The organism is Kitasatospora sp. NPDC057542 (genome assembly GCF_042801945.1).
Lineage (GTDB): Bacteria > Actinomycetota > Actinomycetes > Streptomycetales > Streptomycetaceae > Kitasatospora.
The window spans coordinates 1-41,918 of the sequence record NZ_JBHVFE010000018.1 but is presented as its reverse complement, the minus strand read 5'-3'; the positions used below and the strand labels follow the sequence as shown (position 1 = coordinate 41,918).

Annotated in this window: 19 protein-coding genes and 1 riboswitch; of the genes, 18 read left to right on the top strand and 1 reads right to left on the bottom strand. The window is 75.5% G+C overall.

Going from position 1 to position 41,918, the window contains the following annotated elements; all coding sequences use genetic code 11:
• From ACFU7Y_RS04705 to ACFU7Y_RS04630, 16 genes are all read left to right on the top strand, one after another.
• The coding region (locus ACFU7Y_RS04705; protein WP_380766475.1) for a helix-turn-helix domain-containing protein at positions 1 to 1,362 on the top strand (1,362 nt) is incomplete at its 5' end.
• A gap of 281 nt (positions 1,363 to 1,643) precedes the next feature.
• On the top strand, positions 1,644 to 2,036 hold the full coding sequence (locus ACFU7Y_RS04700; RefSeq protein WP_374120160.1) for a cobalamin B12-binding domain-containing protein: 393 nt from the start codon (positions 1,644 to 1,646) through the stop codon (positions 2,034 to 2,036).
• Complete coding sequence (locus tag ACFU7Y_RS04695) at positions 2,033 to 3,364, top strand: methylaspartate mutase (RefSeq protein WP_380766474.1); 1,332 nt, start codon at positions 2,033 to 2,035, stop codon at positions 3,362 to 3,364. Before ACFU7Y_RS04700 ends, ACFU7Y_RS04695 begins: the two co-directional genes overlap by 4 nt.
• Positions 3,365 to 3,491: 127 nt before the next feature.
• Positions 3,492 to 4,484, top strand: a complete 993-nt coding sequence (locus ACFU7Y_RS04690) for an asparagine synthetase A (RefSeq protein WP_224284629.1) — start codon at positions 3,492 to 3,494, stop codon at positions 4,482 to 4,484.
• Positions 4,485 to 4,714: 230 nt separating this feature from the next.
• The gene (locus ACFU7Y_RS04685; RefSeq protein WP_380766476.1) at positions 4,715 to 5,977 is read left to right on the top strand and encodes a glutamate synthase-related protein; all 1,263 of its coding nucleotides are present in this window, start codon (positions 4,715 to 4,717) and stop codon (positions 5,975 to 5,977) included.
• 163 nt (positions 5,978 to 6,140) lie between these two features.
• A complete protein-coding gene (locus ACFU7Y_RS04680) occupies positions 6,141 to 10,829 on the top strand; it encodes an amino acid adenylation domain-containing protein (RefSeq protein WP_380766473.1) in 4,689 nt (1,562 codons plus the stop codon).
• A 32-nt stretch (positions 10,830 to 10,861) separates the two neighbouring features.
• A complete protein-coding gene (locus ACFU7Y_RS04675) occupies positions 10,862 to 15,325 on the top strand; it encodes an amino acid adenylation domain-containing protein (RefSeq protein ID WP_380766472.1) in 4,464 nt (1,487 codons plus the stop codon).
• A 9-nt stretch (positions 15,326 to 15,334) separates the two neighbouring features.
• Positions 15,335 to 17,080, top strand: a complete 1,746-nt coding sequence (locus ACFU7Y_RS04670; protein ID WP_380766471.1) for a non-ribosomal peptide synthetase — start codon at positions 15,335 to 15,337, stop codon at positions 17,078 to 17,080.
• Positions 17,077 to 17,856 (top strand): thioesterase II family protein, encoded by a 780-nt coding sequence (locus tag ACFU7Y_RS04665; protein WP_380766470.1) that lies wholly within the window; start codon positions 17,077 to 17,079, stop codon positions 17,854 to 17,856. The genes ACFU7Y_RS04670 and ACFU7Y_RS04665 overlap by 4 nt, the downstream gene beginning before the upstream one ends.
• Positions 17,856 to 19,040 (top strand): cytochrome P450, encoded by a 1,185-nt coding sequence (locus tag ACFU7Y_RS04660; protein WP_380766469.1) that lies wholly within the window; start codon positions 17,856 to 17,858, stop codon positions 19,038 to 19,040. The genes ACFU7Y_RS04665 and ACFU7Y_RS04660 overlap by 1 nt, the downstream gene beginning before the upstream one ends.
• 105 nt (positions 19,041 to 19,145) lie before the next feature.
• A complete protein-coding gene (locus ACFU7Y_RS04655; protein WP_380766468.1) occupies positions 19,146 to 19,358 on the top strand; it encodes an MbtH family protein in 213 nt (70 codons plus the stop codon).
• Positions 19,359 to 19,366: 8 nt separating this feature from the next.
• Positions 19,367 to 20,362, top strand: coding sequence for a TauD/TfdA family dioxygenase (locus ACFU7Y_RS04650; protein ID WP_224283907.1), 996 nt, complete (start codon positions 19,367 to 19,369; stop codon positions 20,360 to 20,362).
• Between the two features lie 58 nt (positions 20,363 to 20,420).
• Positions 20,421 to 33,755, top strand: a complete 13,335-nt coding sequence (locus tag ACFU7Y_RS04645; protein WP_380766467.1) for an amino acid adenylation domain-containing protein — start codon at positions 20,421 to 20,423, stop codon at positions 33,753 to 33,755.
• 6 nt (positions 33,756 to 33,761) lie between these two features.
• Positions 33,762 to 35,057, top strand: coding sequence for an MFS transporter (locus ACFU7Y_RS04640; protein ID WP_224282016.1), 1,296 nt, complete (start codon positions 33,762 to 33,764; stop codon positions 35,055 to 35,057).
• Positions 35,058 to 35,112: 55 nt separating this feature from the next.
• The gene (gene ddaH / locus ACFU7Y_RS04635) at positions 35,113 to 35,925 is read left to right on the top strand and encodes a dimethylargininase (RefSeq protein WP_224282017.1); all 813 of its coding nucleotides are present in this window, start codon (positions 35,113 to 35,115) and stop codon (positions 35,923 to 35,925) included.
• Between the two features lie 133 nt (positions 35,926 to 36,058).
• Positions 36,059 to 36,280: a hypothetical protein gene (locus ACFU7Y_RS04630; RefSeq protein ID WP_380766466.1), complete on the top strand. Its 222-nt coding sequence runs from the start codon at positions 36,059 to 36,061 to the stop codon at positions 36,278 to 36,280.
• 47 nt (positions 36,281 to 36,327) lie between these two features.
• On the opposite strand, the gene ACFU7Y_RS04625 is transcribed toward ACFU7Y_RS04630, so the two are convergent.
• A complete protein-coding gene (locus ACFU7Y_RS04625) occupies positions 36,328 to 39,444 on the bottom strand; it encodes a BTAD domain-containing putative transcriptional regulator (protein WP_380766465.1) in 3,117 nt (1,038 codons plus the stop codon).
• Between the two features lie 250 nt (positions 39,445 to 39,694).
• Between ACFU7Y_RS04625 and ACFU7Y_RS04620 the strand changes: the two genes are divergently transcribed.
• Both ACFU7Y_RS04620 and ACFU7Y_RS04615 read left to right on the top strand, forming a co-directional pair.
• Positions 39,695 to 40,768 (top strand): hypothetical protein, encoded by a 1,074-nt coding sequence (locus tag ACFU7Y_RS04620; RefSeq protein ID WP_380766463.1) that lies wholly within the window; start codon positions 39,695 to 39,697, stop codon positions 40,766 to 40,768.
• A 63-nt stretch (positions 40,769 to 40,831) separates the two neighbouring features.
• Positions 40,832 to 40,974, top strand: a riboswitch (SAM riboswitch).
• Positions 40,975 to 41,174: 200 nt separating this feature from the next.
• Positions 41,175 to 41,888 carry an IclR family transcriptional regulator gene (locus tag ACFU7Y_RS04615; RefSeq protein WP_224273710.1) on the top strand — a complete coding sequence of 238 codons (714 nt, stop codon included), beginning with the start codon at positions 41,175 to 41,177 and terminating at the stop codon, positions 41,886 to 41,888.
• Positions 41,889 to 41,918: the final 30 nt, after the last annotated feature.

Here is a 41,918-nt window from a genome sequence, read left to right as displayed (position 1 = left end):
CGCCCAGCGCTGACGCCGCCGCCGGACCCGCCCCCAGGAGGAGTCCGGACCACGAAGGGCAGACCAGGCATGGACGGCGGGCAGTCGGTGCAAGCGGTGAGAACGGCGGCGGGCTTCGGCGAGCTGCTGCGGCTACGGCGCGAGCGGGTCGGACTGACCCAGCAGTGCCTGGCCGATCACGCGACCCTGAGCGTACGGGCGATCCGGGACATGGAGAGCGGCCGGGTGCGCCGGCCCCGCAACGAGACCGTCCGGCTGCTGGCGGACGCGCTGCGGCTGGAGGGCCGCAGCCGGACGGACTTCGAGGAGGCCGCCCGCCGGCACCCGCTCGCGGACGAGCCGGTGGCCGAGCCGGCCGCCCCGCCGGTGGCGCGCGGGGCGATCGTCGGCCGGGAGGCGGAGGCCGAGGTGCTGGCCGACGCCTTCGCCGTGCACGGGGACCGGCTGGTGTCGCTGGTGGGCCTCGGCGGGGTGGGCAAGTCCCGGCTCGCCCTGGAGGTGGCCCGCCGGCTGCACCTGGCCGTCCGCTGGTCGGTGCGCTGGGTGGACTGCGGTGGTGGCCCGCACCCCTGGCGCGGACGGCTGGACGACCTCGTCCGGGACATCGGCGACCGGCCCGCCCTGCTGGTGCTGGACGGCGCCGACGGCGGGGTGGACGCCGGGCAGCTGGACGGGCTGTTCCACCACTGCCCCGGGCTGCGGGTGCTGATCACCGCCCGGGAGGCCCGGCCGCTGCCCGGCGGCCAGGTCATCCCGCTCGCGCCGCTGCCCGTCCCGGCGCCCGAACTCGATGCCGAACCGGAGGCGTTGGCGCAGGTCGGGGCCGTCCGGCTGTTGCTGTCGCACCTGTGCCGACTGCGTCCCGGCTACACCCTGGAGCGCTCCGAGGCGCCCGCCGTCGCGGAGCTGTGCCGCCACCTGGACGGCCTGCCGGGCGCGTTGGAGCGGGCGGCGGGGTGGGCGCTGGTGCAGTCCACCGCCCAGTTGGTGGCCCGGCTGGGGGCCGTCCCGTTCACGCTGGCGGCGCCGCCGGTGGTGTTCGGCGCGCGCGGTGACCTGCGGGACGAGGTGGAGCCGGCCATCCGGCAACTGACGGACCGTCAGCGCGCCCTGCTGGAAGTGCTCGTGGACGAGCCGGGGGACTGGTCGGGGGAGGATGCGGTGGTCCGCAGCGGCTGGGCGCTGCAGACCTGCCTGGCCACGGTGCACGAACTGCTGTCGCGCGGGCTGATCCGTAGTGTGCCCGCCCGGGACGGCGTGCGCTTCACGGTGCTCAACCTGTGCCGGCGCCTCGTCCGGGAGGAGCCCGCGGTCCGGCTCGGTTCGGGCGGGGACGTTCCGCTGCTGGCCGTCGCGGGCTGACCGTCGAGGGGGCGTGCGTCGCGGGCCGGCCGGTGCGGACCGGCCGCGCCGCGCCGCGGCGGCCGGGCGCCGATCCCGCCGATCCCGCAGATCCCGCTGATTCTGCCGCTTAATGCCGCAGGAGCTGCCGCTTGCCGGGCCCGATCGTTCCTAGCGTTCTCCGTGGGCGGGGCCGCCGCGACACGCGCGCCGGAATGCCATCGACGATCTCTACCGATGAGGGCTGAGTTGTGGAGCACGGAAATGCCGAACAGAACGGTCTGGACGTCGTCGTGACGACGATGGCCTCGGATTCGCACACCTGGAACCTGGTGTTCCTCCAGTTCCTGCTGGAGGAGATGGGCCACCGGGTGACGAATCTGGGCGCGTGCGTCCCGGACGCGCTGCTGCTCTCCGAATGCCGCCGGACGGAACCGGACCTGATCGTGATCAGCAGCGTCAACGGGCACGGCCACCAGGAGGGCCTGCGGGTGATCCAGGCCCTGCGTGCCTGCCCGGAACTGCGGGGCACCCCGACCGTCATCGGCGGCAAGCTCGGCATCGCCGGAGCCGACGACCCCGACCGCGAGCGGACCCTGCTGGCGGCCGGCTTCGACGCGGTCTTCGAGGAGGGCGCCGCGGTGGCCGGGTTCCGCGAGTTCGTCGGCGGACTGCGCTCCAGGGTCCTGCTGTGACCGGTCCTGCCGGGTCGGGTCCTGCCGGGACGGGCTTCGGCGCGTTCGTGGCGAAGGCCGCCGAGGCCGGCGCCCTCGTGGTCCAACCCCGGATGGGGATGGCGGACGCGGCCCGGATGCGGGAGGGCCTGCTCGCCACCCGGGCGGCGGCCGCCGTCACCGTCGGCACCATCACCCTGGACAGCTACACCCGCACCGGCGACCTCGCGGCCGCGCGGCGCGCCCTGGCCGTCGGGGCGGGCCTCAACGGCTACCCGATCGCCACCCACCCGGTCGAGGTCACCCGGGCGGTGCTGCGCGGAGTGGCGGACGCGGGCTTCCCGGTGCAAGTCCGGCACGGCTCGGCCGCACCGGAGCGGATCTTCGAGGCGCTGCTGGCGGCCGGTCTCGACGCCACCGAGGGCGGACCGGTCTCCTACTGCCTGCCGTACGGCCGCACCCCGCTCCACGAGGCGGTGGCCCGCTGGCGGCGCAGCTGCGAACTCCTGGCAAGCATCCGGGAGTTCGGTGCCGAGCCGCACCTGGAGACGTTCGGCGGCTGCCTGATGGGACAGCTCTGCCCGCCCTCGCTGCTGATCGCCGTCAGCGTGCTGGAGGCGCTGTTCTTCCGTCGGCACGGCCTGCGCAGCATCTCGCTCAGCTACGCCCAGCAGGCCAACGCCCGCCAGGACGAGGAGGCGCTGGCCGCGCTCGGCCGGATCGCGGGCGAGCTGCTCACGGACGTCGACTGGCACCTCGTGGTGTACGCGTACATGGGCGTGTTCCCGCGCTCGCCCGGCGGCGCGCGGCTGCTGCTGGAGGACGCGGCGCGGCTCGCGGTGCGCGGCGGCGCGGCCCGGCTGATCGTCAAGACCACGGCCGAGGCGCACCGCATCCCGACCGTCGCCGAGAACGTCCGGGCGCTGGAGACCGCCGCCGCGGCCGCCACGGCGGAGCGGGCCCGCCCGCGGCCCGCCGCGCCGCCGGACACCGGGATCGAGGCCGAGGCCAGGGCGCTGATCGGCGCGGTGCTCGACCTGGACGCCGACCTCGGGCGGGCCCTGGTGCGGGCGTTCGCGGCCGGCTACCTGGACGTGCCGTACTGCCTGCACCCCGACAACGCCGGGCGGACCCGCAGCTCGCTGGGCCCGGACGGGCGGCTGCACTGGTCCGCCGTCGGCTCGATGCCGATCGCGGGGCTCGTCGAGCGCGGCCGCGCGCCGATCCTGGGCTCGGCCGGGCTGCTGGCCGCCCTCTCCCACGTTCAGCGGGGCTACGACGGCCGGGCCGCGTATGCGTCCGCATCCGTGACCGCGGCCGCGGCCCGAGGCCTGCCCGCGGTTCGCTGACACGCCCGGCGCGCCGACGCGCCGGCCGAGCCGCCGGGCCGTCCGCCCGGCCGGCGCTCCACGACAGACGACCGCCCGCGCTCACGACGGCGGACCACGGACACCCCGAGAGAAGAGGACCCCGACCATGCCCGACACCACGCCCCTGCCCCCGACCGACCCGGGGCGGCACCTGACCGCGCCGGCCACCCGCAGCGCGCTGCGGATCCAGCAGCACCTGCTGACCGCCGCCCGCGAGTTCCTGCGCGGACGGGGCTTCACCGAGCTGCTGCCGCCGATCATCGGCCCGGTCACCGACCCCGGCGCGCGCGGCTCCAAGCAGGTGGACATCGACTTCTACGGCCACCGCTACAAGCTGATGACCAGCGCGATCCTGTACAAGCAGGCCTCGCTGCTCGCCTTCGACAAGATCTTCTGCATCGCCCCGAACGTCCGCCTGGAGCCGCTGGAGACCGCCGGCACGAGCCGGCACCTGGCCGAGTTCCACCAGCTGGACGTGGAGGTCGCCGGTGCGAGCCGGGACGACGTCGTCCGGCTGGCCGAGGAGCTGGTGGTGCACACGGTCGGCAGCACGGTGCGCGAACTGCCCAAGGAGTTCGCCGAACTCGGCCGGGACCCGCAGGCGTTCGCCGACCTCCTGAAGGGATCCTTCGGCCGCGTCCGGCACGCCGAGGCGGTCGCCGAACTGCGCGGCATCGGCCACCCGCAGAGCGCCGAGGCCGAACTCGACTGGGAGGGCGAGGCGTTGCTGTCCGCCCGGCGCGACCGGCCGTTCTTCGTCACCGACTACCCGAAGGGATCGCGCGGCTTCTACGACCGCGAGCACCCGGACGACCCGGGCCTGCTGCGGAACTTCGACCTGCTCGCGCCCGAGGGCTACGGCGAGCTGTGCAGCGGCAGCCAGCGCACCAACGACTACGCGGAGATCATCACCCGGATGAGGGAGACCGGCGAGAACCCGCAGAAGTACCGCTGGTACCTGGACCTGGTGCGCGAGGGCGTGCCGGCCAGCGCGGGCTTCGGCATCGGGGTCGAGCGGCTCACCCGGTACGTCGCCGGGCTGGACGCCGTCTGGCAGGCCAGCGCGTTCCCCAAGGTCGCGGGGGTGGTCTCGCCGTGAGCGAGCGGAGCGAGCTCACCATTGAGAGGGGCGAGTGGGCGAACGCCCCTGCCGAGCGCGGCGAGGTGGGCGGCGTGAGCGAGCGGAGCGAGCTCACCATCGAGAGGGGCGAGTGGGCGAACGCCCCTGCCGAGCGCGGCGAGGTGGGCGGCGTGAGCGAGCGGAGCGAGCTCACCATCGAGAGGGGCGAGTGGGCGAACGCCCCTGCCGAGCGCAGCGAGGTGGGCGGCGTGAGCGACCTGACCGCGCCCGATTTTCCGGAGGAGGAGGTCCGGCGGCGGGCCCGTGCCGGGGCGGCCGCCGCGTTCCCTCCGGCCGAGGAGTACGGGCACGTGCTCTTCGGGGCCGGCCGGCCCGAGCAGGCGGCGCCGCCCGACGCCCTCGACGCCCTGCGGATCGTCCCGCCGCTGTTCCTGCCGCAACGGCTCGCCAAGCTGATCGACCTCGGCCGCGAGCCCGACTACCGGGACGTCGAACTCGCCACCACCGTCGGCGGATTCGCCTCGGCGCTGCCGGTGTACGTCTCCGCGACCGGCTCCACCCGGGCGGCCGGCGGTGACCTCGGGCTGGCCCTGAGCCGGCAGGCCGGGGCGCTCGGGATCCCGATGGTGATCGGCGAGAACGTGGTGCCGGTCAACGGCTACGGCCGGCTCGGCGAGGCGGCCGACCGCACCCTGCTCGGCCGGCTGCGCGCCTACAGCGAGGAACTTCCGGACGGGCTCGGCGGCGTGGCCGTCCAGCAGAGCACCGAGGACGCCGACGCCGAGGTGTGGAACCTCGTCCACAGCGATCCGGCTGCCCTTCCGCTGCTCGAATCCGGGCGGCTGGCCTTCGAGTTGAAGGTCGGCCAGGGCGCCAAGCCGGGCCTGGGCGGGATGACCGTGCTGGACGCGGATGCCGCCGCCGCGCTCGGCGACCGCTTCGGACTGGATCCGCTGTTCGGCGACGGGCGCGTGCTGCGCGCCGCCACCCCGGGCACCTTCACCGCGGAGATCCTGCGCCAGCAGATCCGGCTGATGCGCAACAACTACCCGCGGGTGCGGATCTGGGTGAAGCTCTACCCCGGCCGGGACGTGGCCGAGGCCGCCCGGGTGGCGCACGAGGCCGGGGCGGACGCCGTCGTGGTGGACGGCGCGGAGGGCGGTACCGGCTGGGCGCCGGGGGTGTTCCTGCCGCACGTCGGCCTGCCGCTCGCGGAGTGCCTGCGCCGGCTGGCGGCCGCGCCGCCGCCCTCCCTGCTGGTCTCCGGGCGGATCTGGGAAGGCGCCCGGGCGGTCAAGAGCCTGGCGCTGGGGGCCCGTGCGGTGGGCCTGGGGCGGGCGGCGCTGCTCGCTGTCGCGGAGGACCCGGAATCCGGGCTCCGCCGTTTCACGGAATGTCTCTCGCTGGAACTCCGGATGCTGATCAGTGCGCTCGGGAAATACGCTCCGCAGGCCCTGGACCGGGAGGACGTCTGGTCCCCCGAGGGGTCCGGAATTCCGGTCGGCCGGTAGTCGACGACCCGCGCGGAATTCGGCACCGAGAAACTGCCGATTTCCTTCCCGTTCTTCTGCCGATAGGGCCGTCGAATTCCTCCTATCGTCAATCTCGTCGCCGTTCTCTCTCACGATCTGGGGCTGGATGATGTCCTCACGCGGTTTTCCCGTCGAATTCACGGTGCCCGCATTCGCGCCGTTCGCCTCCGCCGCCGCCCGCTTCCCGGAGCGGCCCGCCGTCCGGGCCAGCGGCCGGACCGTCAGCTACCGGGAGCTGGACGGCCTGACCGCCGCCCTCGCCGCCCGGCTCGCCCCCGGGCGGACGGTCGCCGTCACCGGCCGCGACCGGCTGGACCACGTGGTCGCGCTGCTGGCGGTCCTGCGGGCGGGGGGCACCTACCTCCCGCTGGACCGGGAGGCCCCCGAGGAGCGCAACCGCTGGATCGCCGAGGACGCCGGCGCGGACCTCGCCTTCGACGGCGAGGAGATCACCGGGCTCGGCGACGGGACGGGCGTGAGCGCGGGCGCCGGCTACGTCATCTACACCTCCGGCACCACCGGCCGCCCCAAGGGCGTGCACGTGCCGCTCGCCGCGCTCACCGGCCACCTGGCCGCCGTGGTCGAGACCTTCGGCCTGACCGAGCACGACGTGGTGCTCCAGTTCGCCCGCCCGACCGTGGACGTGGCCGTGGAGCAGGTGCTCGGTGCGCTGTCCGCCGGGGCCTGCCTGATCCTTCCGGAGCAGCGACTCCTCGCCCCGGCCGCGCTGCTGGACCTGCTGGACGCCGAGGGCGTCACCGTCGCCAACCTGGCGGCGGGCTACTTCCAGGACGTGGTGGCGGCCCTGGGCGGCCGGGTGCCGCGCACCCTGCGGCTGATGATCTCCGGCAGCGACAAGCTGGAGCCCGCCACCGCCGCCGCCTGGTGGTCGGCGACCGGGGTGCCGTTGCTGAACGCGTACGGGCCGACCGAGACCGTGGTCACCGCCACCACCCACCGGTCGGCCGGTGATCAGTCGCAGGCCCGCGTGCCGATCGGCATCGCGGTCGGCGGGCGGCGACTCCACGTGCTCGACGAGAAGCTGCGCCCGGTGCCGCCCGGCGAGGCCGGTGAACTGTACGTCGGCGGGCCGCTGTTGGCCTCCGGCTACCTCGGCCGCCCCGGCCTCACCGCCGGCCGCTTCGTCGCGGACCCGTTCGCGGCACCCGGCGCGGAAACGGGCCCGCACGGAGCCCGGGGCGCCCGGATGTACCGCACCGGCGACCTGGTGCGCCGCACCACCGAGGACGGCCCGCTGGAGTTCCTCGGCCGCAGCGACCACCAGGTGAAGATCCGCGGCTTCCGGGTCGAGCCCGGCGAGATCGAGCAGGTGCTGGCCGGCCACCCGGGCGTCACCGGCTGCGTGGTGGTCGCACACGAGGGCCGGCTGGCCGCGTACGTCACCGGCGCCGCGCCGGGGTACACCGAGGCCCGGGCCTGGCTGGCCGAGCGGCTGCCCGAGCACATGGTCCCGGCGACGCTGACCGCACTGGAGGCCTTCCCACTGACGGCCGGCGGCAAGGTGGACCGCGGGGCGCTGCCCGCGCCGCGGACCGTGCCGGAGGGCAAGCCGGCCGGCCGGCCGCCGCGCACCCCCGCCGAGCAGCTGATCGCGGCGGTCTGGGCGGACGTGCTCGGGGTGCCGGAGGTCGGCGCCGACGACAACTTCTTCCACCTGGGCGGCGATTCGCTGACCGCCGTGCGGGTGGTGGGCCGGGTCTTCGACGTCTTCGGCATGGTGTCGCCGTACACCATCTTCGACGCGCCGACGCTGGCCGAGTTCGCCGCCGCGGTGACCTCCGCGTCCGGCGGCGAGCGCCCGGCCCTGACCAGGAGCGGTGCCACCGGGGCTCCGCTGTCCAAGTTCCAGCGCGGCCTGTGGTTCCTCGACCAGTGGAACCCGGACGCCCCGACCTACGTGGTGCCCTGGGTGTTCCGCTTCTCCGGGCCGGTCGACCCCGAGCTGCTGCGGCGGGCGCTGGCGGGGGTGGTGGTGCGGCACGAGAGCCTGCGGACGACCTTCGAGCTCGCCGAGGACGGTCCGCGCCAGGTCGTCCACCCCGCCGTGGAACTGCCGTTCACGCTCACCGAGACCACCGCCGACCGGGTGGACGCCCTGGTCGCCGAGGCCGCGCTGGAGCCCTTCGACCTGGAGCGGGGGCCGCTGGTCCGGGCGCGGGTCTTCCGGGCCGGCGGGGCGACCACGCTGCTGCTGCTCCTGCACCACATCGTCTGGGACGAGGGCTCGCTGCCGGTCCTGGAGGCCGAACTCCAGGAGCTGTACACGGCGTCGGCCGAGGGGCGCCCCGCCGAGCTGCCCGAACTCGCCGTCCAGTACGGCGACTACGCCGCCTGGCAGTACCAGGACGACACCGCTGAGCGGCAACTCGACTACTGGCGCGAGCAGTTGCGCGATGCGCCGACCGCGCCGGCACTGGAGCCGGACCGCCCCCGCCCCGAGGAGCAGGGCTTCCGCGGAGCCTTCCACCGCTTCACCATGCCGGGCCCGGTGGCCGAGGCCGTCCGGGCGCTCGCCCGCAGCGAGGACGCCACCCCCTTCATGGTGCTGCTCGCCGGGCTGGCGCTCACCCTGCACCGCCGCTCCGGGCAGCGGGACCTGGTGCTCGGCTCGCCGGTGAACGTCCGCGGCCGGTCCGAACTCGACGGCCTGATCGGCTACTTCGTCAACCTGCTGCCGCTGCGGCTGAAGCTGGAGGAGGGTGCTTCCTTCCGTGAGCTGGTCCGGCACGTGCGCGAGGTGTCGATCGGCGGCTACCGGCACCAGGAGGTCCCCTTCGACGACATCGCGAACGCCGTGCTCGACGAGCGCCCCGAGGACCGCAACCCGCTCTGCCAGGTGCTGCTGGAGCTGCACCCGCTGGACCCCCGGCCCTTCACGGTCGGCGGGCGCGCGGTCACCCGCGCCCTGCACTCCAACCCGGTCTCCCGCTTCGACCTGTCCGTCTCGGTGGACGACCTCGGTACCGGCTTCACCGGCCGCTTCGAGTACGACAGCGACCTCTTCGCCGCTGCCACCATGGCCGGTCTGTGCGAGGAGTGGCTCGGCACCCTGGCCGCCGCCGTCGAGGTCCCGGTGCACGCCCTGTTCGAGGCGCAGGCCGCCCGCGACCCACAGGCCGTCGCCCTGGTCTCCGGCGAACGGACCGTCGGGTACGGCGAGTTGAATGCCGCCGCGAACCGGCTCGCCCGCCACCTGGCGGGCCTGGGCATCGGCCGCGGCGACACGGTCGCCGTGCTGGCCGAGCGCGGCCCCGAGCTGGTCGTCGCGTTGCTGGCGGCCCTCAAGGCCGGCGCCGCCTATACCCTGCTCGACCCGGACTTCCCGGCCGAGCGGCTGGCCGGCGCGGTCGCCGACACCGGCGCCGCCACGGTGGTCACCCACCGGCACACCACCGTGCCGTTCGCCGTCCGCAGCCGGGTGGACCTGGACGCCTCGGCCGCCGAACTCACCCGGTACGCGGCGCACGACCTCGGCCTGCCGGTCGACGGCGCCGACCTCGCCTGCGTGATGTTCACCTCCGGCTCCACCGGCCGCCCCAAGGGCGTCGGTGTCCCGCACCGCGCGCTCACCACCACCTACCTCGGCCAGGACTACGCCCGCTTCGGCCCGGACGAGGTCTGGCTGCAGTGCTCGCCGGTCTCCTGGGACGCCTTCGCGCTGGAGCTGTACGGCGCGCTCTGCTTCGGCGGCCGCTGCGTCCTCCAGCCCGGTCAGCGCCCGGACCCGCAGACCATCGCCGAGCTGACCCGCCGGCACGGTGTCACCCAGCTCCAGCTCTCCGCCAGCCTGTTCAACTTCTTGCTGGAGGAGTTCCCGGAGACCTACGACGGCCTGAAGCTCGCCTTCACCGCCGGTGAGCGGGCCTCCGTCACCCACGTGGCCAAGGCCCTGGAGAACCACCCGGGCCTGGTGGTCGCCAACGGCTACGGTCCGGTGGAGAGCCTCGGCCTGACCACCTGCCACCACGTCACCCCCGCCGACCTGACCGGCGGCTCCGTGCCGATCGGCGCCTCGCTCAACGGCAAGGGCATCCTCGTCCTGGACGAGCGACTGCGCCCCGTCGAGCCCGGCGCGACCGGCGAGCTGTACGCCACCGGCGGCGGCCTCGCCCACGGCTACCTCGGCCGGCCCGGACTGACCGCCGAACGCTTCGTCGCCTCCCCGTACGGCGCCCCCGGCGAGCGCCTCTACCGCACCGGGGACCTCGGCTTCGTCAACGCCGAGGGCCTGCTGGAGGTCACCGGCCGGATCGACGACCAGATCAAGGTCCGCGGCTTCCGGGTCGAGCCCGGCGAGATCGAGGACGCGCTCACCCGCCACCCGGCCGTCCGGGAGGCTGCCGTCGCCGTCCACGAGCCGGCCCCGGGCGACCGCCGGCTCGCCGCCTACGTCACCGTCGGCACCGGCGCACCCGACCCGGACGCGCTGCTCGACCACCTGGCCGCCCTGCTGCCCGAGCACCTGGTGCCCGCGACCCTGGACGTCCTGGACGCACTGCCGCTCAACCACAACGGCAAGGTGGACCGCAGGGCGCTGCCCGCCCCCGCCGGACGCCGGGCCGCCGGCGCCGCCGACGCCGTCGACCCGCTGACCGCGGCCGAACGGCTGGTCGCCGACGCGATGCGCGAGGTCCTGGACCTCGCCGAGGTCGGCCGCGAGGACAACTTCTTCCGGATCGGCGGCAACTCGCTGGCCGCCGTCCGGGTCGCGATGCGGCTGTCCCGGGAGACCGGCAGCCGCGTCCCCCCGCAACTGGTGTTCCGGGCCCGGACCGTGAGCGCCATCGCCGAACGGCTGGCCGCCCGGTGACGGGCCGTACCGCACACGAAGGGAACGAGGCCGTGAGCCCGTCCGACCACCCGGCGCGCACCGCGCCCGTCTCCGGGCTGCAACGCGGCCTCTGGTTCCTCGACCGCCTCGACCCGCGGGCCGTCACCTACTGCACCCCCTGGACCGTCGACGTCACCGGCCCGCTCGACCTCGCCCTGCTCCAGCGCGCACTGGACACCGTGGTGGCCCGGCACGAGACGCTGCGCACCACCTTCGCGCTGCACCCCGACGGCCCCCGCCAGCAGGTGCACCCCACCCTCGCCGTGCCGCTCACGGTGACCGACCTGCGCCCGCTGAGCGGCCCCGGGCGGCAGGAGCGCCTGGAGGAGCTGCTCGCCGCCCGCTGCGCCGAGCCCTTCGACCTGGCCACGGGCCCGCTGCTGCGCGCCGAGGCCTTCCGGCTCGCGCACGAGCGCACCACGGTGCTGTTCACCGTCCACCACATCGTCTGGGACGGCTGGTCCGCCGAGGTCTTCGAGCGTGAACTCGCCGCGGTGTACGGCGCCGCGGTGGAGGGCCGGGAGGCCGAACTGCCGGAGCTGACCGTCCAGTACGCCGACTACGCGCAGGCGGAGCTCGGCACCTCCTTCGAGGAGCACCTGACCTACTGGAAGGAGCAGCTGGACGGCGCACCCGCCCTGCTGGAGCTGCCCACCGACCGGCCCCGGCCCGCCGAGCGCGGCGCGGCCGGCCGGACCGAGGAGTTCGGCCTCGCCCCCGGTACGGCGGCGCGGGTCCGCGCCCTGGCCGAGGCGGAGGGCGTCACCCCGTTCACCGTCCAGCTGGCCGCCTTCGCCCTCCTGCTGAACCGCTGGACCGGCGCCGACGACCTGGTGGTCGGCACCCCCGTCACCACCCGCGACCGCCCCGAACTGGAGCACCTGCTCGGCTACTTCGTCAACCTCCTGCCGCTGCGCCTGCGGCTCGCGCCCGCGCTGAGCTTCCGGGACCTGCTGGAGCACGTCCAGGACGTCGCCTTCGAGGCCTACGGCTACCTCGACCTGCCCTTCGACCAGATCGTCGACCGGCTCGGCGCCGCCCGCAGCGCCCAGCACCCGCCGCTGGTCCAGGTGGTGTTCGGCGCCCACGGCGAGGACCGCACCCCGCTCGCGCTCGGCCCGGCGGCCACCGCCCGGAGCCGGGTGCGCTCCAACGGCACCAGCAAGTTCGACCTCACCTGGTCCGTCTTCGACGGCGGCGAGAGCGGCGGCCCCGACGGCGAGCTGCGCGGCGAGGCCGAGTACCGCAGCGAGCTGTTCGACCCGGAGACCGTCCGCCGGCTGGCCGCCGAGTTCGACACCCTGCTCACCGCGGCCCTGGACGACCCCGACGCCACCGTGCTGCGGCTGACCACCCGCGCCGCCGGGGCCGCCCGCGCCGCCGGGGCCACCGAGACCCCCGGCCACTGCCTGCACCACCTGTTCGAGCGGGCCGCCGACGCCCACCCCGACCGGCCCGCCGTCAGCGACCCCGACCGCACCCTGAGCTACGCCGAACTGGACTGCCGGGCCAACCGCCTCGCGCACGCCCTGCGTGCCCGCGGCGCCGGCCCCGGGGACCGCGTCGGCATGCTGCTGGAGCGTACCGCCGACGTCCTGGTCACCGTCCTCGGCGTGCTCAAGACCGGTGCCGCCTACGTGCCCGTCGACCTGGCCGCGCCCGCCGACCGCGCCGCGCTGGTCTTCGGCGACACGGGCGTCACCCTGGTCGTCACGGACCGCGCGGACCGGGTGCCCGACGGCCCCTGGCAGGCCTACGACCTGACCGCCGAGGCCGCCGACCTGGCCGCCCGGCCGGACACCCGCCCGCCGGCCGCCGGCCGCCCCGGCGACGTCGCCTACGTCATCTTCACCTCCGGCTCCACCGGCCGCCCCAAGGGCGTCGCCGTCGCCCACGAGCACGTCAGCCGGCTGATGGCGGACGGCGAGCGGCACTTCGGCTTCGGCCCGCAGGAGACCTGGACGCTCTTCCACAGCTACGCCTTCGACTGGACGGTCTGGGAGATGTGGGGCGCCCTGCTGCACGGCGCCCGACTGGTCGTCGTCCCGTACGTGACCAGCCGCTCGCCGGAGGAGTTCGCCCAGCTGCTGGAGGAGGAGGACGTCTCCTGCCTCTGCCTCACCCCCTCGGCGCTGCGCCAGCTGGAGCCTGTGCTGCGCCGCAGCCCGCGCGCCCTGCCCGCGCTGAAGTGGATCATGCTCGGCGGGGAGGCGCTGGACCCGGCCGTCGTCCAGCGCTGGTTCGAGCTCGACCCGCCGCCCCCGGCCCGGCTGTGCAACCTGTACGGCATCACCGAGACCACCGTCCACGTCACCACCCACGACCTGGCCGGCAGCACCGGCTTCGAGCGCAGCCTGATCGGCACGCCGATGCCGCACCTGAGCGCCCAGGTCCTGGACGACTGGCTGCGGCCGGTGCCGCCCGGCGCGGCCGGCGAGCTGTACATCGGCGGCGGCAGCCTCGCCCACGGCTACTGGGGCCGCCCCGGCCTCACCGCCGGCCGCTTCGTCGCCGACCCGTACGGCCCGCCCGGGGCCCGGCTCTACCGCACCGGCGACGTCGCCCGGCGACTGCCCGGCGGCGGGCTGGAGTACATCGGGCGCGCCGACTTCCAGGTCAAGCTGCGCGGCTTCCGGATCGAACTCGGCGAGATCGAGAACGCCCTCGCCGCCCACCCGGACGTGGACGCCTGCGTCGTCACCGTGCACGAGGACCGCCTCGCCGCGTACGTCACCGGGCGCGAGCCGGCCGACGTCCGCGCCTTCCTCGGCCGTTCGCTGCCCCCCTACATGGTCCCGGCGAGCTACACCGTGCTGGAATCGCTGCCGCTCACCGTCAACGGCAAGGTGGACCGCGCCGCCCTGCCCGCCCCCGGCCAGCGCAGCACCGCGACCGGAGGCCGCCATGTCGAGCCGCGCACCCCGGAGGAGGAGGCCTTCGCCGCCGTCTGGACGGAGGTCCTCGGGGTGGACGGCATCGGCGTCCACGACGACTTCTTCCACCTCGGCGGCGACTCCATCCGGGCCGTCCAGCTGGCCGGCGCCCTGCACGAGCGCGGCTGGGGGCTGAGCCTGCGGGACGTCTTCAACGCCCCCACCGTGGCCGCCCTGCTGCCGCTGGCGAAGCCCGTCACCGAGGACCCGGACGCCCACGAGCCGTTCGCCCTGATCACCCCGGAGGACCGCGCCGACCTGCCGCCCGGCCTCGTCGACGCCTACCCGATGGTGTCCATGCAGCTCTCCATGGTCTTCCACATGGAGATCGCCGGCGGCACCGACAGCTACCACAACGTCAACTCCTACCGGATCTCCGGCGACCTCGACGAACAGGCCTTCCGCCGCTCCGTCGCGGAGGCCATGGACCGCCACGCCGTGCTGCGCACCGGCCTGGACCTGTCCGGCTACGGCGAACCGCTGCAACTCGTCCACGGCCGGCTGCCCGCCCCCGTGGAGTTCGCCGACCTGCGCGGCGAAGCCGACCAGGACGCGGCGATCCGCGAGGTGTTCGACACCCACCGGTGGACGCCCTTCGACCTCACCGCCCCGCCGCTGTTCCGGATCACCGTGCAGCGCCTCGCCGAGGACGCCTTCCAGCTCACCGTCTCCGAGCACCACGCGATCCTCGACGGCTGGAGCTTCACCTCGCTGCTCACCGAGATCCTGGAGCGTCACACCGCCCTCGCCGCCGACCCGCTCGGCGCGCCCACCCCGCCGCCGCGCACCGCCTTCCGCGACTTCGTGGCCGTCGAACGGCAGGCCGCCGGGGACGAGCGCTCGCTCGCCTACTGGCGCGAGCGGCTGTCCGGTGTCAGCGGCCAGCTGTTCCCCGGCAGCGAGTCCGTGCACGAGGCGCCGCGCACCGTCGAACGGGTGCTGCCCGAGGCACCGGAACAGCTGCGGACGGTCGCCGACGCGCTGGGCGTGCCGGTCAAGTCGGTGGCGCTCGCGGCCCACCTGCACGCCCTCGCCGCCGTCACCGGGAAGCCCCGGGTCACCACCGGACTGGCCGTCAACGGCCGGCTGGAACGGCTCGGCGGCACCGAGGTGTACGGGCTGTTCCTCAACACCGTCCCGCTGAGCTGCGAGCCCGGCGACGACCTGCTCGCCCTGGTCCGCGAGGTCCACCGGGAGGAGCTGGACATGATGCCGCACCGCCGGGTGCCCTTCGCCCGCCTCGCCCGGCTGATGACCGACACCGCGCTGGACAGCCAGTTCGGCTACCTGCGCTTCCACGCCCTCGGCCGGCTCAGCTCGGCCCGCATCGTGGACGGCCGGATCGGCACCGAGCCGACCCTGCGCCACGAGCCCAACAGCTTCGCCTTCGGCGCCTCGGTGATCCAGGACCCGGTCACGCAGCGGGTGCTGCTCGCCGTGGACCACCAGCGCTCGCTGGTCGCCGACAGCACCGCCGAGCAGTTCATCGACACCTACGACGCCGCCCTGCACACCATGGCCGCCGCCGCCCGAGCCCTCTGAGGACCCGTCATGACCGATCTGCTGGACCGCCTGCGCGACGCCGTCGCCGCCCACCCCGAGCGCACCGCCGTCCTGGCCGGCGCCGACCGCCTGGACTTCGCCGGACTCGACCGCCGCACCGCCGCCCTGGCCCGCGCCCTGCGCGCCCTCGGCGTCGGCCGCGGCGACCGGGTCGGCGTCCACCTCGGCCGCACCGCCGACCTGCCGGTCGCCCTGCTCGCCGTCTGGCGGGCCGGTGCCGCCTACGTCCCGCTCGACCCGGCCTACCCCGCCGAGCGGCTCGCCTTCATGGCCACCGACGCCCGGCTCGCCGCCCTGATCAGCGCCGACGGCCTGCCGGCCGCCGAGGGCGTGCCGGTGCTGCGCCCGGACGCCGCAGCCGACGGGCCCGAGCTGCCGGCCGGGGCCCACCCGCTCGACCCGGCCTACGTCATCTACACCTCCGGCTCCACCGGCCGGCCCAAGGGCGTCGAGGTGCCGCGCGGCGCCGTCGCCGGACTGATCGAGGGTCTGGAGGCCACCGGCGCCCTGCGCGCCGAGCCCGGCGTGGTCGGCTGGAACGCCAGCATCTCCTTCGACGCCTCCGTCCCGCAGTGGAGCCGGATCTGCCGCGGCGACACCGTTCTGGTCATCGGCGAGGAACACCGCGCCGACCCGGCCCGGCTGGCCGCCCTGCTCGCCGAGCACGCCGTCACCGACTTCGACCTGACCCCCTCGCACTGGGAGCTGCTGCGCGAGCCGTTCGCCGGCGCCCGGGTGCCGCGGCTGTTCATGGGCGGCGAGGCCGTCCCCGAGCGCACCTGGCGGGAACTGGCCGACGGCGGCATCGACGCCCTCAACCTGTACGGGCCCACCGAGTGCACCGTCGAGGCCGTCACCGCGCCGATCAGCGGCCCCGGCCCGCACCTGGGCGAGCCGATGCCCGACGTGCGCCTGTACCTGCTGGACGAGAAGCTCGCCCCGGTCCCCGACGGCGTGGTCGGCGAGCTGTACCTGGCCGGGCCCGGGCTCGCCCACGGCTACGTCGGGCGGCCCGGACTGACCGCCGAGCGCTTCGTCGCCGACCCGTCCGGCGGGCCCGGCGCCCGGATGTACCGCACCGGCGACCAGGCCCGGCGCGGCGAGGGCGGCCGGCTGGAGTACGTCGGCCGGGTGGACCGGCAGGTCAAGCTGCGCGGCTACCGCGTCGAGCTCGGCGAGGTCGAGCACGCCCTGGCCGGACTGGCGGGCGTCCGGGCCGCCGCCGTCACCGTCCACGAGCCCGCCCCCGGCGACCGCAGGCTCGCCGGCTACGTCACCGGCTCCGTCACCGCCGCCGAGCTGACCGAGCGGCTGCGGGCCACCGTGCCCGCGCACCTGGTGCCCTCGGTGATCACCGTGCTGGACGCCCTGCCGCTCACCCCGAACGGCAAGGTCGACCTGGCGGCGCTGCCCGCCCCGGCCGCTGTCGAGGAGGGATCACCGGCGAGCGCCGGGGGAGTGGCGGAGCAGGTCGCCGAGGTCTGGAGCACCGTGCTCGGCGTCACCGACGTCCGGCCCGGCGACGACTTCTTCTCGCTCGGCGGCCACTCGATCGCCGCGCTGCGGGTCGTCCACCTGCTGCGCCGCCGCCTCGGCATCGAACTCCAGCTGCGCCATCTGCTGGACTCGGCCGACCTGGCCGCCTTCACCGCCACCGTCGAACGGGCCGTCGCGGCCGGCACCGCCGCCCCCCGGCCCGCCCTGACCGCCCGTGCCAGGGTGGTCGGCGCATGACCACCGCACTGCGGGTACGGCCCCGCGTCGAGGGCGACTGGCTGTTCGTCCCCGTGCCCCAACCGCACCGCCCGTACCGGCTGTTCTGCTTCCCCCACGCCGGCGGCGACGCCACCGCCTACACCCCGCTCGCCCGCGCCCTCGCCCCGGCCGCCGAGGTCTGGGCGCTGCGCCCGCCCGCCCGCGGCGGCCGGCTCGGCCACCCGATGCCCGCGAGCTTCGACCTGCTGGTCGACGCCGTCCTGGAGGCCCTCACCCCGCACCTGACCGGCCGGTTCGGCTTCTACGGGCAGAGCTTCGGCGCCCTGCTCGGCTACGAGGTCGCCCGGGCGCTGCCCGCCGCGCGGCGGCCCGAACTGGTCGTCGCCGCCTCCGCCTCGCCGCCCGCCGCCTGGGCCGGGGCGGACCGCCCGCAGCACACCGCCGACGACCTGCTGCGCCTCGCCGGAATGGGCGAACTCGTGGCGGGCGACGTCGATCTGAAGGAGCACGCGCTGCGCGGCATCCGCACCGACCTGGACGTGGTCGACACCTACCGGCCCCGCCCGCACCCGCCGATCGGCTCCGCCCTGCACACCGTCGTCGGCGTCGAGGACCCCCTCCTCGCCGCCGGCGGCCTCGAAGGCTGGGCCGCCCACACCCGCGGCGCCCACGGCCACCACGTCGTCCCCGGCGGCCACCTGCTCGCCACCGTCGACGGGCCCGGCCCGGTCGACCTGCTGACCTCCCTCATCGCGCGGCCCGGCGCCGCCCACCAGCCCACGACGGAGCACTGATGACAACCACCACCGCGGTCGACCTCACCGACCCCGACCTCTGGGCCCGCCCCGACACCCCCGCGCTGGTCGCGGAGCTGCGCCGGGAGTCCGCCGTCCACCTCACCGACACCGTCGACGACGGGCCGGTCTGGTCGGTGCTCTCCTACCGGCACTCCGCCGAGGTGCTGCGCAACGCCGCCGTCTACAGCTCCGAACAGGGCTCGCTGCTCGGCGCCGGCGAGGGCAACGTCCCGGTCGGCTCCGGCCGGATGATGGCCCTCACCGACCCGCCCCGGCACCGCGAACTCCGCGCCCCCGCCAACCCGTTCTTCTCGCCCGGAGCCGTGCGCGGAGCCTCCCGGGGCATCGCCGAACTCGCCGCCTCGATCGTCGGGCAGGCCGTCGAGCAGGGCGAGGTGGACCTCGTCGACGCCGTCTCCGCGCTGCCGCTGTCCGTGATGTGCGACCTGCTGGACGTCCCGGAGGCGGACCGCGACATGGTCGTGCGGGTCTGTGACGTCGCCTTCCTCGGCCGCACCCCCGAGGAGCGCCGGGCCGGCCACCAGCAGCTCATCCCGTACCTGCTGCACCAGGTGATGCTGCGGCGCAGCGACCCGCGCGACGACCTGATCAGCATGATGGCCACCTACCGGGTCGGCGGGAAGCTGCTGCCGATCGAGGACGTCGTCCTCAACCTGGACAACATCGTGGTCGGCGGCGTCCAGACCGTCCGCCACACGGCCGCCATGGGCCTGCACACCCTGGTCCAGCACCCGGACCTGTGGCGGCGGTTGCAGCGCGGCGAGGTCGGCATGGACTCGGCCCTGGACGAACTCCTGCGCTGGACCTCGGTCGGACTGCACACCCTGCGCACCGCGAGCCGGGACACCGAACTCGACGGCCGCACCATCCGGCGCGGCGACCGGGTCGCGGTCTGGGTCTGGTCCGCCAACCGGGACCCGGAGGCCTTCGAACGGCCCGAGGAGATCCTGCTCGACCGCGCCCCCAACAAGCACCTCGCGCTCGGCCTCGGCGCCCACTACTGCGTCGGCGCGCCGCTGGCCAAGGCCGAACTCGGCGGCCTGTTCACGGCGATGCTGGAGCGCGTCGCCACCATCGAGCCGACCGGGCCGGTCACCCACAACCGCTCGATCATCAACTTCGGCCTGGACCGCTTCCCGGTCCGCCTCACCCCCCGCTGAACCACCCGGCAGTCCCCACGGCCCAACTGCCGCGTACCTGCCGCGACTCCTGCCCTTCGGCCGCACGGCCCGCGCCTACCTTCGAAGCAACCCAAGGAGGACACCATGAGCAACCCGTTCGAGGACGACAACGCCGGCTACCTGGTGCTGGCCAACGACGAGAACCAGCACTCGCTGTGGCCGGTCTGGATCGACGTGCCGGCCGGCTGGTCCACCGTCCACGGCGAGGACACCCGCCAGGGCTGCCTCGACTACATCGAGGCCAACTGGACCGACATCAGGCCCGCCAGCCTGGTCGCCGCCCTCGCCGACCGGTGACCGCCACCATGCCGACCTGGGAACTGAACCCCGGCCGCCCGGCCCTCGCCCACGCGCCGCGCACCGCCGGCCTCGGCGAGGCCTGCGAGTGGCTGCGCGAGAACGAGACCGCGCTCACCGAAGCCCTGCACCGGCACGGCACGATCTTCCTGCGCGGCCTGCCGGTCGCGAGCACCGAGGACGTCGCGGCCGTACGGGACGTCCTCATCCCCGAGCGCACCCCCTACCGGGAGAAGGCCACCCCGCGCAGCGACTACGGCAACGGCGTCTTCTCCTCCACCGACCTGCCGCCGGCCCAGCCGATCCGGATGCACAACGAGAACAGCTACACCCTCACCTTCCCCGGCCGGCTGCTCTTCGCCTGCCTGACCGCCCCCGAGGAGGGCGGGGCCACCCCCACCGCCGACTGCCGCCGGGTGCTCGCCCAGTTGCCCGCGCACCTGGTCGAGCGGATGCGGACCTCCGGCTGGACCCTCACCCGCAACTACTCGGACTACGTCTCCCTCGGCTGGCGCACCGCCTTCGCCACCGAGGACCGCTCCGAGGTCGAGGCGTACTGCCGGGAGAACGGCATCACCTGGGAGTGGCTGCCGGACGGCAACCTGCGCACCGGCCAGCTGCGCCCCGGCACCATCCACCACCCGGCGACCGGCGAGGAGGTCTGGTTCAACCACCTCGCCTTCTGGAACGAGTGGTCGCTCGACCCGGACATCCGCGAGGCGATGACCGACGAGTTCGGCCCGGACGGCCTCCCGTTCAACACCGGCTTCGGCGACGGCGAACCGCTGGAGCGGGCCGACGTCGACGCCCTCAACGAGGCGTACCGGGCCGCGACCGTGCGCGAACGCTGGCAGGTCGGCGACGTGATGCTGGTCGACAACGTGCTCTGCGCCCACGGGCGGGACCCGTACCGCGGCGACCGCAGGATCGCCGTCTCGATGGGCCGGCCGCTCGACGTCCTGGACTGCCGGCCCAGCGTCCGGCCCACCCTGGCCGCCGCCTGAGCCCCGCCCCCGAACAGCCCGTGCCGTGACGTGAGCAGACCCGAGTAGAGGAAGCACCGTGATCCCGGTTTCGTACGCCCAACAGCGGCTCTGGCTGATCGACCAGATCGAGGGGCCGACCGCGCTGTACAACCTGCCGTTCGCCCTGCGCCTGCGCGGCGGGCTCGACACCGCCGCCCTGCGCGCCGCGACGGCGGACGTGGTCGCCCGGCACGAGGCCCTGCGCACGGTGTTCCCGGTGGCCGGGGGAGTCCCGGTGCAGCGGATCCTGTCGGCCGAGGAGGCGCAGCCGCGCTTCCTGGCCGTGGACTGCGCACCGGACGACTACCCGGCCCACCGGGACGCCGCGGCCGCCGAGACCTTCGACCTGAGCCGCGAACTGCCCATCCGGGTCACGGTGTTCACCCTCTCCCCGACCGAGCACGTGCTGCTCGTCGTGCTCCACCACATCGCCGGCGACGGCTGGTCGCTCGGCCCCCTGCTGCGCGACCTCGCCGACGCCTACCGGGCCCGGCTCGACGGCCGCGCCCCCGACTGGGAACCGCTGCCGATCCAGTACGCCGACTACGCGCTCTGGCAGCGCGACCTGCTCGGTGACGAGAACGACCCCGAGAGCCTGATCGCCCGCCAACTCGCCTACTGGCGCGCCGCCTCGGCCGGTCTCCCGGAGGAACTGGAGCTGCCGACGGACCGCCCCCGCCCGCCCGCCCCCACCGGCGCCGCCGACTCCGTCGACCTCGCCTGGGACGCCGGCCTGCACACCGCCCTGCTCGACCTCGCCCGCACCCACCGCACCACCCTGTTCACCGTCCTCCAGGCCGGCCTGGCCGCCCTGTTCACCCGGCTCGGCGCCGGCACCGACATCCCGCTCGGCACCGGCGTCGCCGGGCGCTCCGACGAGGCTCTGGACGACCTGGTCGGCTTCTTCGTGAATTCGCTGGTGCTGCGCGTCGACACTTCCCCTCGCTCCGCTGGGGACACCCCTACCGGTGACCCGAGCTTCGCCGAGCTGCTCGGCCGGGTCCGGGAGACCCAGCTCGACGCCTTCGCCCACCAGGACCTCCCCTTCGAGCGCCTCGTCGAGGAACTCAACCCGCCCCGGGTGCTCGGCCGCCACCCGCTGTTCCAGACCCTGCTGGTGCTCCAGAACCACGGCCAGGACGCCGGACTCGCCCTGCCCGGGCTGGAGTCCGCCCCCGAACCGATCGGCCTGCGGGTCGCCAAGTTCGACCTCAACATCGGCATCGCCGAACAGCACGGCCCGGACGGCGCCCCCGCCGGGCTCACCGGCTCGATCGAGTACGCCGCCGACCTCTACGACCGCACCACCGTCGCCACCCTGGCCGACCGGCTCGGCCGGCTGCTGGCCGGTGCCGCCGCCGACCCGCACGCACCCATCGGCACCCTGGACGTGCTCGCCCCCGAGGAACGCACCCGCATCCTCAGCGAGTGGAACGCCACCGACGCGCCCCGCCGGTCCGGCACCCTCGCCGAGTCCTTCGAGCGGCAGGCCGACCGCACCCCGCACGCCACCGCCCTCGCCCACGACGGCGGCACCCTCACCTACGCCGAACTCGACACCCGCGCCAACCGCCTCGCCCACCACCTGAGCGCGCTCGGCGTCGGCCCCGAGACCCCCGTCGCGATGCTGATGGAGCGCTCCGCCGACGTCGTCGTCGCCACCCTCGCCGTCCTCAAGGCCGGCGGCTGCTACGTCCCCATGCACCCCGGTCTGCCGGCCGAGCGGATGACCGGCGTGCTCGCCGACACCGGCGCCCCCGTGCTGCTCACCGACCGGGCCGACCCGGGCTTCCCGCACGGCGCCGCCGTGGTGCGCCCCGGCGACGAGGCCGGCGCCCCCGCCCACCGCCCCGGCCTGCCCGTCCACCCGGACCAGCTCGCCTACGCGATGTACACCTCCGGCTCCACCGGCCGCCCCAAGGGCGTCGCCGTGCGCCACCGCGACGTGCTCGACCTCGCCGCCGACCGGCGCTGGCAGGACGGCCGCCACCAGCGCGTCCTGCTGCACTCCCCGCACGCCTTCGACGCCGCCACCTACGAGATCTGGACGCCGTTGCTGGCCGGCGGCACCGTCGTGGTCGCCCCGCCCGGCGCCCTCGACGCCACCGCCCTGCACGCCGTCACCACCCGCCACGACGTCACCGCCGTCTTCCTCACCAAGGCCCTGTTCGACCTCGTCGCCGAGCAGGCCCCGGAGACCTTCGCCGCCCTGCGCGTCGTCTGCACCGGCGGCGAGGCCGCCTCCGGCGTCCTGATGCGCCGGGTCCTGGAGGCCTGCCCCGACCTGCTGCTCGCCCACGTCTACGGGCCCACCGAGACCACCACCTTCGCCACCCACCATCCGCTCGCCCCCGCCGATCTCGACGGCCCCCGGGTGCCGATCGGCGGCCCGCTGGACAACATGCGCAACTACGTCCTCGACGCCCGGCTGCGGCCCGTCCCGCCCGGTGTCCCCGGCGAGCTGTACCTGGCCGGCGCCGGCCTGGCCCGCGGCTACCTGGGCCGGCCCGGACTGACCGCCGAACGCTTCGTCGCCTGCCCGTACGCGCCGGGGGAGAGGATGTACCGCACCGGGGACCTCGTGCGGCTGCGCGGCGACGGCGCCGTGGAGTTCCTCGGCCGGATCGACGGCCAGGTCAAGCTGCGCGGCTTCCGGATCGAACTCGGCGAGATCGAGGCGGCGCTCTCCCGCCACCCCGCCGTCCGCCAGGTCATCGTGACCGCCCGTGAGGACCGCCCCGGTGACACCCGGCTGGTCGCCTACTGCACCGCCGACTCCACGCTCACCCCGGCCGAGCTGCGCGCCTTCGCCGGCACCGTCCTGCCCGGCTACATGGTCCCCGCCGTGGTCGTCCTGCTGGACGCGCTGCCGCTCAACGCCAACGGCAAGGTCGACCGCCGCGCCCTGCCCGCCCCCGACCTCGCCGCCGACGACACCGGGCGTGCCCCCCGCGACGAGCGCGAACGGGTGCTCTGCGAGCTCTTCGGCGAACTCCTCGGCATCGACGACATCACCATCGACGACGACTTCTTCGCCCTCGGCGGCCACTCCCTGCTCGCCACCCGCCTGGTCGGCCGGGCCCGCACCGAACTCGGCGTCGAACTCGCCATCGGCGACCTCTTCCAGGCGCCCACCGTCGCCGGGCTCGCCGACCGGCTCGCCGACCGCGCGACCGACACCCCCGCCCCGGCCCGCCCGGCGCTGCGCCCCGGCCCCCGGCCCGAGCGGGTGCCGCTCTCCTTCGCCCAGCGCCGGCTCTGGTTCCTCGCCCAGGCGGAGGGCCCTTCGGCCACCTACAACGTCACCCTCGCCCTGCGGCTGAGCGGTCCGCTCGACCCCGCCGCCCTGGCGGCCGCCCTCGGCGACGTCGTCCACCGGCACGAGGCCCTGCGCACCGTCTTCGGCGAGCAGGACGGCACCCCGTACCAGCGCGTCCTCGACGCCCCCGGCACCGGCCTGCTCACCGTCACCGACCGCCCGACCGGGGAACTCGCCGGCCACACCTTCGACCTCGCCACCGACCTCCCGGTCCACGCCTACCTGCGGCCCGAGGGGCCCGAGGAGCACGTGCTGGTCCTGGTCGTCCACCACATCGCCGGGGACGGCGCCTCGCTGGGCCCGCTCTACCGCGACCTCACCGACGCCTACCGGGCCCGCCTCGCCGGCGACGCCCCGCAGTGGGAGCCGCTGCCCGTCCAGTACGCCGACCACGCGCTCTGGCAGCACGAACTGCTCGGCGACGAGGACGACCCGCAGAGCCCGCTCTCCCGCCAACTCGCCCACTGGCGCGAGGCGCTGGCCGGGGCGCCCGAGGAACTCCCGCTGCCGCTGGACCGCCCCCGCCCGCCGGTCGCCACCCACCGCGGAGCGGTCGTCCCGCTGGAGTTCGACGCCGACCTGCACGCCCGGCTCACCGCACTCGCCGCCGAACACGGCGTGACCCTCTTCATGGTCCTACAGGCCGCGTACGCCACCCTGCTGCACCGCTTCGGCGCGGGCACCGACCTGCCGATCGGCACCCCGCTGGCCGGCCGCCTCGACGAGGCCGTGCAGGAGCTGGTCGGCTTCTTCGCCAACACCCTGGTGCTGCGCACCGACCTGTCCGGCCGCCCGAGCTTCGCCGACCTGCTGGGCAGGGTCCGGGAGACCGACCTGGCTGCCCACGCCCACCAGGACGTGCCCTTCGAGCGCCTGGTGGAGGAGCTGAACCCGACCCGCTCGACCGCCTGCCACCCGCTGTTCCAGGTGATGCTGGCCTTCGCGGGCGCCGCCGAGGACGGCCCGGACCTGCCCGGCGTGACGGTGACGGAGGAACCGGTCGACTTCGGGACGGCCACCTTCGACCTCACCCTGCGCCTGGTCGAGCGGCAGGGCGCCGAGGGCGCCACCGCGGGGCTGGCCGGCGTCCTGGAGTACGCCACCGACCTGTTCGACCGCGAGAGCGCCGAACAGCTGGCCGCCGCCCTGGAGTCGATCCTCCGCCAGGTCGCCGACGACCCCCGGCGGTCCGTCGCCGAGCTGGACGTCCTGCCCGCCGAGCAGCGGGCCGTGGCCGCGGGCGACCACACGCCGCTGCCCGAGCGGCTGCCCCTGGTGCCGGCCGCCTTCGAGGCGCAGGCCGCGGACACGCCGGAAGCGGTGGCCCTGGTCTGCGGCGACCTCGCCCTGACCTTCGCCGAGCTGAACGCCCGGGCCAACCGACTCGCCCACGAGCTGATCTCCCGGGGCATCGGCCCCGAGCGCGTGGTGGCACTGGCCCTGCCGCGCTCGGCGGAGACGGTGGTGGCCGTCCTCGCGGTGCTCAAGGCCGGCGGCGCCCATCTGCCGCTGGACGCCGAGTACCCGGCCGAGCGCACCGCCCACATGCTGGCCGAAGCCCGCCCGGCGCTGGTGCTCACCGACGAGCGCTGGCCGCTGCCCGAGGTGCTCGACGGGCACCCCGTGCTCGACCTCGCCGCGCAGCCGGCCGGCCCGGCGACGAACCCGGCGCCGCGGGCCGGCGCGGCCGACGCCGCCTACGTCATCTTCACCTCCGGCTCCACCGGCCGCCCCAAGGGCGTCGTGGTGCCGCACGGCGGCATCGCCGCGCTGCTGGCCGCCCACCGCACGGGTGTGATGGCCGGGGTCGCCCGGCAGCGGGTCGCGCTCACCGCCTCGCTCTGCTTCGACGCCTCCTGGGACGGCCTGCTGTGGCTGGTCGCCGGGCACGAGCTGCACCTGATCGGCGGCGACGTGCGCCGCGACGCCCGGGCCCTGGTCGGCCACGTGCGCGAGCAGGGGATCGGCGTCCTGGAGGTGACACCCTCCTACGCCGAGCAGCTGGTCGAGGAGGGCCTGCTGGAGGAGCCCGCGCCGGCCCTGGTGCTGCTCGGCGGCGAGGCCGTCGGCCAGGCGCTCTGGACGCGGCTGCGCGAGGCGCCCCACACCGCCGCCCACAACCTCTACGGGCCGACGGAGTGCACCGTCGACGCCCTGACCCACCCGCTGGAGGCCACCGGGCGGCCCGTGCTCGGCCGCACCGTCGCCGGCACCCGCTGCCACGTCCTCGACGAGTACCTCAACCCCGTCCCGGCCGGTGTGCCGGGGGAGCTGTACCTGGCCGGCGCCGGTCTGGCCCGCGGCTACCTGGACCGTCCCGGTCTGACGGCGGAGCGCTTCGTCGCCTGCCCGTACGCGCCGGGGGAGAGGATGTACCGCACCGGGGACCTGGTGCGCCGCACCCGAGACGGGGAGCTGGAGTACCTCGGCCGCACCGACCACCAGGTGAAGATCCGCGGCTTCCGCATCGAACTCGGCGAGATCGAGCGCGCCCTGACCGCCCACCCGCAGGTGCTCCAGGCCGCCGTCCTGCCCGACGGGGGCGGGCTGCGCCTGGTCGCGTACGTGGTCACCGACGGCCCGCTCGACCCGGCCGAGCTGCGCGCCACCGCCGCCCGGACGCTGCCCGGCTACATGCTGCCGGCCGCGATCGTGCCGCTGGACGCGCTGCCGCTGAACGCCAACGGCAAGCTGGACCGGTCCGCCCTCCCGGCACCGGACTTCGGTGCGCTGTCCGCCGGTCGTGCGGCGCGCTCCCCGCAGGAGGAGATCCTGTGCGGGCTGTTCGCGGAGGTGCTCGGCCTGGAGGCGGTCGGGATCGACGATGACTTCTTCGACCTGGGCGGTCACTCGTTGCTGGCCACCAAGCTGCTCAGTCGGGTGCGGGCGGCGCTGGGTGCGGAGTTGGGCATCCGGGACGTGTTCGAGGCGCCGAGCGTGGCGGGGCTGGCCGTCCGGCTGGGCGCCGGTTCGCAGCGAGCGGCGCTGAGCACGGGAGGCGAGCGCCCGGAGCGGGTGCCGCTGTCCTTCGCCCAGCAGCGCCTGTGGCTGATCGACCGGATGGAAGGCCCCAGCGCCCTCTACAACGCGCCGCTGGCGCTGCGCCTGACGGGGGAGCTGGACGCCGCCGCGCTGGAGCTCGCCCTCGGCGACGTGGTGACCCGACACGAGAGCCTGCGCACGCTGATCGCCGAGGAGGACGGCACCCCGTACCAGCGCGTCCTGCCGGCCGAGCAGGCCGTGGTCCCGCTCGACACCCGGGACTGCCCCGCCGACGAGGTGGCCGCCACGGTGGCCGGGCTGTGCCGCCACGCCTTCGACCTGCGTACCGAACTCCCCCTCCGCGCAGCCCTGTTGAGGGTCTCGGCCGAGGAGCACGTCCTGGTCCTGGCACTGCACCACATCGCCAGCGACGGCTGGTCCCTCGGCCCGCTGGTCCGCGACCTCACCGGCGCCTACGCGGCCCGCGCCGGGGGCACCACCCCCGGCTGGGCGCCGCTGCCCGTCCAGTACGCCGACTACGCGCTCTGGCAGCGCGAGCTGCTCGGCGAGGAGACCGACCCCGAGAGCCTGGCGGCCCGCCAACTCGCCCACTGGCGCGAGACCCTGGCCGACCTCCCGGACGAGGCGACGCTGCCGCTGGACCGCCCCCGCCCGCCCGTCGCCTCCCACCGCGGCGACCGGGTGGCGCTCACCCTCGGCGCGGAACTCCACGGCGCGCTCGGCGAGTTGTCGCGCGAGCACCGGGTGACGATGTTCATGACGGTGCAGGCGGCCCTCGCCGCGCTGCTCACCCGCCTCGGCGCGGGCACCGACATCCCGATCGGCTCGGTGGTGGCCGGGCGCTGCGACGAGTCGCTGGACGACCTGGTCGGCTTCTTCGTCAACACCCTGGTGCTGCGCACCGACACTTCCCCTCGCTCCGCTGGGGATACCCCTACCGGCTCCCCGAGCTTCGCCGAGCTGCTCGGCCGGGCCCGGGAGACCGCCCTCGGCGCCTACGCCCACCAGGACGTGCCCTTCGAGCGCCTGGTGGAGGAGCTCAGGCCCGCCCGCTCGCTCGCCCGCCACCCGCTGTTCCAGGTCATGCTGGTGCTCCAGAGCAACGAGCAGGCCGAGCCGGACACGGCGGGCCTGCACATCGAGCCCCTCACGGCGGGCACCGGCTCCGCCAAGTTCGACCTCAGCCTGATCGCCGAGGAATCCTTCGGCCCCGACGGCGAGCCCGCCGGGATCGACTGCGCCCTCGACTACGCCACCGACCTCTTCGACCGGGAGACCGTCGAGGCCGTCGCCGTACGGTTCGCTCGGCTGCTGGCGGCGGTGGCCGCCCGGCCCGAGCTGCCGATCGGCCGGATCGAGCTGCTGTCGGCCCAGGAGCGTGCCGCGCTCCCGACCGCCGGTGGCGCCCTGCCGGCCGAAGTCCCGCTGCTGCCCGCCGCCTTCGCGGCCCAGGCCGCCCGCACCCCGGAGGCCGTCGCCCTGGTCTGCGGCGACACCCGGCTGACCTTCGCCGAGCTGAACAGCCGCGCCAACCGGCTGGCCCACCGCCTGCGGGCCGCGGGCGCCGGTCCGGAGTCGGTGGTCGCCCTCGCCCTGCCGCGCTCGGCGGAGACGGTGGTGGCCATGCTCGCCGTGCACAAGGCCGGCGGCGCCTACCTGCCGCTGGACGCCGAGTACCCGGCCGAGCGCACCGCCCACATGCTCGCCGACGCCCGCCCGGCGCTCGCCCTGACCGACGACCGCTGGCCGCTGCCGGAGGTGCTGGCCGGCCTGCGCACCCTGGACGTCGCCTCGCCGTCCGAGAACTCCGAGGACTCCGAGAACTCCGAGGGCAGCGCGCCCGACCCGGGGTGGTGCGCCCTCGACCCGGGCGACGCCGCCTACGTCATCTACACCTCGGGCTCCACCGGCCGCCCCAAGGGCGTCGTGGTGCCGCACGGCGCCGTCGCCGCCCTGCTGGCCGCCCACCGCGCCACCCTGATCCGGGGCACCGAGGAGGCCCGCGGCCGGCAGCGGATCGCGCTCACCGCCTCACTCTGCTTCGACGCCTCCCTGGAGCCCGTGCTCTGGATGCTCGCCGGGCACGAGCTGCACCTGATCGGCGACGAGCTGCGCCGCGACCCGGCGGCGCTGGTCCGCCACACGGCCGCCGCCGGCATCGACGCCCTGCACATCACCCCGTCCTACACCGAGCAGCTGATCGAGGAGGGGCTGCTGGACGCACCCGCGCCGCGCCTCCTGCTGCTCGGCGGCGAGGCCGTCGGCCAGGCACTGTGGCAGCGGCTGCGGGAGCACCCCGACACCGCGGGCCACAACTTCTACGGCCCGACCGAGGCCACCGTCTACGCGCTGACCCAGCCGTTCGACGCGGTGGAGCGCCCGGGGCTCGGCGATCCGATCGCCGGCGTGCGGGCGTACGTGCTGGACGAGTACCTCAACCCCGTCCCGGTGGGTGTGCCGGGGGAGTTGTACCTGGCCGGCGCCGGTCTGGCCCGTGGCTACCTGGGCCGTCCGGGCCTGACGGCGGAGCGCTTCGTGGCCTGCCCCTTCGAGGCGGGCGTGAGGATGTACCGCACCGGGGACCTGGTGCGCCGCACCCGCGACGGCGGCGTGGAGTACCTGGGCCGCACCGACCACCAGGTGAAGATCCGCGGCTTCCGCATCGAACTCGGCGAGATCGAGCAGGTGCTGGCCCGCCACCCCGCCGTCCGGCAGGCCGTGGTCACCGTCCGCGAGAGCGACACCGGCGACCGGCGACTGGTCGCCCACTGCACCGTGGGTCAGGAGTCGCCCGAACTCGGCGTCGAGCTGCGGCGGTTCGCCGCCGAGTCGCTGCCCGGCTACATGGTGCCGGCCGCCGTCGTCCTGCTCGACACCCTGCCCCTGACGGGCAGCGGCAAGGTCGACCACCGGGCGCTCCCCGAACCGGACTTCGGTGCGCTGTCCGCCGGTCGTGCGGCGCGCTCCCCGCAGGAGGAGATCCTGTGCGGGCTGTTCGCGGAGGTGCTCGGCCTGGAGGCGGTCGGGATCGACGACGACTTCTTCGACCTGGGCGGTCACTCGCTGCTGGCCACCAAGCTGCTCAGCCGGGTGCGGGCGGCGCTGGGTGCGGAGTTGGGCATCCGGGACGTGTTCGAGGCGCCGAGTGTGGCGGGGCTGGCCGTCCGGTTGGGTGCCGGTTCGCAGCGGCTGGCGCTGAGCGCGGGAGGTGAGCGCCCGGAGCGGGTGCCGCTGTCCTTCGCCCAGCAGCGCCTGTGGCTGATCGACCGGATGGAAGGCCCCAGCGCCCTCTACAACCTGCCGCTCGTCCTGCGCGTGGCGGGGGAGTTGGACACCGTCGCGCTGGAGCTCGCCCTCGGCGACGTGGTGGCCCGGCACGAGAGCCTGCGCACGCTGATCGCCGAGGAGGACGGCACCCCGTACCAGCGGATCCTGCCCGCCGAGCGGGCCCGCGTCCGGGTCGAGCTGCTGCCGCCCGGCACCGATCCGGCGAGCTGCACGGCCCGCCCCTTCGACCTGGCCGCCGACCTCCCCGTCCGCGCCCACGTCATCCCGGCCGGGCCCGGGGAGCACCTGCTCGCCCTCGTCCTGCACCACATCGCCGGGGACGGCTGGTCGATGGGCCCGCTGCTGCGCGACCTCGCCACGGCCTACGCGGCCCGCACCGGCGGCGCGGCCCCGCAGTGGGCGCCGCTGCCCGTCCAGTACGCCGACTACGCGCTCTGGCAGCGCGAGCTGCTCGGCGAGGAGGAGGACGGGGAGAGCCTGCTCTCCCGCCAACTCGCCCACTGGCGCGAGGCGCTGGCCGGCCTGCCCGAGGAGCTGTCACTGCCCGTCGACCGGCCGCGTCGCGCGGCCGCCTCCCACCGCGGCGAGCGGGTCGTCGTGCCCTACGGCGCGGAACTCCACGGCGCGCTCGGCGAGTTGTCGCGCGAGCACCGGGTGACGATGTTCATGACGGTGCAGGCGGCCCTCGCCGCGCTGCTCACCCGCCTCGGCGCGGGCACCGACATCCCGATCGGCTCGGTGGTGGCCGGGCGCTGCGACGAGGCGCTGGACGACCTGGTCGGCTTCTTCGTCAACACCCTGGTGCTGCGCACCGACACGTCCGGCAACCCGAGCTTCACCGAGCTGCTGGCCCGCGTCCGGGAGACCCAACTCGACGCCCACGCCCACCAGGACGTGCCCTTCGAGCGCCTGGTGGAGGAGCTGAACCCGGCCCGCTCGCTGGCCCGTCACCCGCTCTTCCAGGTGGCACTGCTGCTGGAGGGCCAGGGCGACTGCGCGCCGCTCGCCCCGGCCGGCCTGGACGCCTCCGTGGAGTCCTCCGCCGGGACGGTCGCCAAGTTCGACCTGAGCGTGGGCCTCGGCGAGTCCTTCGACGCGGACGGCACGCCCGCAGGCCTGGAGTGCGCGATCGACTTCGCCACCGACCTCTTCGACCGGGAGACCGTCGAGGCCATCGCCGTCCGCTTCGGCCGGCTGCTGGCGGCGGTGGCCGCCCGGCCCGAGCTGCCGATCGGCCGGATCGAGCTGCTGTCGGCCCAGGAGCGCGCCGCGCTCCCGACCGCCGGTGGCGCCCTGCCGGCCGAAGTCCCGCTGCTGCCCGCCGCCTTCGAGGCCCAGGCCGCCCGCAGCCCGCAGGCCCCGGCCCTGGTCTGCGGTGACACCGTGCTGACCTTCGCCGGGCTGAACGCCCGGGCCAACCGGCTCGCCCACCACCTGATCGGGGAGGGCGTCGGCCCCGAATCGGTGGTCGCCCTCGCCCTGCCGCGCTCGGCCGAGAGCGTCATCGCGATCCTGGCCGTCCTCAAGGCCGGTGGCGCCTACCTGCCGCTGGACGCCGACCACCCGGCCGAGCGCACCGCCGACACCCTCGCCGACGCGGCCCCCGCCCTGGTCCTCACCGACAGCCGGTGGCCGAAGCCCGAGGCGCTGGCCGGCGTGCCCGCCCTGGACGTCGCCGGGGCGACCGGACCGGACACCGACCCGGCGCCGCGCGCCTCGGCCGACCACGCCGCCTACCTGATCTACACCTCGGGCTCCACCGGCCGCCCCAAGGGCGTCGTGGTGCCGCACGGCGCCGTCGCCGCCCTGCTGGCCGCCCACCGCGGCCGGCTGATCGCCACCGCCGAGGCCGCTCACGGCCGACTGCGGGTCGCGCTCACCGCCTCGCTGTCCTTCGACGGATCACTTCAGAGCCTGCTCTGGATGTTCGCCGGGCACGAACTGCACCTGATCGGCGACGAACTGCGCCGCGACCCGGCCGCCCTGGTCCGGCACGTGCGCGCGGCGGGCATCGGTGCCATGGACGTCACCCCCTCCTACGCCGAGCAACTCCTCGCGGAGGGCCTGCTGGAGGAGGCCGCTCCGTCGGTGCTGGTGCTCGGCGGCGAGGCCGTCGGGCAGCAGCTCTGGACCGCCCTGCGCGAGGCGCCGGGCACCGCCGCCCACAACCTGTACGGTCCGACCGAGGCCACCGTCTACACCCTCGGCCGGCCCGTCGACGCCGCGGAGCGCCCGGGGCTCGGCGATCCGATCGCCGGCGTGCGGGCGTACGTGCTGGACGAGTACCTCAACCCCGTCCCGGCGGGTGTGCCGGGGGAGTTGTACCTGGCCGGCGCCGGTCTGGCCCGCGGCTACCTGGGCCGTCCGGGCCTGACGGCGGAGCGCTTCGTCGCCTGCCCCTTCGAGGCGGGCGTGAGGATGTACCGCACCGGGGACCTGGTGCGCCGCACCCGCGACGGCGGCGTGGAGTACCTGGGCCGCACCGACCACCAGGTGAAGATCCGCGGCTTCCGCATCGAACTCGGCGAGATCGAGCACGTGCTGACGCTCCACCCGCAGGTGCTCCAGGCCGCCGTCCTGCCCGACGAGGGCGGGCTGCGCCTGGTCGCGTACGTGGTCACCGACGGCCCGCTCGACCCCGTCGAACTGCGCGCCTTCGCCGCCGGCCACCTGCCCGGCTACATGCTGCCCGCCGCCGTCGTCCCGCTGGACGCGCTGCCCCTCACCGGCAGCGGCAAGCTCGACCGGACGGCGCTGCCCGCACCGGACTTCGGACGGCTCGCCGGCGGCCGCGCCGCCCGGACGCCGCAGGAGGAGCTCCTCTGCGCGCTGTTCGCCGAGACCCTCGGCCTGGAGGGCGTCGGCATCGACGACGACTTCTTCGACCTCGGCGGCCACTCCCTGCTCGCCATGAAGCTTCTCGCCCGGGTCCGCACCGCCCTCGGCGTGGACCCCGGCATGCGGGCGCTGTTCGAGGCACCCACCGTCGCCGGGCTCGCCCGACGGCTCGACCACGGCCCGGCGGCCGACGCGCTGGACGTCCTGCTGCCGCTGCGCGCCGGCGGCGACCGGGCCCCGCTGTTCTGCGTCCACCCGGCGGCCGGCATCAGCTGGGTCTACTCCGGGCTGCTGCGCCACCTCGGCCCCGAGCAGCCGGTGTACGGCCTCCAGGCCCGGGGCCTGCGCGGCGACGCACCGGCGAGCGTCGCCGACATCGCCGAGGACTACGTGCGGCAGATCCGTGCGGTGCGTCCCGACGGCCCGTACCACCTGCTGGGGTGGTCCTTCGGCGCGGTGGTCGCGCAGGAGATGGCCGTGCGGCTGCGGGCCGAGGGCGCCGAGGTCGGCCTGCTGGCCCTGCTCGACGGCGCCCCGGCGGCCCGCAGCGCCGACGCCCCGCCCGTCGAAGCCGCCGACACCCTCGCGGAGTTGCTGCACTCGCTCGGCTACGACCCGGCCGACGGACGGGGCCTCGCCGATCTGCGGGCCGTGCTCGGGCAGGCCGTGGCTGTGCTGCCGGAGGTCTTCGACCGGCACCGCAAGCTGATGGCCGAGCACGTGCCCGACCGCTACCGGGGGGACGCCGTCTTCTTCGGGGCGACCACCGGAAAGCCCGCCGACTGGCCGTACGAGCAGGCCTGGCGGCCGTACCTGGACGGCCGGATCGAGAGCCACCGGCTCGCCTGCGCCCACGGCGAGCTGACCCAGCCGGAACCCCTCGCACGGATCGCCGCCGTGCTGGCCGAGAAGCTTGGAGCGTGACCCGCGATGACCACCACCGTCCCGATCGAGTCACCGGCGCCGCCGCAGCGGCCGCGCAGCCGGTGGGGCCTGTGGGCCCAGGGGGACTTCCGCAGGCTCTGGATCGGTGAGACCACCAGCACCCTCGGTACGGCCGTCGGGAGCGTGGCGCTGTCCCTGGTGGCCGTGGTCACCCTGGGCGCCGGCCCCTTCGCGGTGGGCGTGATCAACGCCGCCGCCTGGCTGCCCTGGCTGTTCCTCGGCCTGCCGGCCGGTGCCTGGGTGGACCGCTGGCCCCGGCTGCGGGTGATGCTGGTCTGCGACCTGCTGCTGCTCGTCCTCTTCGGCAGCGTCCCGGTGGCCGCCTGGCTGGGGGCGCTCTCCCTCGCCCAGCTGGTGGTGGTGGCCCTGCTGACCGGGGCGGTGAAGGTGTTCTTCTCCACCGCCTACGGGGCGGTACTGCCCACCCTGGTGGCGAAGGCCGACCTGCTGGAGGCCAACGTCAAGCTGCGCTCCGGGGCCTCGGCGGCGGACATCGCCGGCCCGGGCGTGGCCGGTCTGCTCGCGCAGGCCTTCGGCGCCGCCAGCGGGATGCTCGCGGACTCGCTCACCTACCTGGTGTCGGCGCTCTGCCTGCGGCGGATCAGGACGGAGGAACGCCCCCCGCCGGTGTCCGAGCGGCGCGGCATCCCGCGCGAGATCGGCGAGGGCGTCCGGTTCCTGCTGCGCGATCCCTACCTGCGCACGCTGGCCTGCTTCGCGGCGGTCGGCAACCTGGGACTGAACGGCATCCAGGCGGTGCAGACGGTCTTCCTGGTGCGCAGCGTGGGGATCGAACCGGGCGAGGTGGGCGCGGTGTTCGCGCTGGTGAGCGTCGGCGGGCTGGCCGGTGCGGTGCTGGCCGGGCGGATCGCCCGCCGGCTGGGCACCGCACGCGGGCTGCTGGTCTGCGAGCTGGTGGTCGCGCCCTTCATCCTGCTGCTGCCGTTGGCGGGCGAGCGGCTGCCGCTCGTGGTCAGCGCGCTCGCCTGGGCGGTCGCGGTCTGCGGCGTGGTGGCGGGCAACGTCCTGGCCGGCAGCTTCTCCCAGGCCTACTGCCCGCCCGAGATGATCGGCCGGATCCGGGCCAGCTCCGCGACCCTCAACTACAGCGCGATCCCCGTGGGCGCCCTGCTCGGCGGCTACCTCGGCGAGGTGATCGGCGCCCGCAGCACCATCTGGCTGATGGCGGGCGTGCTGCTCTCGGCCGGCGGGGTGCTGCTGGCCAGTCCGCTGCGCGGCCTGCGCGACTTCCCGACCCGGCCGTCGGCCCCCGCCGCCTGACCGCACCGCCTTGCCCGCGCCACCTCCCGACCCGCCCCCACCCCGGAGGACCCCGATGACCCGCACCGCCCGCCCGCGCCACTACCTGATGTGCCGTCCGACCCACTTCGACGTCACGTACGCGATCAACCCGTGGATGGACCCCGCCAAGCCGGTGGACACCGACCTCGCGGTCGCCCAGTGGGAGCGGCTGTACGCCCTCTACGGCGAGCTCGGCCACCGGGTCGACCTGATCGACCCGCTGCCCGGCCTGCCCGACATGGTGTACGCGGCCAACGGCGCCACCGTGGTGGACGGCAAGGTGCTCGGCGCGCGCTTCCGCAACGCCGAGCGGGCCGCCGAGGGCCCGGCCTACCTGGAGTGGTTCCGCGCCAGGGGCTTCGAGACGCGCGATCCGGAGCACGTCAACGAGGGCGAGGGGGACCTGCTGCTGACCGCGGGCTTCGTGCTGGCCGGGCGGGGCTTTCGCAGCGTGGCCGACGGGCACGCGGAGGCCCAGGAGTTCTTCGGGCGGCCCGTGGTCGGCCTGGAGCTGGTCGACCCGCGCTACTACCACCTGGACACCGCGCTCGCCGTGCTCGACGGCGACGAGATCATGTACAACCCGGAGGCCTTCTCGGCCGGCAGCCGTGCCGTCCTGCGCCGGCTGTTCCCGGACGCCCTGCCGGTGGACGGCACCGACGCGGCGGTGTTCGGCCTCAACGCGGTGAGCGACGGCCTGCACGTGGTGCTGCCGGAGGCGGCCGTCGGGCTGGCCGCGCGGTTGCGCGAGCGCGGCTTCCGGCCGATCGGGATGGACCTCAGCGAGCTGCTCAAGGGCGGCGGCAGCGTGAAGTGCTGCACCCTGGAGATCCGTTCGGCGCCCTGAGCGGGCGGCGCCGAGCACCGTTGACCACCGGTGCTCGGCTGTAGATCGGCCGTTGAACGCCCCCGGCCAGACTGGTGCCACACCAGGACGGAACCCCTTCCCACCGGGGAAGCGAGTCAAGGGAGTACCAGAGATGACGCAGCGTCCGGCCACCGCCCGCACCCGCCTGCGGATGTTCACGGTCGGCCTCGGGGTGGTCGTCGCCCTGGGCACCGGCCTGTCCGCCACGGTCGCCGTGGCGGAGGCTTCCGACGCCGGCGCGGCGACGGTGGTGAGCGGCGACGTGACGCCGACGCCCACCCCGACCCCCACCGCGACCGGCGGCACCGGCGACTGGAACAGCACCGGCTCCTGAGCACACCGGCTCCTGCGCACACCGGAACCGGCAGCAGGATCGATTCCTCAGCAGCCCGAGGACAACCGGTCAGCGGCCCGCCACCCATCCGGGACCGACGGGGCCTTGGCGGCCGGACCCTCCCCCCGGGGCAGCAGCCCCGCCACCTCCCGCGCCTCCGGCAGCCCCAGCCGGAGGAAGATCCGATGGGCCTCCCGCAGCCGGCCGTACGCCTCGGCCTCGCGCCCGAGGTCGGCCAGTGTCCGGCCCAGCACCACCAGCGCGTGGCCCTGGTCCCGCTCGGCACCCAGCTCCTCGCACAGCTCCAGCGCCTGCCCGGCGTGCTCCAGGGCCTCGTCCGTCCGGCCCAGCGACCGCAGACTGTCCGCCATCCGGTAGCGGGCGTGCGCGGCCCGGGCCCGCAGACCGGCCGCCGAGGCCACCGCCAGGCACTCGCCGAACCAGGTGACCGCCTCCTCGTGCCGCTCCAGCCCGTGCAGCGCCAGCCCCAGCACGTACAGCGTGTACGCCCGGCCCGGATCGTCGTGCCGGGTCCGCAGCTCGGCCAGCACCTCGTGGCAGATCGGTACCGCCTCGGCGGCCCGCCCGCTGCGCACCCGGGCCAGCGCGGCGTTGACCGTCGTCACCAGCGCCCCGGAGCGGTGGCCGAGTTCGCGGGCCAGCGACAGCGCCTCGTCGTAGTGCTCCACGGCCTCGTCGTAGCGGCTGAGGAACTGGCAGACCAGGCCGAGGTCGTTCAGCGCCTGGCGCAGGATCACCGTGTCGCCCGCCGAGCGGGAGGCGGCCACCGCCAGCCGGGAGGCCGCCTCCGCCTCCTCCAGGCGGGTGGCGGCCAGGGCGACGTTGCCGCGCAGGAAGTGCGCCCGACCAGCTGCCCGGTGGTCGGCACGACGGGCCGCGGCCGCGGCCAGGGCCTGCGCGGTGGTGGCCAGCTGGCGGCTGGGCGGGGCGAGGAGGAACGGGGTGAGCGCGATCAGCAGGTCGATCGCGGCGCGCAGCGGCTCCGGCGCCGCACCGTCGGCCGGGGCCGAAGGGGCGGTGGCGTCGTCGTCCGTGACCGTCCAGCCCGCCACCTGCGCGGCCAGCGCGATCGCCCCGGAGCCCTCCGCCTCGGCCCAGGCCCGCGCCCCGTCCGGGCCGTCCAGGGGGACGCCCGCGCTGCGGGCCGGCCCGAGCGCACCGGCCGCCGGGTCCCCGGGGACGGCGTGCTGGAAGGCGGTGCACGCGGTGGCCAGCAGGTGGTCCAGCATCCGGTCGCGGGCCGCCACGGCCGCGCCGGGATCGTCCGGACGGCGCCGGGCGAACGCGCGCAACAGGTCGTGGAAGCGGTAGCGGCCGGGGAAGGGCGACTCCATCATCGCCACGTCCACCAGGGCCTCCAGCAGGTCCTCGGCGTCGTACTCGTCCAGGTCCAGCAGGGCGGCCGCGGCCTGCAGCCCGAGGTCCGGGCCGTCCACCGAGGCGGCCAGCCGGAACGCCCGGGCCTGGGCGGGCGTCAACTGGCGGTAGCTCAGTTCGAAGGCGGCCGCCACCTCCAGGTCGCCGATGCGCAGCTCGTCGATCCGCCGGCGCTCGACCGCCAGCCGGCGGCCCAGCGTCTGCACCGTCCAGCTCGGCCGGGCGGCCAGCCTGGCCGCCACGATCCGGACCGCGAGCGGGAGGTGGCCGCAGACGAGCAGCAGCTCCCGGGCGGCCTGCGCCTCGGCGGCCAGCCGCTCGGCGCCGATGGTGCGGCCCAGCAGTTCGAGCGCCTCCTCGGGTTCGAAGACGCCGAGGTCGGCCTGGACGGTCGCGGGCAGGCCGGACAGCCGGGTGCGGCTGGTGGTGAGGACGGCGCAGCCGACCGCGCCCGGCAGCAGCGGTCTGATCTGCGCGGTGTCGTGGACGTTGTCGAGCACCAGCAGCAGCCGCCGGCCGTCCACCACCGAGCGGAACAGCGCCGAGCGGGCGTCCAGTCCGTCCGGCACCGCGTCGGCCGGCACGCCGAGCGCGACCAGGAAGCCGCTGAGCACCGCCTCCGGATCGGCCGGGGTGGCGTCGGCGCCCCGCAGGTCGACGTAGAGCTGCCCGTCCGGGTAGGCCTCGCGGACCCGGTGGGCGACGTGCAGGGCCAGCGCGGTCTTGCCGACCCCGCCCATGCCGACCACGGTCGCGATGACCAGCGCCTGCTGGCCCGGCGCGCCGAGGGCCCCGCCCAGCCGCTCCACCAGCACCGTTCTGCCGGTGAAGTCGGCCGCGTCGGGCGGAAGCTGGGCCGGTCTCGGGGTCGGAGCGGCGGCCCCGGCCGGGGCGGTGGCGGGTACGTCCGGCACCGCCGGTCCGGCGGGCGGGTCCGGCGACTCGACCCCGGGCGCGGCCGGCTCCGCACTGCCGGCGAGGAGCGCGACGGACGGCGCCGGGGCGGCGAGCGACGGGTCGCCCTCCAGGATCCGCTGGTGCAGCAGGTCCAGCTCCGCGCCGGGCGCCACCCCCAGTTCGGCCAGGAACAGCTGACGCGCGCCGCGGAACACCGCCAGCGCGTCCGCCTGCCGCCCGGCCTGGTACAGCGCGCGCATCAGCAGCCCGTACGCCCGTTCGTGCAGCGGGTGTTCGGTGGTCAGCGAGGTCAGCTCCGGAATGCACCGGGAGTAGCGCCCCAGCGCCAGGTCCAGGGCGATCCGCTCCTCCAGCAGGGTCAGCCGCAGTTCCTGGAGCCGCTGGCGCTGCCGCTGCGCGAACGGACCGGGGATGCCGGCCAGCGGCTCGCCCTGCCACAACTCCAGCGCCTGGTTCAGCAGGTCGCGCGCCTGCTGCGGCTCTCCGGCGGCCGCCGTGCGCTCGGCCTGCGCGGCCAGCTCCTCCGCCTGTGCCGCGTCCACCGCGTGCTTGGGCAGCACCAGCCGGTAGCCGTCCCCGACCGAGGTCAGCACGGTCGGCGCGTCCGGCTCCTCGCCGTGCAGGATCTTGCGCCACCGCCAGGCGTAGGTGCGCACCGTCGTCATCGCGGTGCCCGGCGGCTCCTCACCCCACAGGGCGTCGATCAGATCGGTGGCGCTCGCACCGTGTCCGGGCCGGAGCAGCAGCACCGCCAGCATGGCCTGCTGCTGTGGGCTGCCCACCTTCAGCACGGTCACGCCGCGCTGCGCCCGCATCAGACCCAGGACCGAGAACCGGAAATCATCCATTCCTGCACCTGCCCGCCTCATGTGCTCGCCCCCGCCCGCGCACGTGCCGCCCCCCGAATTGATGAGCCCCTATCAACCCACGGCACCCGGTGGGATGTCGAGGGATCGTCGACCCGGTGGTGATCCGGTGTTGATCGGCCGTCACCACAATCGGTGGTGTGGCGCCCGCGGTCGGCCCGGCACCAACCGTCGGACCCGCCACGTCCCCGGCCGCCCGGCCGACCATCACGGCTCTCGGAGGCGGACGCCCATGAAGACCGACCTGCTCCACCGGCTGCTCGACGTCGACCCGGTCGCCGGACCGGTCGAGCTGCTCCACCGTGCCCGCGGCGACCGCCACCTCCCGTACCTGGTGCTCGCCGCGCTCGCCAGGGACGGCGTCCGGATGGGCGAGCACGCCCGGGCCGAGCTGCGGCGCGCCCGCGACCGGGCCGACTGCTACGCCAGGGTCGCCCGCGGGCTCGCCGACGCAACCGTGGTCCGCCCGATCCGCGACCTGCCACTGGCCGGCTACTACCCGCCCGACCTGCCCCGGCCGCTGGGCGTGCTCAGCCTCGTCAGCCCCACCGAGGCCACGCTCTGGCAGGCCGTCAACCGGCTGGTCACCGACCACCCCGTGGAGTCCGTGGAGGTCACCCTGCTCGGCGAGCGGCCCCGGCACACCGCCGTCACCCTGCGCTGGCCGGCCGAGGACCCGCTGCTCGACCCGTGGTACGAGGTGCGGGTCGCGACCGCCGCGCTCACCGGCGACCTCGCCACCGTCCCGGTCCGGCCCTACCTGGCCGCCGACGACCACGTGGAGTGCCTGATCGCCCTCGCCGAGGAGGGGCTCGGGCGCGCCTTCCTCGCGGGCGACGTGATCGACGTGGCCCACCTCGCCGGGCAGCCCTTCGAACCCGTCGAGACCGCCGAGGTGGTCGCCGCCTACCGGCTCGCCCCGGAGGCCGCGGCCCTCCTCGACCTCGCCGCCGAGCACGTGCCGCTGGGCTCCCTGCGGGACGTGCGCACCGTTCTGGAGGCCGAGGTCGCGCCCGAACTCGGCCGCCGCCGGACCCTCGCCCGCCCGCTCCGGCCCCGCCACGGCACCCTGCTGCGCCGCACCGTCATCCGGCACCAGTGGGACGAGGCCCTGCTGCTGCCGGCCGGCGAGGCCGGCCTGCTGCTCACCCCGGTCGCCGACTACCTGCTCGGCCCGGAGGGCACCCGGCCGACGGCGGCCGAACGCGCCGCCGCCCTCGCCGCCCTGCGAGCCTGGGACACGACCGCCCCCGGCAGCCCGGACCAGGCCCGGTGCACCGGCCTGTCGGAGCCGCGCCACCGCTGAGCGGCCGCAGGGGTGGGCGGGGGGCTTGGCGACCAGCCCGGGGAATCTTGTATGGTTCCAGGCGAATCATCCAGAGGGGTGGAGGGACCGGCCCTACGAAGCCCCGGCAACTCCCCGGTCGACCCGGCGTCCGAAGTACGCGCCGTGCCGTCTGGGATCAGTGCCAACTCCGGCCTGTCGCCACTGTGGCGCGGGAAAGATGAGGAGACACGGTGCTCTCTGTGCTGTCCTTCGCCCGGGCGCTTCCCGCCCCGGCGCTTTCGCGTACCCGTCTCGTGCCCGGCGCAGGCAATCGGCCGACTTCTGCGGCCCGTCCTCGCTGACCACCCCCCGGCTCCCCGCCAGGAGCCGCCGTGAGCAGCGCCCACCCGCTGCTCCCGGGCCTTGAGACTGGAGTACCCCACCCATGGAGAACACGAGCGGCGTCGGCGTGCTCGACAAGGTCACCTCGATCCTCGGCGTCCTGGAGGCCGGTCCCGCCACCCTGGGCGGCCTCGTCGCCGCCACCGGCATGGCGCGGCCCACCGCCCACCGGCTGGCCGTCGCCCTTGAGCACCACCGCCTGGTCAGCAGGGACATGCAGGGCCGGTTCATGCTCGGCCCCCGGCTCGGCGAGCTCTCGGCGGCCGCCGGCGAGGACCGGCTGCTGGCCGCGGCCGGATCGGTCCTCACCCAGCTCCGGGACGTCACCGGCGAGAGCGCCCAGCTCTACCGCCGGCAGGGCGAGGTCCGGATCTGCGTGGCCGCCGCCGAACGCCTCACCGGCCTGCGCGACACGGTTCCGGTGGGGATCACCCTGCCCATGAAGGTCGGCTCCGCCGCCCAGGTCCTGCTCGCCTGGGAGGAGCCCGAGCGCCTCCACCGCGGCCTGCAGGGCGCCCGGTTCACCGCCACCGCCCTGAGCGGCGTACGGCGCCGCGGCTGGGCCCAGTCCGTCGGCGAGCGCGAGCTCGGGGTCGCCTCCGTCTCCGCGCCGGTCCGCGGCCAGTCCAACCGGGTCGTGGCCGCCGTCTCGGTCTCCGGCCCGGTCGAACGGCTCACCCGCCACCCCGGCGCCCACCTCGCCCAGGCCGTCGTCGAGGCGGCCCACCGCCTCACCGAGGCCCTGCGCCACCCGTGACCGGCCCGCCCGTCCGGGGCGTACCTCCGC

Excerpts from the sequence above, each read along its gene's own strand:
- ACFU7Y_RS04665 (WP_380766470.1), top strand. The coding sequence starts at position 17,077 with ATGACCACCGCACTGCGGGTACGGCCCCGCGTCGAGGGCGACTGGCTG.
- ACFU7Y_RS04670 (WP_380766471.1), top strand. The coding sequence starts at position 15,335 with ATGACCGATCTGCTGGACCGCCTGCGCGACGCCGTCGCCGCCCACCCC.
- ACFU7Y_RS04660 (WP_380766469.1), top strand. The coding sequence starts at position 17,856 with ATGACAACCACCACCGCGGTCGACCTCACCGACCCCGACCTCTGGGCC.
- ACFU7Y_RS04630 (WP_380766466.1), top strand. The coding sequence starts at position 36,059 with ATGACGCAGCGTCCGGCCACCGCCCGCACCCGCCTGCGGATGTTCACG.
- ddaH (WP_224282017.1), top strand. The coding sequence starts at position 35,113 with ATGACCCGCACCGCCCGCCCGCGCCACTACCTGATGTGCCGTCCGACC.
- ACFU7Y_RS04690 (WP_224284629.1), top strand. The coding sequence starts at position 3,492 with ATGCCCGACACCACGCCCCTGCCCCCGACCGACCCGGGGCGGCACCTG.
- ACFU7Y_RS04615 (WP_224273710.1), top strand. The coding sequence starts at position 41,175 with ATGGAGAACACGAGCGGCGTCGGCGTGCTCGACAAGGTCACCTCGATC.
- ACFU7Y_RS04655 (WP_380766468.1), top strand. The coding sequence starts at position 19,146 with ATGAGCAACCCGTTCGAGGACGACAACGCCGGCTACCTGGTGCTGGCC.
- ACFU7Y_RS04640 (WP_224282016.1), top strand. The coding sequence starts at position 33,762 with ATGACCACCACCGTCCCGATCGAGTCACCGGCGCCGCCGCAGCGGCCG.
- ACFU7Y_RS04625 (WP_380766465.1), bottom strand. The coding sequence starts at position 39,444 with ATGGATGATTTCCGGTTCTCGGTCCTGGGTCTGATGCGGGCGCAGCGC.
- ACFU7Y_RS04650 (WP_224283907.1), top strand. The coding sequence starts at position 19,367 with ATGCCGACCTGGGAACTGAACCCCGGCCGCCCGGCCCTCGCCCACGCG.
- ACFU7Y_RS04620 (WP_380766463.1), top strand. The coding sequence starts at position 39,695 with ATGAAGACCGACCTGCTCCACCGGCTGCTCGACGTCGACCCGGTCGCC.
- ACFU7Y_RS04700 (WP_374120160.1), top strand. The coding sequence starts at position 1,644 with ATGGCCTCGGATTCGCACACCTGGAACCTGGTGTTCCTCCAGTTCCTG.